Raw genomic sequence first — 55,353 nt, forward strand, 5'->3', positions numbered from 1 at the left:
CGATGGACGTGGCCATCGCGTTCGCCGTGTCGTGGAATCCATTGGTGAAGTCGAAGGCGAGGGCCGTCACAATGACGACCGCCACCAGGAACGTGATGTGGTCCATTCCCCAATGCAAACAAGCACGGACCAATGCAGGGCGAACTGACGGCAAAGCACGTCCCAGGAGGTGGCGCGCGGTTGGTAAGGGTCCTGCAAAGCAGGCGTGGTGACCGTTCGGCCCGCCGTACAGAGTCCTCGGCCCGCTGTCCGGCAGCCAGGGCCCACGACCGCGCGGACGACTCTACGATCACTCCATGAGCATCCGCTGGACCTACGCGTTCATCGACCGTCCCACCGCGGCCCTCGGCCGGGCCCAGGCGTTCTGGACCGCGGTGACGGACACCGAGCTGTCCGAACTCCGAGGGGATCAGGGCGAGTTCGCGACCCTGCTGCCCGGCGGCGGGGCGGACCCCTGTGTGAAGGCGCAGGGCGTCGACTCGGGCCCCGGCGGCGCGCATCTCGACTTCGCCGTGGACGACGTACCGGGGTTCGTGAAGTCGGCGCTCGCGCAGGGTGCCGGCCTCGTCGCCGACCACGAGGGCTGGGCGGTCCTGCGATCCCCCGCCGGGCAGTTGTTCTGCGCCGTGCCCTGGCACGGGGAGTCGGTGCGGCCGCCCGTGGTGCGCGGCAGCCGGCTCGACCAGGTCTGCGTGGACGTACCGCCGTCCGCGTACGACGCCGAAGTCGCCTTCTGGAGCGGGGTGCTGGCCGACTGGGATGCGGCGCCCGGCTCCCGCCCCGAGTTCCATGTGCTGCGGCCGCCGGCCGGACTGCCGGTGCGTGTCCTGCTCCAGCGGCTCGACGAGGAACGTGCGGCCTCCGCCCACCTGGATCTGGCCTGCGCGGACATCTCTGCGACCCGCGCCCTGCACGAGGAGCTGGGCGCGACCTGCGTCGCCGAGGGCGCCCACTGGACGGTGATGCGCGATCCGGCGGGCGGCACGTACTGCCTGACGGGCCGCGATCCGCAGACCGGCGGGCTGCCCCGTCCTAGCGTGTCCTGACGAAGCAGAGCGCCTGGCCGCTCTCGTCGGGGGCGGCGTCCGCGCACGCCGACTCCCACCCCTCCGGCAGCGTCGGCGTCGGACCGGCCTCCTCCCAGCGGTACGGCCCCGGCGGCTCGGCCGAGTCCCGCAGCCACAGCGTCGCCGCGCCCGCCACGACCACGACGATCACCCAGGCCGCCACGACCCACCGCCATAACCGGCTCCGCTCCGTCACCGCCACACCTCGACGTCCACCATCGCGGCCACCGGGATCGGCCCGTACACGTGCGGGAACTCCTCGCCCCCGGGCTTGGGCGCCTCGTACCTCAGCGGCGCGTCCAGCTTCGCGGGGTCCACGACCAGCACCACCAGCTCGCCGGGTCCGTCGTAGGAGCCGTACAGGAAGGCCGCCACGGACGGGAGTTGGGCGCGGGTCGAGCAGTGGATGAAGCCCTCGTCCTCAAGCGTGCGGCCACGGGTCGACATCTCGTACGCGCCGCGTTCGCGGGCCGCCTCCCACAGGGAGCGTTCGGTGATGTGGAGGATGTACGCGTGTTCGGGCATGGCGTGAGGTTACGGCCTCAGCCGTGCCGCCCGCGCGTGCAGATAGCGCTGTTCGGGCAGGCTCAGTGTCTTGGCGGCGGCGGCCTCGTAGGCGGCGCGGGCCTCTTCATGGGCGCCGGCCCGTTCCAGGAGATGACCGCGGACCGCGTCCAGGCGGTGTCCGGCGCCCAGTTCGTCCTCCAGCGAGGCCAGTTCGGCCAGCCCGACGCGCGGCCCTCGGGCCATGGCCAGGGCGACCGTGCGGTTGAGGCGCTCGACGGGCCCGGGGACGATGCGCACCAGGATGTCGTAGAGGCCGAGGATCTCCTCCCAGTCGGTCTCCTGCGCGGACGGCGCCTCGTCGTGCACGGCGGCGATGGCGGCGCGCAGCCGGTAGGGGCCGGCCGGACCCCTGGTGAGGGCTTGGGTGACCAGGGCCACGCCCTCGTCGATCGCGGCCTTGTCCCAGCGGTCGCGGTCCTGTTCGTCGAGCGGGACGAGCTCGCCGTGCGGGCCGGTGCGCGCCTCGCGGCGGGCGTCGGTGAGCAGCATCAGCGCGAGCAGGCCCGCCACCTCGCCGTGGTCGGGGAGGAGGCGGTGGACCGCGCGGGTCAGCCGGATCGCCTCGCCGGCGAGTTCACGCCGCGTCAGGCTCGTGCCCGAGGTGGCCGTATAGCCCTCGTTGAAGATCAGGTACAGGGTCTGGAGCACCGCGGGCAGACGGTCCTCCCAGTTGTCGGGGCGCCCGAAGCGCACCCCGCGGACCTTCTGCTTGGCCCGGCTGATGCGCTGGGCCATCGTCGCCTCGGGGACCAGATACGCACGGGCGATCTCCGCCGTGGTCAGTCCGCCCACCGCGCGCAGGGTGAGGGCGATCTGGGCGGGTGCGGTCAGGTCCGGATGGCAGCTCAGGAAGAGCAGGGTGAGGGTGTCGTCCTCGCGGGGAGCACGGTCCGCCCCGGGCGGCGGGGTCGTGAAGGCGTCCCGCGGGGAGAGCGCGGCGACCTTCTCCTCCCGGGCGCGGCGCGCCTCCTCCGCGCGCAGGGTGTCGGTCAGGCGGCGCGCGCCGACCCTGATCAGCCAGCCGCGCGGGTTGTCCGGGACGCCGGTGCGCGGCCACTGCTCGACCGCCGCGAGCAGGGCTTCCTGTACGGCGTCCTCGGCGAAGTCGAAGTGGCCGTACCGGCGCACCAGCGCGCCGAGGACCTGCGGCGCGTGGCGGCGCAGCAGGTCCTCGGTCTCGGATGTGGCGCTCATGTCGGGCGTGGCGCTCCCGCGGGGCTCGTACGGCTCACCCGAACGGTTCAGACGTCCCCGGAGCCCTCGCCGATGGCCCGGATCACCACCGGGTAAAGGGGGGCACCGGCGGGCTGGGGGCACTGCAGAACACGCTCGGCGATCTCCGTGACCCGCTCCAGGCTCGCGCAGTCCAGGACCCAGTAGCCGGCCAGCAGCTCCTTGGTCTCGCTGTACGGCCCGTCGGTGATCACCGCCTTGCCGTCGTCGCCCAGGGTGACGTGCCGGGTCTTCGCGGGCTCGGTCAGCCCCTGTGCGTCGATCATCTCGCCGCTCTCGGCGAGGTCGTTGTTGAGGGCCCCCATGAAGGCGAACATCGCCTGGACGTCCTCCTGGCTCCAGGCCACGGAGCCCGCGGACCCCTTGCCCTGCATCGCCTCGTAGTCCGCCTGCGTGCCCTGCACCATGACCAGGTACTTCATCAGTCCGCTCCTTCTGTTCGCGTCGGCTCGGGCCACCCTCGGTGGGCGGCTCTCACAGGGGACGTCGGAGCCGGGCCGGGATTCTCGACATGGGGTTCAGGAATTTTTCGCGGCGGGTGTGCCGGGCTGCTCGGGCTCTTTTTCCGGCCCGTGCCTCTCCTCGTGCTCGGCGGCGCCTTCCTCGACGTACGTGGCGCAATCGGGATTCCGGCAGGGGCCGGCCACCCAGGTGGGGACCCAGGCGCCCAGTGTCTTGTGGCGCTTGACGATCGTGTCGACGGGCTGTCCGCAGTCGGGACAGACGTGCTCTTGGCTGCCCATGTCCTCAGAGTAGGGCGGCAGACGGCTCAGCGCTTCCTGCTGTACGTACGAACCACGGCGCCATTGCCGAACGCGCGCAGCTCTTCGTGGACGAACTCCGTGACGGCGAAGTCCGAGCCGAACATCGGCATGCCGGTGCCGTAGACGACGGGGTAGGTCTTGATGACGAGTTCGTCGATCTCGTCGAACAGCACACCGGCGAGCTGCGAGCCGCCGCACAGATAGATGCCCAGTTCGCCCTCCTCGGCCTTCAGGTCGCGGACCTTGCCGACCACGTCGTCCGCGACGATCTCGACCTGCGGATCGGGCGACTCGGTCAGGGTGCGCGAGGCGACGTACTGACGCAGATGGGCGTAGGGGCTGGTGACGCCCTCCTTCAGGGCCAGGTCGTAGCTGCTGCGGCCCTGGATGACCGTGTCGAAGCGCCGGTTGGGCAGGTCGTCGAAGCCGAGGGCGCGTCGGGCGGGGGTCGACACGGTCTCCGGGTGCTCCGTTTTGAGGAAGTCCAGGAACTCCTCGTCGACGAAGGGGTACATCGAGGTGGCATCGCCGCTCGGGTCTCCGATGAAGCCGTCGATCGAGCAGGCGATGAAGTAGGTGAGCTTTCGCAAGCCGGTCTCTTTTCGTAGGGTGTCGCACAACCACTCCGGTTGTAGTGCTTCAGTTGTAGTACTTCGCTTGTAGTGGTTGCAAGGGCTTTTCCTGAGCGGCTTGAAGTGAGAGAGGGGATTCCGAATGGCGGGCAATCCGGAGCGCCGGGCCGCCCTCGTCGACGCGGGCGTCGAGGTGCTGGCTCGTCAGGGGGCGCGCGGGCTGACGTTCCGCGCGGTGGACGCCGAGGCAGGGGTGCCGGTCGGCACCGCCTCCAACTACTTCACGGGGCGCGACGACCTGCTCCGCCAGATCGACGCCCGGCTGCACGTGCGGCTCGCGCCCGACCCGGAGGTGATCGCCGGGCTGTTGACCCGGCCCAAGGACCGCTCGCTGGTCACCGCCTTCATGCACGACCTGATGGCCCGCGCGACCCGCGACCGCACGGGCTATCTGGCCCTGCTGGAGATGCGGCTCGAGGCCTCCCGGCACCCCGAGTTGCGCTCGTCCTTCACCAAGTCGGTGCGCGGCGACCTCGACGAGGCCATCGAGTTCCATCGCGGCGCCGGACTGCCCGGCGGCGACGAGGTCGTCACCGTCCTGTATCTCGCGATGCTCGGGCTGCTCCTGGAGCATCTGACCCTGCCGGACGTGCTGGAGGGCGTACTGCCCGGGGTGGGCGTGCCGGACGGGCTGGTGGAGCGGATCGCGGCGACGATCGTGCCGGAGACGTAGGGGTGGGCGCGGCGATGGCGGTGGCGGCTCAGCCGCGCGGCTCGCGCCACATCGGCCACATCTGCGGGCCGTGAGGAAGATCGAGCGGGCTGCCCTTGAGCGCGAAACCGAGCCGCTCGTACAGGTGCCGGCTGCGGGCGCTGCTCGCCTCCAGGTAGGCGGCCACGCCCTCCTGGTCGCAGCGGTCGAGGACCGACATGATGAGCGCGGTACCGAGACCCTCGCCCTGCCGCTCGGGCGCGGTACCGATCATCCACAGGTACTCGTGGGCCTCGCCCTGCGGATGGACGGCGGCCGTCAGGCGGCCTATCTGCTCGACGCGCTCGTTGGCCGGATCGACCTCCTCGCGCAGCCGGACCGGCCCTTCGTCGTCCTGCCCGTGCGCCTCGGCCGGCACGGACATCCACAGCGCGCACGCCGTGCCGTCCTCGGTGACGTCTATGCGGCCGTGGGCGAGCACGATGTCGGTGAAGGCCGCCATCAGCCTGGGGTGCGTGGTACGCCGGTGCTCGTCACCCGGGAACACCCAGCCGCTGACCGGGTCGTCCTGGAAGGCCGTGTCCAGCAGCCGCACCACCAGCCCCCGGTCCTCCTCGCCCGCCGACCGGATCGCGACGCCCATGATGTGTACCCGCCCCTTCGTCTCAACCGGCCTTGATCGTAGGGCGAATGCCGCGGGCACGGCGTCCACGGCCGCATTTTGACGAGATCCGGCCGTTGCAGCGAGATCCGGCCTCGCGCACCGAGATCCGGCCGACGCACGAAGACGGGCCCCGCACACCGTGGGGATGTGCGGGACCCGCCGGTCCGGAGCCGCCGGCCGGCCGTACGGGGTCAGGAACCGTACGGCCCCGGTGCTCCGGAGTCGTTACGGCCGCCTGCTCGCGCGCCCTTGACGAGCGCGGTCCTCGGCCGCCGCCGTGTTGCGGGGTACGGACGCCGCCGACCGTCCGGCACGGTACGCCGGGCGGCCGTCGAAGCCCTCAGTTGCTTCGCCGTGTCACGAACTCGGCCAGGGCCAGCAGCCCTCCCGCGTCCTCCGGGTCCGGCACCGCGCGAGCCAGTTCCTGCATGGCGCGGGCCATCCGGTCGGCGGCCTGGGCCTGCGCCCAGTCACGGCCGCCCGCCCGCTCCACGGCGAGCGCCGTGCGGTGCAGGTCCTCCTCGTCGTACGGCAGTTCGTACAGCTCGGCCAGCTCCGCCGCCGCCGGATCGCCGGAGGTCAGCGCTGCGACCACCGGCAGGGACTTCTTGCGGGCGGCGAGGTCCGCCCCGGCCGGCTTGCCGGTGTGGCTCGGGTCGCCCCATATGCCGATCACGTCGTCGATGAGCTGGAAGGCGAGCCCGGCCTCCCGGCCGAACGCGTCCAGCGCCGCCACGTCCTCCGGCGCCGCACCCGCGTAGAGCCCGCCGACGGCACAGGCGCACCCCAGCAGCGCACCGGTCTTGGCCTCGGCCATGGCGAGCACCTCTTCGAGGCCCACCTCGGCCGGGCCGCGCTTCTCCAGCGCCGTGTCCGCGTGCTGTCCGGCACACAACTCGACGACGCAGTCCGCGAGCCGGGCCGCCGCGGCGGCGGACGCCGGATGCGGATCCTCGGCGAGCAGCCGCAGCGCCAGCGCCTGGAGGGCGTCACCGGCGAGGATCGCGTCGGCCTGGCCGAACACGGCCCATGCGGTGGGCCGGTGCCGACGGGTGGTGTCCCGGTCCATCACGTCGTCGTGCAGCAGCGTGAAGTTGTGGACCAGCTCCACCGCGACCGCCACCGGTACGGCCGCCGCCCGCGCCCCCGCTCCGCCGAGCGCGGCGGCCGCCGTGAGGACGAGGGCGGGGCGGATCGCCTTGCCGGCGTTGCCCGCCGCCGGAGTGCCGTCCGGCTGCATCCAGCCGAAGTGGTAGAGCGCGATCCGGCGCATCGACGGCGGCAACGACTCGATGGCGGCGCGCAGTTCGGGGTCGACCGAGGCCCGCGCGCGCTCCAGGATCACCGCCGCCTCGGGACCGTCGAGCGGACCCGGCGTGCCGTCCCCGTCGCTCGCGATGGGCCCCCGCCTTTCGAGCGTCTCGGTGGACGGCCGCGCCCCGGCGGGGCGTTGCTGCGTCTCCGTCATGAACTCACCCATGGCATCGCCTCGGAGAGTCGGCGGACAGTGGCACTTCCGCTACGGCTGGGCGCCTACCCCGAGGGTCTACCCACGCGAGGGACGCGGGACACGGCGCCGTCCCGACGAGGGTTCGGGCGAGGCGGCGCCGGGCGGGGAAGGTCACCTCCAGCGCCCGATCTCGACGTTCTCCAGCACCCCGAGGGCGTCCGGCACCAGGACCGCGGCCGAGTAGTACGCCGTCACCAGGTACTTGATGATGGCCTGTTCGTTGATGCCCATGAAGCGGCAGGACAGGCTCGGCTCGATCTCGTCCGGGATACCGGACTGCTGGAGGCCGATGACGCCCTGCTCCCCTTCGCCCGTACGCATGGCGATGATCGAGGTCGTACGGGCGTCGCTGACCGGGATCTTGTTGCACGGGAAGATCGGCACGCCGCGCCAGGTGGGGATGCGGTTGCCGGCCATCTCGATGGTCTCCGGCACCAGCCCGCGCTTGTTGAGCTCACGGCCGAACGCCGAGATCGCGCGCGGGTGGGCGAGGAACAGCTTGGTGCCGCGGCGCCGGCACAGCAGTTCGTCCATGTCGTCGGGGCTGGGCACGCCGTCGTGCGGCTGGAGCCGCTGGTCGTACTCGCAGTTGTTGAGCAGGCCGAACTCGCGGTTGTTGATGAGCTCGTGCTCCTGGCGCTCCTTCAGCGCCTCCACGGTCAGCCGGAGCTGCTGCTCGGTCTGGTTCATCGGCTGGTTGTAGAGGTCGGCCACGCGCGAGTGGATGCGCAGCACGGTCTGGGCGACGCTCAGTTCGTACTCACGGGGCCTGGCCTCGTAGTCGACGAAGGTGTGCGGAATGTCGGGCTCGCCGCTGTGGCCGGCGGCGAGGTCGATCTCCCGCTCGCCGTACTTGTTGGTGCGCTGCTCCGGGATCGCCCGCAACTGCTCGATGTGCTCGCGCAGCGAGTCGGCGCGCTCCGCGACCTGCTCGACATCCTGGCGGGGCAGGACGAGCACCGTACAGGCGGTGGCCGCGCGGACCGTGTACTCCCAGATGGCGTCGGAGTCGAGCAGGGCCTGATCGCCGAGATAGGCGCCGTCGGCGAGGACACCGAGGGACTCGTCCTCCCCGTAGGGGCCGGTGCCGATCTTCTCCACCCTGCCGTGCGCGAGCAGGAACACCTCGTCGGTCCGGCTGCCGAAGGAGGCGATCAGGGAACCCGCCGCGAACTCCCGCTGCTGGCAACGCTGGGCGAGCTCGGAGAGCACGTCCTCGTCCTCGTACGACCGCAGCGCCGGCAGTTCGCACAGCTCGGCCGGGATGACCTCGACGCGATCACCGGTCTTGACGAAGGTGATGCGGCCGTCGCCGACGGCGTAGGTCAGACGCCGGTTCACCCGGTACGTGCCGCCCTGAACGTTCACCCATGGCAGCATCCGCAGCAGCCAGCGGGAACTGATCTCCTGCATCTGCGGCGCGGACTTGGTCGTGGTGGCCAGGTTCCGCGCGGCCGCCGTCCCGAGACTCTGCTGCGGCTTGCCCTGCTCCGTGCGGACCTCTTCGCCTACCGACATAAGGAATTGCCCTCCCGGTCATGCGTCGACGCCGATCTGACGCCACGCATCGCCATCTGCACCATCGAGCCTCCCATTACGGAGCGTGCCGGTGCTATTACCCGAAAGAGCGGGAATGGATCACTGCCCACTGGGCAAATAGAAGGACCTTGTCCACTGATGGTCCCGTCTGCGACTGTCCAAAACCACTCGCACTCGGTGCGCTGCGAGGAGTCCCCTCTGCCCGTTTTCGGTAAAGCACCGGTACGAGGCGGCCGCGCACGGCGGCCGGCGCAGGGCACGAAGGGAGCGGCCATGGCCACACCCATGTCCGCGAGCAGGTTCCTTGAGAGACTTCGGACAGAGGGCGCCACCATCGTCGAGGTCGGCGACTGGGAGCACCACAACCGCAATCACGTGGGCCCTTGGGGGCCCGTCCACGGCGTGATGATCCACCACACGGTGACCAAGGGCAGCGCACAGACGGTGGAGCTCTGCCGCAACGGCTACGCGGGACTGCCGGGCCCCCTCTGCCACGGCGTCATCACCAAGGACGGCAGGGTCCACCTCGTGGGCTACGGCCGCGCCAACCACGCCGGCCTCGGCGACGACGACGTCCTGCGCGCGGTCATCGCGGAGACGGCCCTGCCGCCCGACAACGAGGCCAACACCGACGGCAACCGCCACTTCTACGGCTTCGAGTGCGAGAACCTGGGCGACGGAGAGGACCCGTGGCCGGAGCCCCAGCTCGACGCGATCGAACGCGTCTCCGCGGCCATCTGCCGCCATCACGGCTGGACGGAACGGTCGGTGATCGGCCATCTGGAATGGCAGCCCGGGAAGGTGGATCCGCGCGGGTTCACGATGGCCTGGATGCGCGAGCGGATCGGCGACCGCCTGCGGTAGGGCCGCTCCGGCGTGCGCCTGATGCTGGGGCGCCCGCGGCGCGCGCGACAATGAGCAGGTGCCCGGCCCCGACACCACGCCCGACCTCACCACCCTCCGCCCCCGGCTCCCCTCTCCCTTGCAGGAGCCGGCGGACGGGCGTTTCACCCGCCGCGGCCTGCGTCTGCTGCTCAAGCGGGACGACCTGATCCACCCGGAGCTGATCGGCAACAAGTGGCGCAAGCTCGCGCCGAACCTCGAAGCCGCCGCCGGCCGCACCGTGCTCACCTTCGGCGGCGCCTACTCCAACCACCTGCGCGCCACCGCCGCCGCGGGCCGCCTCCTCGGTCTGCCCACGGTCGGCGTGGTGCGCGGCCAGGAGCTGGCCGACCGGCCTCTCAACCCGTCACTCGCCCGGTGCGTGGCCGACGGCATGCGTCTGCACTTCGTCGACAGATCGACGTACCGCCAAAAGTCCGAGCCGGCGACTCTGGGCGCCGTCCTGCACGCGGCCGGCGCCCAGGACGCGTACGTCGTCCCGGAGGGCGGCAGCAACGCCCTTGCCGTGCGGGGGTGCCGGGCGCTCGGCGAGGAGCTGCGCGGGCAGGCCGACGTGGTCGCGGTCGCCTGCGGCACGGGCGGGACGCTGGCGGGCCTGGCCGCCGGCCTCGGCCCCGGTCAGCGGGCCTTGGGCGTGCCCGTCCTCAAGGGCGGCTTCCTGGGTGACGACGTACGGCGCTTGCAGGCCGAGGCGTTCGGCGGGCCTCGGGGTGACTGGTGGCTGGACGACCGGTTCCACTTCGGGGGGTACGGCCGCACGCCCCCCGAACTGGACGCCTTCGCGCAGGACTTCGAGCAGCGGCACGCGCTGCCCGTCGAGCGTCTCTATGTCGCCAAGTTGCTGTATGGGCTTGTCGCGCTGGCCGAGGAGGGCGCCTTCCCGCGCGGGACGGTGATCGCGGCGGTCGTCACCGGGGCTCCGTTCCCCGGGTGAGGGGCCTTCACTCGGCCTCCCGGTAGGCCGCCGCCTCCTCCAGGTCCAGCCTGCGCAGCATCGTGCGCAGCATCTCGTCGTCGATGTAGCGGCCGTCGCGCAGTTTCACGAAGACCGCGCGTTCGGCACCGATCACGTCGCGGGACAGCCTTCGGTAGGTGTCGTCGACGGACTCGCCGGTGATGGGATTGGCCTGGCCCAGGCGTTCCCAGACGGAGTTGCGGCGGCGTTCCAGGACGGCTCGCAGCCGGTCGGCCAGGGGCTCGGGCAGGGCGTTGCGCTCGTCGGAGAGGAGTTCCTCCAGACGCTGTTCGGCGATTCGGGACGCCTGCGCCTGGGCGTTGGCCTCGGCGAGGGTCTCGGCCTGTGAGTCACGGCCGGGCAGCTTCAGGACGCGGATCAGCGGCGGCAGCGTCACGCCCTGGACGACCAGGGTGCCGATGACCGTCGTGAAGGTCAGGAAGAGGATGAGGTTGCGCTCGGGGAACTCCTCGCCGCCATGCATGGTGAGCGGGATCGAGAAGGCGATCGCCAGCGAGACGACCCCCCTCATTCCGGCCCAGGAGATGACGAACGCCCCCTTCCACGTCGGGTTCCTCTCGCGCTCCCTGATGCGCGCCGACATCATGCGCGGCAGGAACGTCGCCGGATACACCCACACGAACCGCGATGCGACGACCACGAGGAAGACGGCGGTCGCGTACCAGGTGGCACGGGTGCCCTCGTACTCGCCGAGGCCCTTGAGGACCACCGGGAGCTGCAACCCGATCAGCGCGAACACGGCCGACTCCAGCACGAAGGCGACCATCTTCCACACCGCGTCCTCCTGGAGCCGGGTGGCGAAGTCGACCTCCCACGCGCGGTGCCCCAGATAGAGCGCGACGACCACGACGGCCAGCACTCCGGAGGCATGCACCTGCTCGGCGGCGGCGTACGCGACGAACGGGATCAGCAGCGAGAGCGTGTTCTGGAGCAGCGCCTCCTTCACATGGGTGCGCAGCCAGTGGATCGGCACCATCAGCACCAGCCCGACGCCGATGCCGCCGAACGCCGCGAGCAGGAACTCCCCGATGCCGCCGGCCCAGGTGGCGCCCTCGCCGACGGCGGCCGCGAGGGCCACCCGGTAGGCGGTGATCGCGGTGGCGTCGTTCACCAGGGACTCGCCCTGGAGGATCGTCGTGATCCGGGAGGGCAGCCCCACCCGGCGGGCGACCGCGGTCGCGGCGACCGCGTCCGGCGGCGCCACCACCGCGCCCAGCACCAGGGCCGCGGTCAGCGGCAGCTCCGGAATGACGAGATAGGCGATCCAGCCGACGGCGAAGGTCGCGAAGAGCACGTATCCGACCGACAGCAGCATCACGGGCCGAAGCTGCGCCCGCAGATCGAGATACGAGCTGTCCGTCGCCGCGCTGTGCAGCAGCGGCGGCAGCACCAGCGGCAGCACGATGTGCGGGTCGAGGGTGTACTCGGGCACCCCGGGCACGTACGACACGGCGAGCCCGGCCGCGACCAGCAGCAGCGGCGCCGGCACGGGCGAACGCCGAGCGGCCGCGGCCACCGCGGCACTCCCCGCCACCAGCAACAGCAGCGGCATCACATCCATACGACTCGCCCACCCTCACCCGAACCGTCACCGGCGCCACCGCGCCGCTGCCCACCACTCAACACGGAACGACACCCGCGCCGCGCGCGGCCCTCCCGTCGCGCCCGTTTCATGGTCCTCGCTCGCCCTCGTACACGGTCACCGCGGCCCGCCCTCGTTTTTTCGCGCGGGTGTGCGCGTGGCCGTCGTAACCTGGCAATCATGAAACAGTGCACGCACGCCGACGCGCTGCCGCACCCGGAACCAGGTCCGCTCGGCGAGACCTGTCCCGAGTGTCTGGCGGAGGGCTGGCACCCGGTGCAGTTGCGGCTGTGCCTCACCTGCGGTCACGTCGGCTGCTGCGACTCCTCGCCGGGCCGGCACGCCACAGAGCACCACAAGGAGTCCGGGCACCCGATCATGCGGACCTTCGAGCCCGGCGAGCAATGGCGTTGGTGCTTCGTCGACCACGTACTGGTGTGACACCGACGTACGCTGGACGACTGGGGATCCGGACGGTTCGACCGTCCGGCGCCTGGGTACGTCAAACCGGCGCGCGCTCTTCCCAATTGGGCCCGCAGACCCCCTAGCCACGGAGCGTGTCCGTGTGTTTACTATGAGTGACAGCAAGGGGTTGGGGTCCTGGGGACAGGAAAGTTCAGAGCGCGATAGCGTCACCGCTGAACCACACATCGCGTTACCCCGGGGGGCGACCCTCGGCCCCGAGAAGCTTGTACCACCTTGGAGGTGAGGGTGTCCCAGATCGCAGGCGAGCCCGCGACCCAGGACTTCGTGGAAGTCCGGCTGCCGGCCGCGGGTGCCTACCTGTCGGTGCTGCGTACGGCGACCGCCGGCCTCGCCGCCCGTTTGGACTTCACCCTCGACGAGATCGAGGACCTTCGGATCGCGGTGGACGAGGCCTGCGCGATCCTGCTCCAGCAGGCCGTGCCCGGCTCCGTGCTGAGCTGTGTCTTCCGGCTCGTCGACGACTCGCTCGAGGTCACTGTCTCGGCCCCGACCACGGACGGCCACGCCCCCTCCAGGGACACCTTCGCCTGGACCGTGCTGTCTGCCCTCGCGGGCAAGGTCTCCTCCGCCGTGGACGAGGACAAGACCGTTTCGATCAGTCTCTACAAACAGCGCGGCGCGGGACCCGGGCCGGCGTGAGGAACGGGGACGGGCCGGTGCGGGACGAAGAGCGCGGCACACGGGAGCTGCCGGACACTCCTCCCGGCTCGGGCGGAGCCGGGAGTGCGGGAGCGGGCCCTGACGGCCCGAGCGGTTCCCGACGCATGGCGGACGGCATCGACGGCATCCCCGAGCAGGCCCGGCCGCACCCGGAGGACGACTCCGTGGTGACCGGCTTCCCGGGCGGCCGGGAGGACGACGGTGCCGTGCAGGGCGCGCCTCTGGGCGGGCGAATCGGGGTCTCCCCAGTCCCTGGGGGTCCTCCCACTCGACCGAAGTCGAGAGTGAGGACGGAGGCGAGGGGTCGGGAGAGGGCGACGGGCGGGACGATGAGCGAGCACGAGCGAAACGCCGACCACGAGGCGACGGCCGCGCACACCGCGCAGGCCACGCAGCACGACCCACAGGACCGCAGCGGGGCACGTGCCCTGTTCGTCGAGCTGCGCAAGCTGCAGGACGGCAGCCCGGAGTACGCGGAGCTGCGCAACCGGCTGGTCCGTATGCACCTGCCGCTCGTCGAGCATCTCGCACGCCGCTTCCGCAACCGCGGCGAGCCGCTCGACGACCTCACCCAGGTCGCCACCATCGGCCTGATCAAATCGGTCGACCGGTTCGACCCGGACCGCGGCGTCGAGTTCTCGACGTACGCGACCCCGACGGTCGTCGGTGAGATCAAGCGCCACTTCCGCGACAAGGGCTGGGCGGTGCGCGTCCCGCGGCGCCTTCAGGAGCTGCGCCTCGCGCTCACCACGGCCACCGCCGAGCTGTCCCAGCAGCACGGCCGCTCCCCGACCGTCCACGAGCTCGCCGAGAAGCTGGCGATCTCGGAGGAGGAGGTCCTGGAGGGCCTGGAGTCCGCCAACGCGTACTCCACGCTGTCCCTGGACGTCCCCGACACCGACGACGAGTCCCCGGCGGTCGCGGACACCCTGGGCGCGGAGGACGAGGCGCTGGAGGGCGTCGAGTACCGCGAGTCCCTCAAGCCTCTGCTGGAGGACCTCCCGCCGCGCGAGAAGCGGATCCTGTTGCTGCGCTTCTTCGGCAACATGACCCAGTCGCAGATCGCGCAGGAGGTCGGCATCTCCCAGATGCACGTATCCCGCCTGCTGGCCCGCACACTGGCCCAACTGCGGGAGAAGCTGCTGGTGGAGGAGTAACGGCCGCCGAGGAGCGGCGGCCGTCGGCTACTTCTGATCCGGCGCGCTGCCGGGCCCCCGGATCCCGAGGGCCTCGGTCGTCGCCGGATTGATCAGGAACACGAGCGTGGCGATCGCGGCCGCGGCGATCGCGATGCCCGCCGGGATGGCGATGCTGTCGGCCTGCAACAGGCTGTAGGCCACCGGCAGCGCCAGGATCTGCGTGATGATGGACGGCCCTCGGCTCCAGCTTCGCCGGGCGAACAGCCCTCGCGCGGCGAGCAGCGGCAGCAACGCGAGCGCTACCAGCGTCACGCCGAGGGTGACGGCCTGCTGCCGGTCGTCCGGATCACCGGCGACCCCCAGCACGAGCACCCACACGCCTCCGACGGCGAGGCCCACGCCCTCCAGCGCGGTCAGCACGGCCGCGTACGTCAGCCGCCGCGGACGCGGGCCGGTGGTTTCCGGGGTGGTGGGGTTCTGCTCCTTGGTCACCCCTGAAGGGTAGCCGTCCCTTTACGGCCACCTCGGCGGAGGCTCCCCCGCGACCCGGCAGTCACGGTCACCCGTGTCGAGGCTCACGCTCCCTCTCTTACTTGATCCCTACCTCGACCTGTGCCCGGTACCCCCCAGTAGGTACGCTGCAACCCATGCGTGCACTTCTCGTGGTCAATCCGGCAGCAACCACCACAAGCGCACGTACGCGCGATGTCCTGATCCATGCGCTCGCCAGCGAGATGAAGCTGGAGGCGGTCACCACCGAGTACCGCGGCCACGCCCGCGACCTCGGCCGGCAGGCGGCGGAGAGCGACGAGATCGACCTGGTGGTCGCCCTCGGCGGCGACGGCACCGTGAACGAGGTCGTCAACGGGCTGCTGCACAACGGCCCCGACCCCGAGGGCCTCCCCCGCCTCGCCGTGGTCCCGGGCGGCTCCACCAATGTCTTCGCCCGCGCCCTCGGCCTGCCCAACGACGCCGTGGAGGCGACCGGCGCGCTGCTCGACGCGCTGCGCGAGGGCAGCGAACGCACCGTCGGCATGGGCATCGCGGCGGGCACCCCGGGCACCGAGGACGAGGGCGTACCGGCCAGATGGTTCACCTTCTGCGCGGGGCTCGGCTTCGACGCCGGTGTCGTCGGCCGGGTCGAGCAGCAGCGCGAGCAGGGCAAGAAATCCACGCACGCCCTTTATCTGCGCCAGGTGGTACGCCAGTTCCTCCAGGACCCCAACCGCCGGCACGGCGCGATCACGCTGGAGCGGCCGGGCGAGGACCCGGTGACCGATTTGGTGCTGTCCATAGTCTGCAACACCGCTCCGTGGACGTATCTGGGTAATCGTCCGGTGTACGCGGCACCTAAGGCTTCGTTCGATACGGGCCTCGACGTACTCGGTCTCAGTCGAATGTCCACCGTCGCGGTTGCCCGGTATGCGACCCAGTTGCTCACTTCGTCCCCCGAGCGCGGGGCTCATGGAAAGCATGCGGTAACGCTCCACGACCTGGACCAGTTCACCTTGCATTCGAAGGTCCCGTTGCCCCTTCAGATGGACGGCGACCACCTCGGGCTGCGTACGAGCGTGACGTTCACAGGCGTACGCCGTGCACTGCGTGTGATTGTGTGAGCGGAACGGGCCAAAGTCCTTTCACTCGAACGTTTAGGCCAGGATCCACCCCATGGAAGTACGGCTGTGACCTAGTCGACACCGAGGAATCAAAAAAAACTTTCCGGAAGGGGTTGTATCCGTCGCTGAGGTTTGCGAGTCTCTACGTGGCGATCGGGACGGCCCGCAAGACCGGCCTCCACTGATCATCGGAACCCCTCTTCAAATCACAGGACCTCGCCAGGGAACCTGGCGGTCGGCCCTTCACTTGTTGAGGGATTCGTGAAAGCGTTCACATTCACAAGCAATCAGCACGTAATACCAAGGAGAGGTAGCAGCCATGGACTGGCGTCACAACGCCGTTTGCCGCGAGGAAGACCCCGAGCTCTTCTTCCCCATCGGCAACACCGGTCCTGCGCTGCTGCAGATCGAGGAAGCCAAGGCCGTCTGCCGCCGCTGCCCCGTTATGGATCAGTGTCTGCAGTGGGCGCTCGAGTCCGGCCAGGACTCCGGCGTCTGGGGTGGTCTCAGCGAGGACGAGCGCCGCGCCATGAAGCGCCGCGCCGCCCGCAACCGGGCCCGTCAGGCCTCCGCCTGACATACCCGCCCCGCTAAAACAGCCTGAGCTTGGCGGCGCGTACAGCGAGTACGCATCTCCCGCCCCCGAGCCGCAGCGCGCAGTACCCCCGATGCGCTTACGCTTTGCGAACGAGCAGCAACGAGCACTAGCCCTGGATCTTCTGGTCCAGGGCTCTTTGCTGTCCGCACCGCGCCGCGCAGGGCAGAGCGGGAACTGCGACCATGTGTGTCACTTGTGCGCCCGCACCGGGATGTCGAGGATCACCCTGGTCCCCCGCTCCGGCGCCGGGACCATGTCGAACGAGCCGCCCAACTCGCCCTCGACCAGCGTCCGTACGATCTGCAGACCGAGGTTGCCCGCGGTGTGCGGGTCGAAGCCCTCGGGCAGGCCCACGCCGTCGTCCTGGACCGTGACCAGGAGGCGGACCTGCTTCGTCGTACCGCCGCGGACCGCCGCGACCTCGACCGTGCCGGTCTCGCCCTCGCGGAAGCCGTGCTCCAGGGCGTTCTGGAGGATCTCGGTCAGGACCATCGACAGCGGGGTGGCGACCTCGGCGTCCAGGATGCCGAAGCGGCCGGTGCGCCTGCCGACCACCTTGCCGGGCGAGATCTCGGCGACCATGGCCAGCACCCGGTCGGCGATCTCGTCGAACTCCACGCGCTCGTCGAGGTTCTGGGAGAGCGTCTCGTGCACGATCGCGATCGACCCGACACGCCGGACCGCCTCCTCCAGTGCCTCACGGCCGCGTTCGGACTCGATGCGCCGGGCCTGGAGGCGGAGCAGGGCCGCCACCGTCTGGAGGTTGTTCTTCACCCGGTGGTGGATCTCCCGGATGGTCGCGTCCTTGGTGATCAACTCCTGCTCACGGCGGCGCAGTTCGGTGACGTCCCGGAGCAGGACCAGCGAACCGATGCGGGTGCCCTTGGGCTTGAGCGGGATCGCGCGGAACTGGATGACCCCGTCATTGGCCTCGATCTCGAACTCGCGGGGCGCCCATCCGCTGGCGACCTTGGCGAGCGCCTCGTCCACCGGCCCGTGGGTCGGGGCGAGTTCGGCGGTGGTCATGCCCAGGTGCTGGCCGACGAGGTCGGAGGCGAGGCCGAGGCGGTGGTAGGCGGACAGCGCGTTCGGCGAGGCGTACTGGACGAGGCCGTCGGCGTCGAGGCGGATCAGGCCGTCGCCGACGCGCGGCGAGGCGTCCATGTCGACCTGCTGATTGGCGAACGGGAACGATCCGGCCGCGATCATCTGCGCGAGATCCGAGGCGCTTTGGAGGTACGTCAGCTCCAGCCGGCTCGGGGTGCGCACGGTCAGCAGGTTGGTGTTCCGCGCGATCACACCCAGGACGCGCCCGTCGCGTCGTACCGGAATCGACTCGACGCGGACCGGCACCTCCTCGCGCCACTCGGGGTCGCCCTCCCGCACGATCCGGCCCTCGTCGTGCGCGGCGTCCAGCATCGGGCGCCGGCCGCGCGGGACGAGATGGCCGACCATGTCGTCCTGGTACGAGGTCGGGCCGGTGTTGGGCCGCATCTGCGCCACGGAGACATAGCGGGTGCCGTCGCTGGTGGGTACCCACAGCACGAGGTCGGCGAAGGAGAGGTCGGAGAGCAACTGCCACTCCGAGACCAGCAGGTGGAGCCACTCGAGGTCGGAGTCGTCGAGGGCTGTGTGCTGGCGTACGAGTTCGTTCATGGAGGGCACGAGGCCGAGCGTACCTGGCGGTACGGACATGGCTGGAAACCAGCCACCGGGACGTGGATCCTGCCCTGAAAACACCCGCGGGCCGCGGCGCCTGGGAGGGACCCTCAACCCTCCCGGCACCGCAGCCCGGAGCAACATCGGCCGTGGGGTGTGCGGTCCCGGTCGGCCGAAGGATGAGGACCCGGGGCAGTCAGGGCAGAGAGCTCCGGTTCCTCGGTCCGCCTTCCTGTGCGGGGAAGACGGAAGTCGGTGCGTTCTCGTAGCCACGCACTCCTTCGCATTGTGGACTAGACCACTCTGGTGTGTCCATGCGTTGGAGCGTGTTTGCTGTTGACGTTTCTTCGCGGGCTCCGAACCAGTTGGGGAACTAGTAGGACGCCCTGGCATACATCACGCAGCCTAACCCGTGTGGGTTCATGTGCGGGGCCAGATGGCCATGGCAATTTCCACGAGCGCCTCCAGTTCCTCCCGGCTCGCCCCGTCGCACGCCTGTTGTGACATGCCCTGGATCATCGCGCCGGCGTGACGGGCGAGAGCGCCCGCGTCGGTTCCGGCGGGGAGGGCCCCCGATGCGATGTCCTCCTCGATACGACCCTCGAACGCGGCGATGGTGGCGTTGCGGCGGTCGCGCAGGGAGGTGGCGACCTCCGGGGTGGTGCAGTTGATGGCCGCATGGGCGATGAGGCAGCCGTGCGGACGACCTGGGTCGGTGTAGGCACCGGCGGCCTCCCGCAGCGTCCGCTCGACGGCGTCCCGCGCGGTGGCTGCCTCGACCAGCGCTCGGTCGGCGAACGCGGCGTAGCGGGAGGAGTAGACGCGGACGACCTCTTCGAAGAGGGAACGCTTGTCGCCGAACGCGGCGTACAGGCTCGGTGCGCCGATGTCCATGGCCCGCGTGAGGTCGGAGACGGAGGTCGCCTCGTATCCCCGCTCCCAGAAGGCCAGGATCGCCTTCTCCAGGGCGGTCTCGCGGTCGAAGGACCGAGGACGGCCACGGGTCTTCACCGCGGCGCGGGGCTTCCCTTCGCCGCCCATCGCCTCCGCCTCCCCCTGCTCCGCCGGCTTCACTTCCTCGCCACTCACCATGGAGTGCATTTTATAGCGGGCACTAGAGAAACGTCGGTGGGCTGTTGTACGTTATTTCTGTAGCGACCGCTAGAGAATGATGAGGGGGAGTTGGCATGGGCGTGCTTGCGGGCAGGACAGCGCTGGTCACGGGGGCGAGCCGGGGGATCGGGCGGGCCATCGCCGAGCGGCTGGCGCGCGACGGGGCGCGGGTGGCCGTGCACTACGGCAGCAATGAGGCGGCGGCGAAGGAGACGGTCGCCGCGATCGAGGCCGCGGGCGGCAGCGCGTTCGCGATCCGCGCCGAACTGGGCGTACCCGGTGACGCGGAGACCTTGTGGCAGGCCTTCGATCGGCAAGCGCAGGGCGTGGACGTCCTGGTCAACAACGCGGGGATGGCCCTCTTCGCGACCATCGGCGAGACGGACGAGGAGGCCTACGACCGCACGCAGGCGGTCAACGCCAAGGCGCCGTTCTTCATCGTCAAGCAGGGCCTGCGCAGGCTGCGCGACGAGGGCCGGATCATCAATGTCACGGCCGCCACGGATGCCGCCATCGCGCCCATCGCCGCCACCCACATGGCCAAGGGCGCGGTCACGACCCTGACCCGGTCACTCGCGGCCGAGCTTGCGCCGCGCGGCATCACCGCCAACTCCGTCGGGCCCGGCTTCATCGACACGGACCTGACGAGCGGGGCGCTCGCCGACCCCGGCATACGCGCGCACGCCGAGGGCGTCTCCGTCTTCGGGCGGGTCGGCACGACATCCGACGTCGCGGACGTGGTGGCGTTCCTCGCGTCACCCGACTCCCGCTGGGTCACGGGGCAGCACATCGACGCGACGGGAGGCTCGCTGCTGAGCCTGCATTAGGGGCGGCGACACCCCCTCCTCCGCTCCGCCCTGCCCTCCCCCGCCCTGCCGTGCCCTGCCCGCCCGTCGCCACGGCCAGGTCCCGTGCCCCCGGCCCTCAGCGAGTCTCCGTCACCTTCGCCAGAGCCCGCGGCGCGTCCGGGTCCTGGCCCCGGGCGATGGTGACCTCGTAGGCCAGGAGCTGGAGCGGGAGGATCTCCAGGATCGGTTGGAGCTCCTCGGGGACCTCCTCGGTGGGCAGGACGAAACCGGCCGAGGCCTGTTCGACCTGGTGGCGGGGGCCGATGACGACCAGGTCGGCGCCGCGGCCCCGGAGTCGGTCGAGGACCGGCCTCAGGGCCTCGCCGCCCTTGCCGTCGGTGACGACCGCGATGACCGGGGAGACGTTGTCGACCATGGCGAGCGGGCCGTGCAGCAGGTCGGCGCCGGAGTAGGCGAGCGCCGGGATGTAGCTGGTCTCCATCAGCTTGAGGGCGGCTTCCTTGGCCGTGGGGTAGCCGTAGCCGCGGGAGGTGATCACCATGCGTTCGGCGAAGCGGTAGCGGGCGGCGAGGGCGCGGACCTCGTCCTGTCGGGCGAGCAGCCGCTCGGCGATGTCCGGGAGGACCTCGGCGGCGGTGCCCTCGCCGTCACGCAGACCTTCGACGAAGAGATACAGGGCGAGGAGGGAGGCCGTATACGTCTTGGTCGCGGGGAGGGCCCGTTCCGGTCCGGCCATGATGTCGAGGTGGTACTCGGAGACGCCGGCCAGCGGGGAGTCGGGGTTGTTGGTCACGGCGAGTGTGATCGCGCCGGCCTCGCGTGCGGCCTGCGTCGAGGCGACCAGGTCCGGGGAGCCGCCGGACTGGCTGACGGTGATGACGAGGACGTCGGTGAGGTCGGGGCGGGCGCCGTAGGCCGTGGTCGTCGACATCGAGGCCAGACCGCACGGCAGGCCGAGGCGGATCTCCAGGAGGTACTTGGCGTAGAGCGCGGCGTTGTCGGAGGTGCCGCGGGCGGTGAGCAGGACGAAGCGCGGGGAGCGGGCGGCGATCTCGCGGGCGACCTGGCGGATGGCGGGGGCGCCCTGGGACAGGATCCGGCGCAGTACGGCGGGCTGTTCGGCCATCTCGCGGGCCATGATCCGGCCGGGGAGCTCGTTGTGCGGGGCCTGGGGGTCGGGCGGGTACGGGGTCGTGGTGGTCATGGGCCCTTCCTGCTCTCGCGCTCGTCGCGCCAGGCATGGCGCCTGTTGCCGGTGGGGGGCGGTGGGCGGTGGTCGGGACGGACACTCTCCATTCCACTCCCCCATGGGGAATGACGCCTGCCCGACGGCCTGACGAAATGTCCGCATCGAAAGGTCCGCGGGGCTTGCGTTCACCTGGGCCTGGTGGGTCCGCTCTGTTAGATTGGTCTAAACCACATGCCCCTTCAGGGTGCCCTTCGAAACCCTCTTCAGATCGGCAGGCCCAGCGTGGAAGTTGTCATCGTTCCGGACGCCAAGGCGGGCGGCGAGCTGATAGCCGAGGCCATGGCGCAGCTCCTCGGGCGCAAGCCCGACGCCGTGCTGGGCGTGGCCACCGGGTCGACGCCGCTGCCCATCTACGCGGCACTGGCGGCCAAGGTGCACTCCGGCGCCGTGGACGCCTCGCGGGCGCGGATCGCGCAACTCGACGAATACGTGGGGCTGCCCGCCGAACACCCCGAGTCCTACCGTTCGGTGCTGCGGCGCGAGGTGCTGGAGCCGCTCGGGATCGGGATGGACGCGTTCATGGGGCCGGACGGCACGGCCGGGGACGTGCAGGGCGCGTGCGAGGCGTACGACGCGGCACTGGCCGCCGCCGGGGGCGTGGACCTGCAACTGCTCGGGATCGGGACCGACGGGCACATCGGGTTCAACGAGCCCTGTTCGTCGCTGGCTTCGCGGACGCGGATCAAGACGCTGACCGAGCAGACCCGGATCGACAACGCGCGGTTCTTCGACGGGGACATCGAGCAGGTGCCGCATCACGTCATCACGCAGGGCATCGGCACGATCCTGGAGGCGCGGCACCTGGTGCTGCTGGCCACCGGCGAGGGCAAGGCGGACGCCGTCGCGGCGACGGTCGAGGGGCCGGTCGCGGCCGTGTGCCCGGCCTCGGCGCTGCAACTGCACCCGCACGCCACCGTCGTGGTCGACGAGGCCGCCGCGTCGAAGCTGAAGCTGGCCGACTACTTCCGGCACACCTACGTCAACAAGCCGGATTGGCAAGGGATCTGAGGGGGCCGCGGCCAGGCTGAGGCACGCGAGCCGAAGTTCCGGTGCACCGAAGGGCGCCAGTCCCGGTGCACCGAGGGGCGCCCGCGGTGGTGGGTCCGCCGCGGGCGCCCGTTCTGCATCGACCTGCCCTAGAGGGTGGCCGTGTCGTCCTCGCCCGGCTCGTCCTGGGCGGTCAGGCCGGCCACCCACAGGGGCATCAGCCAGTGGGCCACCAGTACGGCGGCGAGGGCGGGCGCCGCGTAGGCACGCAGGGCGTCGCCGTCGACCGAGCCCGCCGCAAGGAGGCCGACCACGGCGCCGGCCAGCAGGCATGTCATGAGGCGGTGCGCGCGGGCCAGTACTCGGCTGCGCTCGGCGAGCTGGCGTTCGTCCAAGGCGCGTTCACGCAGTTCCAGCAGGCCCCGGGTGGCACTGTTGATCACGCCGGTGGCCACCATCCAGGGCAGCATGAGCACCGCCCCGGCGACGGCGGCCCATATCGGTTGCGCGCGCGAGAGGCAGAAGTGCGCGATCAGTGCCACGACGGCCGCGGTGAGCGCGACATGCGCGGCGACGGTCCACCGCCGACGCACGGCCGTGGCGTGCAGTGACCGCCCTCGGGGGTCGTTCATCACCCGCAGCATGCTCCGGTCGTAGCGCGTGATCCGCGTCGTCGTCATGGCTGTTTCCTCCCGTAGACCTCGTCCGTGAGCGGCCGGAACGGTTCGAGGGAGAACAGCGCCTCGACCGGCAGATCGAAGAACTTCGCGATCTTCAACGCCAGGTCGAGGCTCGGGTTGTACTGCCCCCGCTCGATGTAGCCGATGGTCTGGTAGTGGGCACCCACTGCCTCGGCCAGGCTCTGGCGCGACACCTTGCGCTCGGCACGCACCATCGCCAACCTGTTGTGCACCTGCTCACTCATGTATAAGAAGTACTACATTCGAGAGCAGGGCTGCAACCATCGGGTTTCGAGCGGTCTCACTCCCCCGCGATGACCTCCGCCGCCGCTCGCCCGCACACCCTGGCCGCCCCGTAGGTGGCGATGTGCAGGGCGCCCCGGGGGGACGCCTGGGGGACGCCCATCTCGACGATGATCGTGTCGGGGCGGGACGACAGGAGGGCGTCCAGGGCCGCCCCCATCCAGGGGTGGCGGTGTTCGTCGCGGACCACGGCCACGACTCGGCGGTCGCCGGCCGCTTCGAGGGCCGCTCGGGCAGCGTCGTCCCCGGTGTAACTGCCCGTCTCCGTGCCGGGCAGGAGGCGGGCCAGTTCGGCGGCCACGCCCCACGGGGTCTCGTCGCCCACCGCGATGTTCGCGACCGGGGTGAGGGCCGCGACGAAAGGCGCTTCGGTGAGCGCGGTGAAGGGCGACGCCTCGGTCAGCCTCAGGGCGCGGCGGGCGGCGACGAGGCCGATGTCCGTCCGCCCCTCGCCCTCGGTCGCGGAAGCAGCCGGGCCCGCCGCCGTCGCAGTCCAGCGGGCCAGCTCGCGGACGCGTTCCGCCGCCTCCGCCAGCCTCGCCTCGGGGAGTTCGCCCGAGCGGACCGCCGCGACCAACGCGTCCCGCAGGCGCCGTACGGTCTCGTCGTCCGCCAGGCCGCCGCCCACGCAGATGGCGTCGGCGCCGGCCGCGATGGCGAGGACGCTGCCGCGTTCGATGCCGTAGGTGGCGGCGATGGCCTGCATCTCCATGCCGTCGGTGACGATCAGGCCGCTGTAGCCGAGTTCGCCGCGCAGGAGGTCGGTGAGGACCGGGCGGGAGAGGGTCGCCGGGTGTTCGGGGTCGAGGGCGGGGACGAGGATGTGCGCGCTCATCACCGCCCGTGTGCCGGCGGCGATCGCCGCGCGGAACGGGGAGAGTTCGCGCTCCGCGAGCACCGAGGCGTCCGCGTCGATGCGGGGCATGGCGTGGTGGGAGTCGACCGCCGTGTCGCCGTGGCCGGGGAAGTGCTTGGTGCAGGCCGCGACGCCGGCCGACTGCAGGCCCGTGACGTAGGCGGCGGTGTGGCGGGCGACCAGGGCGGTGTCGGCGCCGAAGGAGCGCACGCCGATCACCGGGTTCGCGGGGTTGGAGTTCACGTCCGCCGACGGGGCCCAGTTGAGGTTCACCCCGCAGGCGGCGAGGCGGCGCCCGAGCTCGGCGGCCACCTCACGGGTCAGCTCCACATCGTCCACCGCTCCGAGGGCGTGGTTGCCGGGGAAGCTGGAGCCGGTGCGCACCTCCAGCCGCGTCACATCACCCCCTTCCTCGTCGATCGCGACCAGCACGTCGTCGCGCTCGACCCGCAACTGGGCCGTCAGCGCGGCCAGTTGCTCGGGCGAGGCGATGTTGCGGCCGAACAGGCCGACGGAGGCGAGGCCCTCACCGAGCCGGCGCAGCAGCCAGTCGGGGGCGGTGGTGCCGGTGAAGCCGGGCTGAAGGACCGTCAGCGCGTCGCGCGTGAGGGTGTCTGTTCCGCTGGCGAATGTCGTCATCGGGTGGCGTTATCCCTTCACGGCGCCGGCCGTCAGGCCGCTGACAGCCCTGCGCTGCAGGAAGACGAAGAGGATCAGGATGGGGATGGCGAAGAGGGAGGACGCCGCCATCGTGGCGCCCCAGTCGTTGCCGAAGGCGCTCTGGAAGCTGGACAGCCACAGTGGCAGGGTCTGCGCCTCCGCCTCCTTGTTCAGGACGAGGATCAGCGGGAATTCATTCCATGCGGTGATGAAGCCGAACAGGGACGTGGACATCAGGCCCGGCGCCAGCAGCGGCAGGATGACCTTGCGGAAGGCCTGGGCGCGGGTGCAGCCGTCGACCATCGCGGCCTCCTCCAGCTCCCGGGGCACCGCGGCGACGAAGCCGCGCAGCGTCAGGATGGTGAAGGGCAGGATCATCATCATGTAGAAGACCGTCAGCGGCACGAGGCTGTTCAGCATCGACCCGTCCCGCACGATCATGTAGATCGCGATGATCATGACCTCCCAGGGCGCCATCTGGGCCATCATGAAGCCGATGACGAACCCGCGCCGTCCCCTGAACCGCATGCGCGCGAGGGCGAAGGACCCCGCCAGCGCGATGATCAGGGCGAAGCCGACCGCGCAGCACGTGACGATCAGCGAGTTGGCGACGTACGTCCAGAAGTGGTCGACGCCGGTCGCCCGCTCGAAGTGCTCGAAGGTGATGTCGGTCGGGAACCACACCGGGTCCTCGGAGATGATGTCGCCGGTCGGTTTGAAGGCCGTCGCGAACATCCAGTACACGGGGAAGACGAAGCCGATGAACAGGACGACGGCCGTGACGTTGGGCCACAGGCGGCCGAAGAGTGAGCGCTTCACCGCTAGACCTCCTCTTCCTCTTGCTTGAGCACGATCCTGAGGTAGTAGGCGGTCAGGCCGAGCATGATCAGGATGGTCAGTACGGCGATCGCGGCACCCATGCCGTAGTGCTGGTTGCCGACGCCCTCGATGTAGGCGTAGACGGGCAGGATCTCGGTGAGCCGGTCGGGGCCGCCGCCGTTGATGGTGAAGACCTGCACGAACGCCTTGAAGACCCAGATGATCTCCAGGAAGGTCGTGGCGTAGAGGAAGGGCCGCAGGAACGGCAGCGTCACCGTGGTGAAGCTCTTCCACACGCCCGCCCCGTCCAGTGAGGCGGCCTCGTAGAGCTCGCCCGGGATGGTGGTCGTGGCCGCGTAGAGGTTGATCGCGACGAACGGGATCGACTGCCAGACGATCAGGACCGTCACCACGAAGAACGTCGACATCTGGCTGCTGGTCCAACTGTAGTCGGCCATGGAGTGCCAACCGAGCTTGTCCAGGACCCAGTTGACGACGCCGAAGCGCTGCGCGAACAGCCACTGGTAGACGGTGGTCGCGGCGACCACGGGCATCGCCCAGGCCAGCACGAGGCCGACCAGCAGCACGACCCGCATCCGCTTGCCGAGGCGGGCGAGCAGCAGGCCGGTCAGGGCGCCGAAGATCATGATCAGGACGACGTTGACCGCCGTGAACAGGATCGAACGCAGGGTGACTCGCCAGAAGTCCTCGCCGGTGAGGACCTCCTTGTAGTTGTCGATGCCGTTCCACTCGGTGACGTGCTGGATGAGCTGCCCCATGTTGAGGTTCTGGAACGACAGCAGCACGTCCTTCAGCAGCGGCCAGCCGAGCAGCAGCACGGTGGCCGCGCAGGCCGGCAGCAGCAGGAGGTACGGGGTGAGCGCGCCGATGCGGGACGCGGCTTTAGGCCGCGGTCCGGCGGATCCGCTCTCGGCTTTCTTCACTACGTCCACCGGACCGGAGGGCGGCCGTTCGGTCTGCACGGTCATGCTCGCGATCTCTCTTCTCGACCTACGTACGTGGAGCCGTGTACGGCCGCTGGGGCGGGGGGCGTCACGCGCATCCCCCGCCCGCGGACCCGGGCGCCGTTACTGCTGCTGGGCGAGACGCTTGTTGAACTCGTCCTCGACCTGCTTGGCCGCCTCGGCCGGCGACTTACCGTTCAGCACGGCGGTCATGTACGTCTTGACCGGGTTGGGCGCGTTCTCCACGGCGGCCCACTCCGGGATCAGCGGCGTGGTGCCACCGCCCGCGGCGGCCGGCGCGGCGGCCTCGGCGACGGCGTTGCCCTTGAGGTTGGTCTGGAGCGACTCCTTGTTCGGGATGACGCCGTTCTGCTTGGCGAGCTCGCCCTCGTACTGGTCGGACAGGGCGATCTTCAGGAACTCCTTGGCCAGCTCCTGCTTCTTGCTGCCCGCGGCGACCGCGAGGTTGGAGCCGCCGAGGAAGACACCCTCGGGCTTGTCGGCCGTGGCACCCGGGATGGTGAAGTAGCCGATCTCCTTCTCGATCTTCTTGTTGGCCGCGATCGCCGTTCCGGCCTCCCAGCCCATGCCGATGAAGGCGCCGACGTTGCCCTTGGCGAAGACCTCGGCCTGCTGCGGGGTCGCCTCGTCCTTGTCCTTGGGGGCCTTGGACAGGGCCTGGAACTTCTTGTACGTCTCCATGGCGGCGGCGACCTTCGGGTCGTCCAGGTTGGAGACGTACTTGTCGCCGTCCTTCTTGACCAGCTCGGCGCCCTCACCGATGGTCAGGCCGACGAAGTGGTACCAGTTCTGGCCGGGCAGGTAGATGGGCTCGGCGTCGGTCTTCTCGCCGATCTGCTTGAGGTCGGCGTAGAACTCGTCGCGGGTCTTGGGGGTGTCCTTGATGCCCGCGTCGGCCCAGACCTTCTTGTTGTAGAGGACGACCCGGTTGGCGAAGTACCACGGGGCGGCGTACTGCTTGCCGTCGTAGATGGACGACTCGTTCAGGGACTCGGCCCAGTCGGCGCCGATCTCGGTCTTGAGGTCGGCGAGGTCGGCGAGGCCGCCGGTCTTGGCGTAGGCCGGGGTCTGGGTGTTGCCGATCTCGAAGACGTCCGGCGGGTTCTCCTCCGACAGGGCGGTGGTCAGCTTCTGCTGGATGCCGTTCCACTGCTGGATCTCGAACTTGACCTTGGCCTTGGTCTTCTTCTCGAAGGCGGCCTGGACGTCCTTCTGCCACTGGTCGGGGGAGGAACCGTCCATCACCCACACCGTGAGCGTCTCGCCCGCGTAGCCGTCGGCGCCGGCCTTGTCGCCGCCGTCGCCGTTGTCGCCCCCGCATGCCGCCAGGGAGATCATCATGCCCGCGACACCGATCGCGGATATCAGCTTGCGCTTCACGCCACCCTCCTCAGGGATGCCACAAACCCCCCTGCCTCCCCGCACGAGCGTTGGGCCGGGACCTGGACCAATGGTGTAGACCAGTAGGGGGAGCTTGGACCAGACCAGAAAGCGTGTCAAGGGGCGAGGAATGGGGCCTGACCAGCCGTTATGCGACCTACATATGAAGGAACCTTTAAGTAAGAAGCCAGCGAAAACACCGGCGCCGGAGTACGCTCGTCCGCTAGACCACTTGGCACTGTGGACTAGACCAAAAGAGGCGGCGACGGTATACAGAAGGGATCACGATGTGACCCGCATCCGGAGCCGGGAAGGCGAAGCATGAGCACCGACGTCAGCAGTGCGGAGAACGAGAACGGCGCCACCGTCCGTACCGCCCGCGTGCCCAAGTACTACCGCCTGAAGAAGCACCTCCTCGACATGACGGAGACCCAGGCGCCGGGAACCCCCGTCCCGCCCGAGCGCACCCTGGCCGCCGAGTTCGACACCTCGCGCACGACCGTCCGGCAGGCGCTCCAGGAACTGGTCGTCGAGGGGCGTCTGGAGCGGATCCAGGGCAAGGGCACGTTCGTCGCCAAGCCGAAGGTCTCCCAGGCGCTGCAGCTCACCTCCTACACCGAGGACATGCGCGCCCAGGGCCTGGAGCCGACCTCCCAGCTCCTGGACATCGGCTACATCACAGCCGACGACCGGCTCGCCGACCTGCTCGACATCACGGCCGGCGGCCGGGTGCTGCGCATCGAGCGGCTGCGCATGGCGAACGGCGAGCCGATGGCGATCGAGACGACCCACCTCAGCGCCAAGCGCTTCCCGGCGCTGAGGCGCAGCCTCGTGAAGTACACCTCCCTCTACACCGCGCTCGCCGAGGTCTACGACGTCCATCTCGCCGAGGCCGAGGAGACCATCGAGACCTCGTTGGCCACCCCGCGCGAGGCCGGCCTGCTCGGCACCGACGTCGGCCTGCCGATGCTGATGCTGTCCCGGCACTCCCTGGACCGGGACGGACAGCCGGTGGAGTGGGTGCGCTCGGTGTACCGCGGCGACCGGTACAAGTTCGTCGCGAGGCTGAAGCGTCCCCAGGACTGAAACGCCGCGCGGCAGCCGGGCGGCTGGGGGTCCGGGTGTCATCCCCGGGGGATGCAGCGTGGCGCGGCTGAAGCGGCCGCAGGACTGGGCGAGTTGGCCTGATGCACGCGGTGTAGCGCATCCCCCTTTCCTGTTCTACGTTCCTCCCGTCGCCGCATGGACGGGAGGACCACCCGGTGCGTACCGCGAATCCCCGAACCGTCGTCATCTGGACCCTGGTCGCGCTGGTCGGTGCCGCCGGCTGGACCGTGCTCGCGCTGTCCCGCGGTGAGGAGGTCTCGGCCGCCTGGATGGTCGCCGCCGCGCTCGGCTCGTACGCCATCGCCTATCGCTTCTACGCCAAGTTCATCGCGTACAAGGTCCTGAAGGTCGACCGGACCAGGGCCACGCCGGCCGAACGCCTGAACAACGGCATCGACTTCCACCCCACCGACCGCCGCGTCCTGCTCGGCCACCACTTCGCGGCGATCGCCGGCGCCGGCCCGCTGGTGGGACCCGTGCTGGCCGCGCAGATGGGCTATCTGCCGGGCACGATCTGGATCATCGCCGGTGTCATTTTCGCGGGCGCGGTCCAGGACATGGTGGTGCTGTTCTTCTCCACCCGCCGCGACGGACGCTCGCTGGGCCAGATGGCGCGCGAGGAGATCGGCCCGTTCGGCGGCGCGGCCGCGCTGGTGGCCACGTTCGTCATCATGATCATCCTGCTCGGCGTGCTGGCCCTCGTCATCGTCAACGCCCTCGCGCAGTCCCCCTGGGGCACCTTCTCCATCGCGATGACGATCCCGATCGCCCTGCTGATGGGCTTCTACCTGCGGGTGCTGCGCCCCGGCCGGGTCACCGAGGTCTCCGTCATCGGCGTCGCCCTGCTGCTGCTCGCCCTGGTCGCGGGCCGCTGGGTCGCCGAGTCGTCCTGGGCCGGCACCTTCACCCTCGCGCCCTCGACGCTGGTCGTCTGGATGGTGGCGTACGGCTTCATCGCCTCGATCCTGCCGGTGTGGATGCTGCTGGCGCCGCGCGACTACCTCTCCACCTTCATGAAGATCGGCACGATCTTCCTGCTCGCCCTCGGCGTGGTCGTCGCCCTGCCGACGCTGAAGATGGACGCGGTGACGGACTTCGCCTCGCGCGGCGACGGCCCCGTCTTCGCGGGCTCCCTCTTCCCCTTCGTCTTCATCACCATCGCCTGCGGCGCCCTGTCCGGCTTCCACGCGCTCATCTCCTCCGGCACGACGCCGAAGATGATCCAGAAGGAGACGCAGGTCCGGATGATCGGCTACGGCTCCATGCTGATGGAGTCGTCGGTCGCCGTGATGGCACTGGTGGCGGCGAGCATCATCGACCCGGGCCTGTACTTCGCGATGAACGCGCCCGCCGGAGTCATCGGCGACACCGTGCAGAACGCCTCGCAGGTGGTGGGCGGTTGGGGCTACCAGATCTCCCCGCAGGACCTGGCCCAGGCGGCGAAGAACGTCGAGGAGGCGTCCCTGCTCTCCCGGACCGGCGGCGCGCCCACCCTCGCCATCGGCGTCTCGGAGATCTTCTCGCAGGTCACCGGCGGCGGCCTGCGCGCCTTCTGGTACCACTTCGCGATCATGTTCGAGGCGCTGTTCATCCTGACCGCACTGGACGCCGGCACCCGGGTGGGCCGGTTCATGCTCCAGGACATGCTCGGCAACGTCTACCGGCCCTTCAAGAACGTGAGCTGGAAGCCCGGCCTGGCCATCACCAGCGCCATCGTGTGCGGACTGTGGGGCTACTTCCTGTGGGTCGGCGTGCACGAACCCCTCGGCGGCATCAACCAGCTCTTCCCGATCTTCGGCATCTCGAACCAGCTCCTCGCGGCCGTCGCGCTCGCCGTCTGCACGACGCTGCTGGTGAAGTCCGGACGCCTCAAGTGGGCCTGGATCACCGGGGTTCCGCTCGCCTGGGACGCGACGGTCACCCTGACCGCGAGCTTCCAGAAGGTCTTCTCCAGCGACCCCAGGGTCGGCTTCTTCAAGCAGCGTCAGGTCTTCCAGGACGCCATCGACCGCGGCGAGGTGCTGCCGCCCGCCAAGACCATGGACGACATGCACACCGTGGTCACCAACTCCACGGTGGACGGCGTCCTCACGGCCGTCCTCGCGATCCTGATCGTCGTCGTGATCGCCGACGCCGCCCGCGTCTGCGTCCGGCACATCCGCCGCCCGGCCCTGTCCACGCTCAGCGAGGCGCCGTACGTCGAGTCGGGGATCACCGCCCCGGCGGGGCTGTTCCCGACCAAGGAGGAGAAGGAGGAGGAGCGCGATGCCGTCGCTTCGGCGGGTACTCGGTAGCGTCCGCTGGTATCTGCGGGAGCTGACCGACGAGTCGGCGTACGACCGCTATGTCGCGCATGTGCGGCACGAGCACCCCGACGCCCGGGTGCCCACTCGGCGCGACTTCGAGCGGATGCGGACGGACCGTCAGGAAGCAGATCCACGCCAGGGGTTCCGCTGCTGCTGAGCGCCCGGTCGGCGTGCACACCAACCCTCCACATCCGATATGCGGACAGGGTCTTCCGCTGTCGTTGCACCGTCACCTACATTGCCCGGGCGTTTCTCAGGTGATCAGTGAGGGGACGGAGCCGTCAGATGTCAGATGCCCCAGAAGTGAACAGAGGGCCGGTGGTGACGCCCGTACGGGTCGTCATCGCGCTCTGTCTCGTCGCGCCCTTCGTGGCGATGCTGTGGGTCGGTTCGTATGCCAAGACCGACCCGGCGTTCGCCGGCATCCCGTTCTTCTACTGGTACCAGATGCTGTGGGTACTGCTCTCCACGCTGCTGACGATGACGGCGTACAAGCTGTGGCAGCGTGACCAGCGCGCCCGCGCCTCGCAGAAGGGCGGTGCGTCGGAATGAACGACGGCGTGAACGGCGTCGCACTCGGCGTCTTCATCTTCTTCTTCCTGGCCGTCACGGTCATGGGCTTCCTGGCCGCGCGCTGGCGCAAGGCCGAGAACGAGCACAGCCTCGACGAATGGGGCCTGGGCGGCCGGTCGTTCGGCACCTGGGTCACCTGGTTCCTGCTCGGCGGCGACCTGTACACGGCGTACACCTTCGTCGCCGTACCCGCGGCGATCTACGCGGCGGGCGCGGCCGGCTTCTTCGCGGTGCCGTACACGATCCTCGTCTACCCGCTGATCTTCACGTTCCTGCCCCGCCTGTGGTCGGTGTCCCACAAGCACGGCTATGTGACGACCTCGGACTTCGTGCGCGGACGCTTCGGCTCCAAGGGCCTGTCGCTGGCGGTCGCGGTGACCGGCATCCTGGCGACGATGCCGTACATCGCGCTCCAGCTCGTCGGCATCCAGGCCGTCCTCGACGTGATGGGCGTCGGCGGCGGCGAGAACACGAACTGGTTCATCAAGGACCTGCCGCTGCTCATCGCCTTCGGTGTGCTGGCCGCGTACACCTACTCCTCGGGCCTGCGCGCCCCCGCGCTGATCGCGTTCGTGAAGGACACGCTGATCTACATCGTCATCGCGGTGGCGATCATCTACATCCCGATCAAGCTGGGCGGCTTCGACGAGATCTTCGCCAAGGCGGGCGAGGCGTACAGCCAGACCAACCCGGCCACGGGCGCGCCGCGCGGTGCGCTGGTCCCGGCCGAGGCGGGGCAGTGGACGTACGCCACGCTGGCGCTGGGCTCCGCGCTCGCGCTGTTCATGTACCCGCACTCGATCACGGCGACGCTGTCCTCGCGCAGCCGTGAGGTGATCCGCCGCAACACCACGATCCTGCCGCTGTACTCCCTGATGCTGGGCCTGCTCGCCCTGCTGGGCTTCATGGCGATCGCGGCCGGCATCAAGGTGCAGAACGGCCAGCTCGCGATCCCGCAGCTCTTCGAGAACATGTTCCCGGCTTGGTTCGCGGGCGTGGCCTTCGCGGCGATCGGCATCGGCGCGCTGGTGCCGGCGGCCATCATGTCGATCGCAGCCGCGAATCTCTTCACCCGCAACATCTACAAGGACTTCATCAAGCCGGACGCCACGCCCGCGCAGGAGACCAAGGTCTCCAAGATCGTGTCCCTGCTGGTGAAGGTGGGCGCGCTGGTCTTCGTCCTGACGATGGACAAGACGGTCGCCATCAACTTCCAGCTCCTGGGCGGCATCTGGATCCTGCAGACCTTCCCGGCCCTGGTCGGCGGCCTGTTCACCCGCTGGTTCCACCGCTGGGCCCTGCTGGCCGGCTGGGCGGTCGGCATGATCTACGGCACGCTCGCCGCGTACGGCGTCGCCTCCCCGACGCAAGCGCACTTCGGCGGCTCGGCGAAGGAGATCCCGGGCATCGGCGAGATCGGCTACATCGGTCTCACGGCGTTCGTGCTCAACGTGGTGGTCACGGTCGTCCTCACCTTCGTCCTGAAGGCGGCGAAGGCCCCGGAGGGCATCGACGAGACGAAGCCGGAGGACTACACGGCCGACGCGGGCGACCCCGGCGTCAAGACGGAACTGCCGGTGGCGGCCCACTAGTTCAGCCGCTCCGAGGCCGGGCGTACCGCACTAGCTGCGCGTACGTCCGGCCATTTGCTGCCAGAAGCCGTCGAGTTCCTTCACCCGCATGCTGACCCAGCGCGGCGTCTTCCTGCGCAGCCCCCGGGGCAGATGCCGGCGCACCCGTCCCGGCAGCAGGGCCTGCTGCTGACGGCAGAACGGTTCCCGGATCTCCCCGCGCGGCACACAGCCCCGGGGCGGGTAGGGGCAGAGCTGGAACTTGCAGTCGGGCAGGCAGGTCGCCCCCGGTGTGGGCGGATCCGCCATGCCGGCCCGCAGGTCGGGCCGCAACGGGCCGCGGTCGCTGCGGATGCACGGCGGAAGTGACGTCCCCGGCTGCTCCGCGCGGGTCATCCGCTCCTCGACCTCGTCGGGATGCCCGTCCCGTTCGATGAGGTTCAGCATCACCAGCACGTCGGCGACCAGGCGCTGGGCGCGCGCGTCGAGGGTGCTCCAGCCGACCGAGGGCGGGATCCACAGGTTGTGCTTGCGGTACCCCTCGGGGTTGCCGGTGCGCGCGCCGATGTTGTCGGCGACGCCCTTCTCGTCGATCCAGAGATACCGCTCGGGCTGCCCGGTCTCCAGCGCGAGGGCCACCAGATCCCCTGCCTCGGCGACGAACGGATGCAGGGACTGAGGCGGCGCGCTGCCGTTCGCCTCGGGATGCCCGGATGATGCCCGGTTCACCGTGCCGGCCATGGAAAGCCAACGCTCCACGGTCTGCACGGCACTCGTCCCGCCCAGCGCCTGGGGCGGCTCGGGCCCGCCGGCGCGCTCGTCCTTGACCGGCGTCGCGTGTGCCTCCCGCTCATGGACGCCCACGCTGTCGGGGAGCTCCCACAGGCACAGCGCCTGGAGCAGCATGACCTGCGCGTACCAGCAGCGGGACTGCTGGAGCACGGTCTGCGCCTGCCGGATCAGGTCGTCGCGACCGCCCTGGTGGGCCTGCGGATGCCGGATCCGCCGGTTGGCCGCGTACTTGAAGCCCTGGGCCAGCGCGGCCTCCAGGGCGAGCGGCAGATCGGGCGCGCCCCCGGTGGCCTTCGGGTCCAGATGGCGCAGCCACTTCGTGAGACGTTCGCGGGCCTCGTCATGGTGTGCCTCGTCGACGGAGCCCAGCAGCATGGGGATCATCCAGGCACGCATCACGAACTCCCGGAACAGATCGACCCGTTTCCTGCGGTACTCCTGGTTGAGCGTGCGCCTGTCCTGCTGGAGCCGGGCGATGCGCTCGGTCCTGGCCCGCGAGGGCGCGCCCGCGGACCGCGCCCACGCCATGCGCTCGGCCCAGTGCTCGTACTCACCGCGTTTCCAGGCCTTCAGCTCGCCGAGCCGGTCGTCGTACTCCTGCACGGGGTCGCTGCTCAGCCCGACCCACCCGCGGATCACGGCGAACGCCGCGTTGCCGCCGGTGCCGAACTCCTGGGCGGCGGCCAGGCGTATCGAGTAGGAGGGTTCCTTCACGCCGATCTGGACGAGCTGCTCGTAGAGGGGAGTGGTGTCGATCCGGTCGGAGACGCTTCGCAGGGCGGCTCCGACCTGCCTGAGCAGCCGCAGTTTGGCGTCGTCGAGGCTGCGCCGGTCGCCCTTGAAACCGGCCCAGGTCACGCGCACTTGGTCCAGGATGTCCCCGAGCAGCCGCGGAGCGTCCTCCACGCTCTCGATCTCCACGGCGGCGGCGTACAGATCGAGCGCCTTCGGATCGTCCGTGCGGCGTTGCGCGGCCTTGCAGAGCCGCTGGGCCAGGGTGTGCCCGCCCACCCGCGACCGGCGAAGCCGTTCCTCGGCCTCCTTCCTCACCTCGGCCCCGACGCCCTCCCCGCGGGCCCTGGTCCTCGCCGCCCGGCGGCGCGACAACAGCACCAGGGCCATGAGCAGTTCGCGGCTGGGTCCGGGCGGCTGGAGCACGTGCTCCACGAGCTCGCCGGCGCCCCGCTCGCCGAGCTGGCGCAGCACGCGGTAGCCGAAGTAGGCCTGGATGATGCTGTGCGGGAAACGGACCTTGCGCTCGAAGCCCTCCACCAGGCCCAGCTTGTCCGCGTTGCGCACGATCCGGGCGAGGGCCGAGCGGCACTGGTCCATGTTGCCCCCGAGCAGCCGCCTCCTCTCGTCCGGGCCGATCCGCCGGCACAGCACATCCCAGATCTGCTGCCGGTGCCACTCGGAGAAGACGTTCCCGCGCCTGCCGTACCGGTCGAAGGCGCGTCCGCCGGCCCACAGGTGCTCGGCGTGGGCCTGTGCGCGCCGCATCGGACCGGGGTGGACGTCCGAGTCGAGCAGTTCCCCGAGGCCGACCTCCAGCTTGTCCTGGAGCAGTCCCACGCAGGCCAGGGCGGAGACCACTTCGACGGCGTCGCGGCGTTCGCGCCGGCTCAGCGCGACGTCCGGGCGCAGCCGGCCCTCGCACAGCGCCTCGTCCCAGGTCTCCAGCAGCCACAGCCGCAGCGTGCCCCGGTCGCGGCTGCGGGTGTTCATGTGCTGCGGGTCGTTGTCCGGCCGGTCGTGCTCCAGGGCGCCATGGCGGTGCAGTTCGCGGGCGATCTGGAGGTAGACGGGCGACTCGGTCACCTCCGCCGTCTCCACGATCCAGTCCACGCGGCGTTCGTCCGTCTCCGGGACGCGTGCCTGGACGAACCGCAGTGCCTCCTCCTCGCTGAGCGGCTCCAGCTCCACGATCGCGGCCGGGGTGCTCTCCAGCGGGCTGTGCGGACGGGAGGCGATGACGAGGGGCAGCTTCTCCTCGTAGGCACGCTCGATGGCCCGCCGGATGATGTTGTCCCGGTTCTGCTGGAGGCCGTCGCCGAGGAGGGCCTCCTCCAGTCCGTCGGCGATGACGACCGGCTTGTCGTCGGCGAGCAGTTGCTGCCAGACCCGCTCGGTCTTGCTGCGCGCGAGGATGCCCCGGGGGGCCTCCTCGGTGAAGCGCGCCTTGGCCATGCGTTCGAAGTTCAGGTCGGTCGTGCCGTTCGCGTCCCGCAGCCGGATAGGCACGGGTACGGCGTTCTGCTCCGCCAGCAGTTCGGTGAGCCGCACCAGGACGGCGGTCTTGCCCACACCGACGCCGCCGACCAGCAGATAGGGCCGGCGCGTGTCCCGGTCGCGCAGCCGTTCGGCGATGACCTGGGCGATCTCCTCCCGGCCCACGATCTCGGCGGCGTCCGGCCCGGCGGTGAGCACCAGCCGGTGGGGGTCGCCCCGTGCCTTGGCGAGATAACGCCGCTTGGTCCACCGGTACCACCAGAACAGGAAGAGCGCGGCGGCGAGCGACGCGGCGAGCACCGGGCCGACGAAGCGCATGACCGTGTCGAATCCGTCGTTGCCCTGCCGCCACTTCTCGAAGCCGGTCGTGTGGCCCGAGAGCAGGATGTACAGGCCCTCCACCACCCACGCGAGCACGGCCAGCGCGGCCACCGTCCAGATGGCCCGGGTGACATTGGTGTAGGTGAACCAGCGCCGCCACTTCCTGGGGCGGGCGGTGCCGCCGCGGGCCTCCAGGCGGATCGTCAGCCGGTGCCAGTGGCCCACGGCCCCCTGTCTGACCCAGTTGCCCGCCCGTCTCGGAGCCAGCGTCGCCATCGGCGCGTCACGCGGCCGCTTCTTGCCGGGCGGGCGACGGACGACCCTCGTCATCGTTCGTCTCCTTCCGAGAACGGCTCTCGAAACGGAGCGACCGCGAGGCGCCGACACCTATCTCCATGGAAGCACTCCCTGAACTCCCCGCAACCCGGCGGCCCTCGGCGGAAATCCACGGGCCCGCCGCCGTGGCCGTCCGGCAGACTCGGCGTATGGACATCGCGATCCGGCCGGCGGCGCCCGGCGAGTTCGACGCGCTCGGTGAGATCACCGCCCGGGCCTACCTCCACGACGGACTCCTCGACTTCGGCGAGAGCGACGAGTACCTCGGCGAGCTCAGGGATGTGGCCAAGCGCGCGGCCGCCGCCGAGGTGCTGGTGGCCGTCGTGGACGGCCGGCTGCTGGGCGGGGTGACCTTCGTGCCGGGCGGCGGCCCGATGGCCGACATAGCGCGCCCCGGCGAGGCCGAGATCCGGATGCTCGCCGTCGACCGCGCGGCCCGGGGACGCGGCGCCGGCGAGGCCCTCGTGCGCGCCTGCGTCGACCGCGCCCGGGCCACGGAGGGCTGCGTACGGATCGTCCTGTCGACCCAGCGCACCATGCACGGCGCCCACCGCATCTACGAACGGCTCGGCTTCGTTCGCACACCCGAGCGGGACTGGAATCCGATCCCGCAGCTCGTCGACATCACTCTCCTCACCTATGAGTTGACGCTCTGAAACCACCGCGACACAACATCTGGGGGTGGCGTGGCGGGCGAGCACAAGATGTATGCTCATGCTCGCTGTCGCCGCAGGGGAATCCGGTGCGAATCCGGAACTGTCCCGCAACGGTGTACTTGTGCATGTCTGTTCCCAGAACCGTGCACAGGAGTCAGTCCGAGGACCTGCCGACAGCGCGCCCGGCCGACCGGCCGGTGCGCCCGACGTCCGGGTCTCGTGGAATGGGCCGGTGGACGCGACGCCGCGTGCGCTCGTGTGCTGCCCCCTGCCCTCCGCAAGGCCCCCGTGCCGAGCGAGGGAGAGCCCCCACGTGACCATCGCGCCAGCAGAACCGGCCTCAGCCGTCTCTCAGGTCCAAACCGACGAGGACGCCCCGGGAACCGCTTTGCTGCGGCTCCTGACCGAGCTGACCGCCGACCTCCCCGACGCCGACCCCGGCCGGGTCGCCGCCGCCGCACTGCGCGGCCGGTCCGCCCGGGCCGACGAGGCGGAGCTGCGCGAGCTGGCCACCGAGGCGGCGGCCGGCCTCATCTCCGAGGACCCCGCCTTCAGCAGGCTCGCCGCCCGGCTGCTGACCATCTCCATCGCCGCCGAGGCAGCCTCGCAGGGTGTGACGTCCTTCACCGAGTCGGTCGCGGTCGGCCACCGCGAGGGCCTCATCGCCGACCGCACGGCCGAGTTCGCGCGCATCCACGCGGCCCGTCTCGACGCGCTGGTCGACACGGCCGCCGACGACCGCTTCGGCTACTTCGGCCTGCGCACCCTGCACAGCCGTTACCTCCTGCGGCACCCCATCACCCGCAAGGTGATCGAGACGCCCCAGCACTTCATGCTGCGCGTCGCCGCCGGTCTCGCCGAGGACGACACCGTCCGCTCCGTCGACGAGGTCTCCGCGCTCTACGGCCTGATGAGCCGCCTCGACTACCTGCCGTCCTCCCCCACCCTCTTCAACTCCGGTACCCGGCACCCCCAGATGTCGTCCTGCTACCTCCTGGACTCCCCCAAGGACGAGCTCGACTCCATCTACGACCGCTACCACCAGGTCGCCCGCCTCTCGAAGCACGCCGGCGGCATCGGCCTGTCGTACTCCCGCATCCGCTCCCGGGGTTCGCTGATCCGGGGCACCAACGGGCACTCCAACGGCATCGTCCCGTTCCTGAAGACCCTGGACGCCTCGGTCGCCGCCGTGAACCAGGGCGGCCGGCGCAAGGGCGCGGCCGCGGTCTACCTGGAGACCTGGCACTCCGACATCGAGGAGTTCCTGGAGCTGCGGGACAACACCGGTGAGGACGCCCGCCGTACGCACAACCTGAACCTCGCGCACTGGATCCCGGACGAGTTCATGCGCCGGGTCAACGCCGACGGCCAGTGGTCCCTGTTCTCGCCCGCCGACGTCCCCGAGCTCGTCGACCTGTGGGGCGAGGAGTTCGACGCGGCCTACCGCAAGGCCGAGGAGCGGGGTCTGGCGCGCAAGACCATCCCGGCCCGCGATCTGTACGGCCGCATGATGCGCACCCTCGCGCAGACCGGCAACGGCTGGATGACCTTCAAGGACGCCGCCAACCGCACCGCCAACCAGACGGCCCTGCCGGGCCATGTCGTCCACTCCTCCAACCTCTGCACGGAGATCCTGGAGGTCACCGACGACGGGGAGACGGCGGTCTGCAACCTGGGTTCGGTCAACCTCGGCGCGTTCGTGAGCGACGGGGAGATCGACTGGGAGCGCCTGGACGAGACGGTCCGCACGGCCGTCACCTTCCTCGACCGCGTCGTCGACATCAACTTCTACCCGACCGAGCAGGCGGGCCGGTCCAACGCCAAGTGGCGGCCGGTGGGCCTGGGCGCGATGGGCCTCCAGGACGTCTTCTTCAAACTGCGGCTGCCCTTCGACTCGGCCGAGGCGAAACAGCTCTCCACGCGCATCGCCGAGCGCATCATGCTCGCCGCGTACGAGGCGTCCGCCGACCTCGCCGAGCGCAACGGCCCGCTGCCGGCCTGGGAGAAGACCCGTACCGCCCAGGGTGTGCTGCACCCCGACCACTACGGTGTCGAGCCGGCCTGGCCGCAGCGCTGGGCCGCGCTGCGCGAGCGGATCGCCGCGACCGGCATGCGCAACTCGCTGCTGCTGGCCATCGCGCCCACCGCCACCATCGCGTCCATCGCCGGTGTCTACGAGTGCATCGAGCCGCAGGTGTCCAACCTGTTCAAGCGCGAGACGCTCTCCGGCGAGTTCCTCCAGGTCAACTCGTACCTGGTCGACGAGCTGAAGGCGCTGGGTGTCTGGGACGCCCGCACCCGCGAGGCGCTGCGTGATGCCAACGGCTCGGTGCAGGACTTCGCCTGGATCCCGGCGGACGTACGGGCGCTGTACCGCACGGCGTGGGAGATCCCGCAGCGCGGCCTGATCGACATGGCGGCGGCCCGGACCCCGTACCTCGACCAGGCACAGTCCCTGAACCTCTTCCTGGAGACGCCGACCATCGGCAAGCTCTCCTCGATGTACGCGTACGCCTGGAAGTCGGGCCTGAAGACGACGTACTACCTGCGCTCGCGCCCGGCGACCCGTATCGCCCGCGCCGCCCAGGGTCAGGCCGCCCAGCCCGAGAAGACCATCCCCGTCCAGCAGGTCGCCGAGCCCGACGCCGTCGCCTGCTCCCTGGAAAACCCCGAGTCCTGCGAGGCCTGCCAGTAATGCCCAGTAACCAGAACCTTCTCGACCCCGGCTTCGAGCTGACTCTGCGCCCCATGCGCTACCCGGACTTCTACGAGCGCTACCGGGACGCCATCAAGAACACCTGGACCGTGGAGGAGGTCGACCTCCACTCGGACGTCGCCGACCTCGCGAAGCTGTCCGAGGGCGAGCAGCACATGATCGGCCGGCTGGTCGCGTTCTTCGCGACGGGCGACTCGATCGTGGCGAACAACCTGGTGCTGACGCTGTACAAGCACATCAACTCCCCGGAGGCGCGCCTGTACCTGTCGCGCCAGCTCTTCGAGGAGGCCGTGCACGTCCAGTTCTACCTGACGCTGCTCGACACCTATCTGCCCGACCCGGAGGACAGGGCGGCGGCCTTCGACGCCGTCGAGAACATCCCCTCGATCCGCGAGAAGGCCGAGTTCTGCTTCAAGTGGATCAACGAGGTCGAGAAGCTGGACCGCCTGGAGACCAAGGCCGACCGGCGTCGCTTCCTGCTCAACCTGATCTGCTTCGCCGCGTGCATCGAGGGCCTGTTCTTCTACGGCGCCTTCGCGTACGTCTACTGGTTCCGCAGCCGGGGTCTGCTGCACGGTCTGGCCACCGGCACCAACTGGGTGTTCCGCGACGAGACCATGCACATGTCCTTCGCGTTCGACGTCGTCGACACCGTCCGCAAGGAGGAGCCGGAGCTCTTCGACGACGAGCTCCAGCAGCAGGTCACCGACATGCTGCGGGAGGCCGTCGAGGCCGAGCTGCAGTTCGCGCGCGACCTGTGTGGTGACGGCCTCCCGGGCATGAACACCGACTCGATGCGGCAGTACCTGGAGTGTGTCGCCGATCAGCGCCTGTCGCGCCTCGGCTTCGCTCCGGTGTACGGCTCCGAGAACCCCTTCTCCTTCATGGAGCTCCAGGGTGTTCAGGAGCTCACCAACTTCTTCGAGCGGCGTCCGTCGGCGTACCAGGTGGCGGTGGAGGGCACTGTCGACCTGGACGAGGACTTCTGAGCCTTTGCCGCGTCGCGCTCCTGGGCCTCCCTGATCTGACGGTCGATGCGCCGGTCGTGCACGATCCCGATCAGTGACGGGAGGACCAGGACGAGGAACATTCCCAGCACGACGACCATGGCGAGCAGTGTCTGTGTCTGTTCTGTAGTCATGACACCACTGTCGCGCCGGACACTCCTTACGAACAGTGGCAGGACTGCCGCACACCCTCGATTTACTGCCACCGGCGAGGCACACTGGCAGCATGCTGAAAAACGTCGCCGCCGTCCTCCTCGACGGCGTTCACCCCTTTGAACTGGGCGTCGTCTGCGAGGTGTTCGGCATCGACCGCAGCGACGAAGGGCTGCCCACGTACGACTTCGCCGTCGTCTCGGCGGAGGGGCCGACGCTGGGCACCCATGTCGGCGGACTCACCGTCTCCACGCCCTACGGTCTGGAGAAGCTGGAGGAGGCCGACCTGATCGCGCTGCCCGCAGGCCGCGACTATGTCGTGCGCGACTATCCGCCCGAGCTGCTGGACTGCCTGGTCAGGGCGGTCGAGCGGGGCGCGCGGGTGCTCAGTGTGTGCTCCGGCGTCTTCGTGCTGGGCGCCGCCGGGCTGCTCGACGGCCGGCGGTGCAGTGCCCACTGGAAGCACGCCGGGGAACTGTCCCGACAGCACCCGCGGGCGATCGTCGAGCCCGATGTGCTGTACGTCGACGAGGGGCCGGTGGTCACCAGCGCCGGCACCGCCGCCGGTATCGACGCCTGTCTGCACATCGTGCGCCAGGAGCAGGGGCCCGAGGTCGCCAACAAGATCGCCCGGCGCATGGTGGTGCCGCCGCACCGGGACGGCGGGCAGGCCCAGTACATCGAGCGCCCGCTGCCGCGCGCCCAGTGCGACACGGTCGGCGAGGTGCTGGCCTGGATGGAGCGCCACCTCGACGAGGACGTCACGGTCGAGCAGCTCGCCGAACGCGCGCACATGGCCCCGCGCACCTTCGCCCGCCGCTTCCAGCAAGAGACGGGGACGACTCCCTACCGCTGGATCCTGCGCCAACGCGTGCTGCTGGCCCAGGAGTTGCTGGAGGCGACGAACGAGACGGTGGACGCGATCGCGGGCCGAACGGGGTTCGGCACCGCGGCCGCTCTGCGCCATCAGTTCGTCACCGCGCTGGGGACGACACCTCAGGCCTACCGGCGGACGTTCCAGGGGCCGAGCGCCGCGTAGGCCTCAGCAGCAGCGTGTGCGGGTGCAGCGTGATCCCCACCCGGGTCGCGTCGTTCGAACCGGGCACCTGCTCGAAGCGGTACTCGGTGGACAGCGCCGCCGTGATCAGCGTCAGCATGGCCATCGAGAAGTGGTCGCTCGGGCACTTGCGGTTGCCGACGCCGAACGGGCTCATGGCGTATTTCGGCACCTCCTTGGCGCGTTCCGGAAGCCAGCGATCGGGGTCGAAGTCGAGGTTGCGCGTGTATGACTTCGGGTCGCGCTGGACGGCGTAGGGGCTGTAGACGATGTCGGCCCCGGCCGGAATGCGATAGCCACCGAGTGACGTATCGGTCACCGCCCGTCGCGTGAGAATCCAGATCGCGGGACGCAAACGCATCGCCTCCACCACGACATTGTTGGTGTGCCGCAGGCTGCGGACGTCCTCGAATGCCACGGGATGCCCGCCGGTGACGGAATCGACCTCCGCGCGCACCTTGTCGGCATGTTCCGGATGTTCCGCGAGCACATGGAGCAGCCACAAGATCGTGGAGGCCACGGTTTCGGCGCCCGCGGTGAATATCGCGACGACCTGATCGTGGATCTCCTGCTCCCCGATGGGGTCGCCATTCTCGTCCTTCGCCTCCAGCAATGCCGTCAGCAAATCGTCCGGCTTTTGACCGGATGCCCGGCGCTCGGCGACGACCTCGTCGACCAGGAGATGGAAATCGGCCAGGGCACGGTTGAATGTGCGGTTGGCTGGGAGAGGCAGCTTGTAAAGCGGCCCGAGCGGGATCACCATCCGCTGGTACATACCGCGGAAGAGGGAGTCCAGCGCGGCACACAGCCGGTCGGCCCGCTCGTCCATGTACGCGCCGCGCAGCAGGCACCGCGCGACGATCCGCACCGCGATCCGGAAGGACTCGGAGGTGCAGTCGACGGTCTCGCCGTGCTTCCAGCGCTCGGTCAGCGCATGCGCCTCCTCCTCCATGACCGGCCCGTACCCGGGGATCGCGTCGAGCCGGAAGGCGGGCTGGATGGTGCGCCGCTGACGCCGGTGGCGCGGCCCGTTGGCGGTGGCCACGCCCTCCTTGCCGAGCAGGCTCTCCAGGGACTCCCACAGCGGCCCGGCGATCTCGAAGTCGGTGCTCAGCGCCAGCGCGCCGGTGAGGTCCGGTGTGGTGACGGCGTACACCGTCTTCGGTCCGAGCTTGATCCGCACGACGTCTCCGTGCTCGCGCAGCGTCGTCACGAAGGCCAGCGGGTCACGGACCATCCGCCAGCCGTGGCCGAGAAGCGGAACCGAACCGCCCGCGAGGGGCGGTTCACGCAGTTCCGGGGCCGCACCGGGCTGGGCCTCGGGGCGTACTGACTCGACGGTCATTTCTCACCTGCCGCTTCGTTGTTGACGTACGGGGGCGTGGACCGGTCGTCCCAGCTCTCGACCCGGTAACGGCCGGACTCGTGGTGGAACCAGTAGACGGAGCTGAACCAGTTGCGCATATTGCCGACACAGGCGCGCACGGCGGCGCCGAGTTCCCATCCCCACAAGGTGCCGTCGGCGAGCAGGTCCGCGAATTCCAGGGCCTCTCGCTCGGCCACGAGGAAATCGGATATGCAGTCCTCGACCCGTCGCCTGACTTCCGTCACCGTCTCTTCGAGAGTCAGCCCCTTGTGGGTGATGAGACTGATTCCGAGATTGTGCACCTCGTCGCCCGCGATTTCCTTCGGGAATGAACACAGGTCGTTGTACCAGGCGGCGAATTCCTGACTCAGTAGAGCCGCCCGTCGATATGCGGGATGTTGTCGTACGGAGTCCGGCAGTTCCATTCCCGCGCTCGGCTCCAGCAGATCGGTCCATATCGCGTGGGCGAAGGTGAGCCGGCGCAGTTCGAGGTATTCCTCGACGGTTGGGATCACCCCTTCGACGCGGTTGCGGAATTCCTGGTCGTACGCCTCGATCACGGCGCGGAAGTGCCGGGCGAACCGGATGTTCCAGGTGTGCGGCAGGAACGAGTACAACCGCGCCACACTGTCCGCGAACCCCGCGACCAGCGGATCCGCGTGGTGCAGATGGTCCTCGGGGGAGTCGAGCGCCACGTGCAGCACGTCCCTGAGTCGCCGCCAGGCGGCCGGGCGCTGGTGGACGATGTCGCGGTCGTGCCGGTCGTCCCAGACGAAGAACCACGCGCTGTAGTCCGCAATCGCCTGGAGTACGTCGTCGGGGGCGCCAATGTAGTACCCCGCCATCAGGTCCGTGTAGCAAAGGCCGTCGGCATATTCTTCGACCTTGTCGGCCGGCATCAGACGTTTTTTCAGCAGCCAGGCGCGGGTGTTCTCCTGGAGTCGGGGCCAATACGGATGCAGTTGCCTGGGAAAGGCCGCTTCGATCATCGGGAGAGAGAGCGACGGTGGAACCGGGACCGCCGTCGGTGTCGCTGTGGTGCTGTCCGAGAAAGCATGCACGAACAAACTCCTCTCAGCCGCCAGTTGTGCAGTCGTGCACGCCCCTCTCGCTGTGCCGGGCGTGCGCCGTCGCGTATCCCCGCACTTCCATTCAGCACCATAACTGACCGTTCTGGGAATGGATTTGCTTCTTTCACTACCCCTGAGTGCCGAGATTCTCCCTCTTTGTGACTAGATTTGGATCACTACCTGCGTGTATGGGATCGAACGTGCTACGGACATGCGAACGGCGCCTGGTCGGGAGGGGGAACCTGACCAGGCGCCGTGCGTAAGTGACTTGTGGGGCCGAAGGGCCGTGCTCAGTCGTTGGCGACCACGGGGTAGCGGGGCTCGTTCTCGGCCATCTGCCGCAGCGCGTCCTTGCGTTCGCGCTTGGAGAGCCGGTCGATGTAGAGGTAGCCGTACAGGTGGTCCGTCTCGTGCTGCAAACACCGAGCGAAGTAGCCGGTCCCGCGCACCTTGATCGGGTTGCCCTTCTCGTCCTGCCCGGTCACCTCGGCGTAGTCGGGCCGGGCGAGCGGCGCGTACGCGGTCGGCACGGACAGGCAGCCCTCGTTGCTGTCGTCCAGCCGGCGCTGCTCGGCGGGCAGCTCGACGAGCTTGGGGTTGCAGACGACACCGACGTGCCGCTTGCCCTCGTCGTCCATGCAGTCGTAGACGAAGACCTTCTGATCGACGCCGATCTGGTTGGCGGCCAGGCCCACGCCCTCGGCGGTGTGCTGCGAGGCGAACATGTCCGCCACGAGCTGGTCCAGCTCGGCGCCGAACTCGGTGACGTCCTTGCACTCCTTGTGCAGGACCGGGTTCCCCACGACGGTGATCGGCCGCGAGGTGCCGCGCTCACGCCAGGCGTTCTCGCGCTCCTCCGTGTCCTCGGTGTCGACGACGAACCCCTCGTCGTCCACGGGGAGCACGCCCGCGTGCTGCTGCTCGGTGTCCTGCTGGGCCATGACCGACGTATGCCTTCCTCAGAAAAACAGGGGTGTGGTGCTGATACAGGGTACGGGGAGTCGCGCCCCCGAAGGGGGGCGCGGGGAACTGCGCGACCAGCCACGACGGCGCCGCTGCCGGCCACGGACCTAACAGACCTCTTCCAAGTCCCGCCAATCCCGAGAATCCGGACTGTCCGCGACCCACCCGTCCAGCAACCCCCTGACCAGCGCGGCCGGCGCAGCCACCCCGCACTCGCGCTCCGGCACCCAGAGCTGCCCGTCGGTCCGGTGCCCCAGCGGCCCGGGGTGCCCCGGCTCGCTGTGGTCGTGCGGATCCAGGTGCTCCCCGTCGCCCTCGTCCGACGGCATCCGCGACTCGGAGCACATCCGGCACAGCAGCCGCACGGACGACGACCAGTCCTCCGCCGCGAACCCGGCGTCCGCGGCGAGCTGCTCCAGCGCGTCCCGGTCGGCCTCGGTGGCGGCCTCCAAGAGGACCACCCAGGTGGGCACGGGCGAGGGCGCCCACAGCTCGATCTCGTCGAAGACGGGGAAGGCGTGCCCGGACGCCGTGGTCCGCTCGCCGTGCGGCACCCCGTCGTGCAGCACGACCTCGCCCCAGCGCCGCCCCGAGGACGGCAGCGGAATTGACAGCACCTCGATCCGGGCGGGGTCAAGGCGTCGCCCCCACACGACCTCGGCCTCCCCCTCCGGGGACAGCCGTACGGCCGCGCTGCCGAGGTCCATGCCGGCCGGCTCACCGGACTCGGTCGCCCCACCGGGCACTCTCAGTCCGTACGCCTGCCAGGCCCGCCGGGCCAGCGGCCAGTCCTGGAGTGCGGTGGCCGCGATGCCGACGTTCCACCAGTCGGGCGCCCCGGTCTCCCGGTCGAGCAGCGCCACGGCACGCAGTCCGGCCGCCCGGGCCTGTTCCCAGTCGTGCCGGAACTTGTGCAGCAGCGCGAGGTTGAACCAGGACTCCGAAAGCCAGGGCTCCAGATCGGCGGCACGTGTAAGCAGCGCGCCCGCGTCCTCGTACCGGCCGTCGCCGATGAGTGTGAACGCCCGGTCGGTGGCCTGCCGCCAGGAGGCGGAGGGCCGGTGCCGTCCCTTGCCGAAGATCCTCACGATTCCCGCCTGCCAGTTCCGTGGAGTGGGCTGGCTAGTGCTCGCCCCCGGACACCCTCTCATTCGCATCCAACCACGTACGGCTGGAAGGGCGCTCATTACCCATGGGTTACCCAGCCACAGGCACTGTCAGACCGCCCGCCCGTCACCCACCACCACCCTGCCCGGGGCTCTCCCGGAGCCGAACGCCCGGGGGCACCCCCAGCGCGCCGCCCCTACGACCCGACAGGACCCGCGCCAGTGATCCCACCACCTCCGGCGAGTAGTCCCCGGCGGTGCCCAGCCGTAGCTCCTCCAGGGCCTTCAGCGGCCCGTCCGGCCCGGCGTCCCGCGCCTTCTCCTCGTAGGCGTTGACCGCCCGCACGATCCGCGCGGCGACCGGCTGCTCCGGACAGGGGTCGGCGAGCCGCTCCACGACCATCGCGACCTGCGGACTCACCCCGGTCTGCCGTACGACCGCCCCGCCGAGCAGCGCGATCCTGCGCTGTTCCTCGACGGGCAGTACGGCGGTGGCGCCGGCCGGCACCGGGTCGAGAAGGCTGAGCTGCCCGATGTCGTGCATGAGGGCCGCGTACTCCAGCACGGTGAGCTCGGCCTCCGACAGGCCCAGCTCCCGCCCGACCTCCCGGCTGAGCGCGGCCACCCGCCGGGCGTGTCCCGCCGGGGTGTACCCGGCGATCTCGGTGGCCCGGGCGAGGGAGGCGATGGTCTGCCGGTAGGTGGTGCGCACGGCGGTGTACCGCCGCACGGACATCTGGGTCAGCAGCAGGGGCAGCGAGAACACAGGCAGCGCCCACAGCCCGACCACGGCGACCGCCGGCGCCATCACCGCGCCCGTGGCACAGACGGCCGAGCCGACCCCGAGGGTCGCCCGCAGCTCGTCCCGCAGCAGCGGCCCGAACGGCCACCGGGTGCGCGCGTGCGCCAGCGCGGCCGCGAGCACGGCGTCGCACAGGGTGGTGAGCGTGAGGATCGCCAGCAGGAGCAGCGCGTAGGAGGTGCCCCAGCCGCGGAACGTGCCCTGGTTGAACAGGGGTTGGAAGCAGGCCGCGGCGAAGCCGACGGTGAGCACGCGCCGGGCGAGATGGTCCAGCACGGGGCGGCCGCGCGCGATGTGCGGGACGCTGCCGAGCAGCGAGGCGGCCAGGACGACGCCGACGACCTGGGCGACGCCGTGCCGGGTGGGCTCACCGCCGCTCTCCCCCAGCAGGGCGTACGACAGCGCGGCGGCGGCGCCGAGGGGCGCGGCCTCCCTGCCTTCGGCCCCGGTCCAGCGGGTGAGCTCACCGAGGGTGACGAAAGCCCCGAAGGCGAGGGCGGTGCCGCGGTCGACGAGGCCGCCGCCCAGCATGCCGAGCAGACAGCCCGCGGCGAGGAGGGCGGCGCAGCCGTGGACGACGGTGAGCAGGGCCGGTGGCCGCGGGCCGCTCACCGGTGCGCTCCGGGGGCGCCCGGGACCTGCGGACGCAGGGCCGGTGGCCGCCTGCCGCTCACCGGTGCGCTCCGGGCGCGCCCGCGACCTGCGGGCGCGGCGCGGGCGCGGCGCTCTCGTCGGCGGTCACCGCGGGGTGCCAGCCGTGCTGGTCGACGGCCCGGGCGAGGGCGGCGACCATCCGGGGGTCGAAGTGCGAGCCCGCGCATTTCTCCAGTTCCCGCACGGCGACGGGCACCGGCCGGGCGCGTGAGTAGGACCGGGTCGACGTCATCGCGTCGAAGGCGTCCGCGACCGCCACCACCCGCGCCGATTCCGGGATCTGACCGCCGCTCAGCCCATAGGGGTACCCGGTGCCGTCCAGCCGCTCGTGGTGGTGCAGTACGGCGGCCCGCGCCTCGCCGAGGAAGGAGATTCCGCGGACCATCTCGTGCCCGTACTCGGGGTGCAGCTCGATGACCCGCCGTTCCTCGGGCGTCAGCGGCCCGTTCTTGCGGAGCAGCCGCGTGGGCACGCCGAGCTTGCCGACGTCGTGCAGGATCCCGGCGAAGCGGAGCACCTCGACGCGCTCGTCGGCGAACCCCAGCTCACGCGCGATCATCATGGTGGCCTGACCGACCCGCTCGCTGTGGCCGCGGGTGTAGCCGTCCTTGATGTCGACGGCCTGCACCAGCGCCCGGATGGTGGCCTGATGGGCCGCGCGTTCCCGGTGGCACTGGGCGAACGCCCACCACGACACGCACATCGGCAGCAGCACGAGCAGCGCGGAGACGGGTCCGTAGGGGCTGCGCCACAGCACGGCCATCATCAGCCCGGCGAGACCGTGTACGGCGATCGGCGCGAGCGAGGGCAGGAACAGCTCGGGCCAGGCCCGGCGTAGCGGCCGGCGCTCGGCGAGCGCGAGGATCGAGCCGTCCAGCGCGGCGAGAACCACGCAGAACGCCAGGACCGCGGCGCCGGCGTGCGCGAGCGCGTGCGGGAAGTCGGCCGCCACCACTGCGTCCCGCTCGCCCAGCGTCCGGTACACCCACGCGGCCGTCCACACCCCGACCACCAGTTGCGCCGCCCGCCACACACGCCGCAGCAACTGTGGCCGGCCGCCGGCCGGGGCGATCAGCGCCCCCGGCACCGCGACCAGCGCGGCTGCGGACGGTGACAGCAGAAAGGCGCCGGCGAGGAGCACCGGATAGAACGAACCGGAAAGCCGCTCGCCCCCGGCGTAGAGCGCGGCCAGCAGGGCCACGGCCCACCAGGGGACCCGAGTCGACGGCAGCGGGTGCAGACACCACAGTGCGCCGAGGGCGACGAGGCCGATGCAGACACGGGCCCGTACGGGTGTCGCCTCCATACGCCCCTCCCGGCCGCGCGCTTCAGGCATGGGAGCCTAGGGCGGCGAGGGGAGGTTCGCGGTCTTATGACCGGTGGATTAGCACGTTCGAGTGACGGCTATGCGTCAGGATTCCTGCGGCGCGGCCGTGATGTCGTGCTCGGGCACGGTCTGCCCTGAGCGGATCAGATCGAGCCGCCCCAGGACCTTGGCGCGCAGGTCGGTGGGCACGTCGTCATGTCCGCAGCACCGCTTGACCAGCTTCTTCACGGCCTCTTCGAGGCCGTACTTCTCCAGGCACGGCGAGCACTCCCGGAAGTGCTGCTTGAACTTGTCACGATCGACGTCCGGCATCTCGCTGTCGAGGAACTCGTAGAGATGATCGAGTACCTCAGAGCAGTCCGTCTCGTGCGGCTCTCCGCAGCTCATGAGCCCGAGCCTTTCGCTTCGTTCGACTCTCCGGCGCCGGCCGGGACCAGTCCGCGCTCGCGGGCGTAGTCCTCGAGCATGCCGCGCAGTTGACGGCGGCCCCGGTGCAGCCGGGACATCACCGTACCGATGGGTGTCCCCATGATGTCCGCGATCTCCTTGTACGCAAAGCCCTCTACGTCGGCCAGGTACACGGCGATCCGGAATTCCTCGGGGATGGCCTGGAGCGCTTCCTTCACGTCCGAGTCCGGCAGATGGTCGAGCGCCTGCGACTCCGCGGAGCGAAGGCCCGTCGACATGTGCGACTCGGCTCGGGCGAGCTGCCAGTCCTCGATCTCCTCGGCCGCGGAGCGCTGGGGTTCACGCTGCTTCTTGCGGTACGAGTTGATGAAGGTGTTGGTGAGGATCCGGTACAGCCACGCCTTGAGGTTGGTGCCCTCGCGGAACTGGTGGAAGGACGCGTACGCCTTGGCGTACGTCTCCTGCACCAGGTCCTCCGCGTCGGCCGGGTTGCGCGTCATGCGCAGCGCGGCCGAGTACATCTGGTCGAGGAATTCGAGCGCGTCCCGCTCGAAGCGCGCGCTGCGCTCGGCGGTCGACTCCGCGGACGTGTCCACGCTCGTGCCCAGGCCCTCGGGCTGCTCCGCCTGGCCGTTGTCGGTCCCTGCGTCGGTACCGGGAACCGGACCCACCTCCTCAAGATTGCGGGCAGGGCCGAAACCGGTCCCACCTGAATCGGAGGATAGACGACCTGCCGTACCTGCCGCCCCTCGAATAGGAGTGGTCCTGGCCGCATGCAGGACCGTCCACTCCAGGTCGGCGCGGCTGCCTGCGGTCGGGCAGAAGGTCGAACCCATGCGGCGGACTTCCTCTCCTACGACGTGTGCGCTGCCGGTTCAGCACCGCTGTCCGCCACAACAGGGACCGGGTCCACAACATTCCCGAAGCTTTACCCCAGTGACCCGACCCACTTCACAGCGGCGGCCGTGACGATCGCCACTGCCTCGTCCTGGTCGAGGGGCGCCCGCTTGGGCACCGCGAACCCGTGATCGCCGTACGGCACCTCGACCAGCTCGTAGTCGCCGTCAGGGAACTCCTCGGGCCTGCCGAACGGGTCGTTCCCGCCCTGCACGACGAGGACCGGCACCCCGGCCCCGAGCAGTTCCTCGGCGCGGGACTTCTCGGGCTTGCCCGGCGGGTGGAGGGGGAAGCTGAGCGCGAGCACGGCGCGCGCCCCGAGTTCGACGGCCGTACGGCAGGCGACGCGGGCGCCGGCGCTGCGGCCGCCGGAGATCACGGGCAGCCCCGGTGCGGCGAGCGCGGGCCACAGGCCCCGCCAGCCGACGTCCAGGGTCTTCGGCGCGGGCGCCACCTTCTTGCCGGCCACCCGCCAGGGCTGCTCCACCAGGGCGACGGTCACCCCGTGGGCCGGCAGGACCGCCGCGAGCGCCACGAGGTCACGCGCCCCGATGCCGCCTCCGGCGCCGTGGCTCGCGGCCAGGACCAGCCGTGCCTTCTTCGCGTGGTGCCAGGTGACGCGGGCGTCGCCCGCATCCGTGCCCACGGTCTCGGTCGTCACCTCAGACTCGGTCGTCACGTCAGAAAAGTGTGCCCTCTTCGGGCCCGTCCAGCTCCTTCAGCAGCTCCGGGCCGTTGTTGCGGACGTTGCTGACCAGCGTGGAGACGGGGTAGGCGCGCATCAGCCCGGCGGGCGGCGGGGCGAGCAGGGTGCGCAGTTCCTCGGGGTCCTTGCGGGAGGGGTCCAGCCAGGCGTCCCAGCGGTCCGGCGTCAGCATCAGCGGCATCCGGGGGTGGATCTCGGCGAGCGTGTGCGGGCCCTCCTCCGGCGCGACGGCCAGCGGGGTCGTCTCGGCCTCCGTGGTGATGACCGAGCAGGTGACCCACCAGGCCTGCGGGTGCTCGTCGGGCAGGGTCGAGTCCCGCCAGAACTCGTACAGCCCCGCCATCGCGAACACCGAGCCGTCGGCGGGCAGCACGAAGTACGGCTGCTTGCGGGGCCGCTTCCGCTTGCCCTCGACCTCCAGGTCCCGCTCCTGACTGCCGGTGACCCACTCGTAGTAGCCGTCGGCGGGGATGATGCAGCGCCGGGAGGTGAACGCGCGCCGGTACGACGGCTTCTCGTGCACCGTCTCCGCGCGCGCGTTGATCATCTTGAAGGCGCTCTCGGGGGTCTTGGACCAGCTCGGCACCAGTCCCCACTTCAGCTTGCGCAGTTGCCGGACCGGCCGCGGGTCGTCCACGTCTTTCAAGGGACGGTCGAGGACGACGTGGACCTCCTTGGTCGGAGCCACGTTGTAGTCCGCCTCGAGGGTCTCCTCGGGCTCCCACTTCTCGATCTCGAAGATTCCTGCGAGATCCTCGGGCCCACGACTGGCCGCATACCGTCCGCACATCTACAACCACCCATCCGACCTGCGAAAACGCCAGATCACTCTGCCTTGGCCGGCACCCGTCGGCATGGTGCCGGGTCAGCGCGCGATCCATCAAGGGTGGCAGACCGCTCCGACACGGACCGCAGAATCGATCAGGGCTTCCGGCTTCCCGCTTCGAGGTGCGTGGCGAAGAAGTCCTCGATGCGCCGCCAGGCGTCGGCAGCGGACTCCGGGTGCGGCTTGATCCCGGCGACGCGCATCAGCGGACGCAGCGCGCGTGGCCCGACCTCGGAGTCGTTGAGGAAGGAGTGCCCGGCGTCCGGGTACTCCTTGACGTCGTGGACGATGCCGAGCCGGTCGAGCGCCGCCTCCAGTGCGGGGGCCGCGCCGCGCAGCGTACGGTCGCGGGCACCGTAGCTCGCGACGACGGGGCAGGAGCCGCCCAGCGCCGCGTCGAGATCCTTCGGCGGGCGGCCGTAGTTGACGGAAGCGGCGTCGAACTCGCCGTCGCTCACGGCGAGGAGCGCGAAGGAACCGCCCATGCAGAAGCCGATGATGCCGATCCGCCCGGTGCAGTCGGGATCCCGGGCGAGGCGGGTGCGGGCCGCCTCGATGTCACGGAAGGCACGGCCGTGTCCGGACAGGGCCGCCCGGAAGGTCGGCACCAGGCAGCGGACGGCCCCTCCGTCGCTGAACAGGTCCGGCATCACCACGAGGTACCCGGCGCTCGCCAGCTTTTCGGCCTGCCGGTGCATCACATCATTGACGCCCAGCGCCTCGTGAACCACGACGACACCGGGCCAGGGGCCCGGTCCGGTGGGCCGGGTGAGATGCCCGGTGAGCCGGCGGGAGCCACCGCGGGCGGCGCTGAGCTCGGTGAGATCGACGGTGGTGGTCGTGGCGGGCATGCGGTCCTCCGGAGGAGGGGCGAGGGCGGGACGGCCGTGGTGCAGCCTACGGCGCGATGAACGGCTGGACGTTCTTGCGGAAGTCCTTGGGCCGCACTTCGTTGTAGTACTTGCCCTTGTCCTCGCCATCCGAGGTGAATATGTACATCGGGCACTCGTCGGACTTGGCCTCCCCCGTGTGCTTGTACAGCTCCTTACCGGTGCGCGCCTCGACGACCTTCAGGCGGTACGAGGTGTTGTACGTACGCACCTTGAAGGGTTTGCCGTCGTCGCCCTCCATGTCGCACACCTTGCCGGTCGCGGTCGCCTTGGTGCGCTCGACACAGACGACCAGCTCGGCCTCGGCCGGCTTGTCCGCGTAGCCGAGGAACCAGCCCTTGGGGAAGTCACCGGCGGACGGCTCGGACTGCGACCAGTCGTCACCGGGTTTGTTCATGAGCATCGCCGGGTGCACGGTCTTCTTCGTGCGGTCGTAGGCGGGCAGCCCCGGGTAGCCGAGCCCTTCCGTGCACACCCGCTCCAGGTCCTGGGCGAACGCCGGCACGTCCGGTCCGTCCGCTGCCGAGCCCGTCGACCGCGATCCGCCGGTATCCCCTCCGGTACCGGCGGTGAGCGACGAGCACCCGCACAGCGCCACGCCCAGAACTCCGGCGGTGATCCATCTGACGGCATGCGGCGTTGAAGACATGTGGGCGACCCCCGATCGATGAAAGAACAGCAGGCAGGGCATGTCCCCCGAGCCATGCCCTGTCCCCCGGCCCTGCTGAAGGAAAGCGTGCCGTCCACCGGCCGCCGCGGACATCGGGGAAGAGCCCCCATGTAGTTGTGCGGCCCTTGTGACTCGTGGGTACTACGCTGTGCGGGCTCGAAGGAGTATTCGACGGGTGCCGGCGGGGGACATCCCGGAAGAGGGCGCAGGGGGCCTGAGTGTCGTCGTTGTCGTCATCGGCACTGGTCGGCAGAGAACCGGAGCGGGATCTTCTGACCGCGGCGGTCGCAGCGGCGGGCGAGGGGCGGGGCTCGTCGGTGTTCGTGCTGGGCGAGCCGGGCATCGGCAAGTCGCGCCTCGTCGAGGAGACAGCGGCCGCAGCCGTGCGCTCCGGACTGCGGGTGCTGCGCGGGCGGGCCGCGTCCGCCGGGCGCGCGGTGCCGCTGCGTCCGCTGGCGGAGGCCGTGTTCTCCGGACTGCGCGGCGAAGGGGCGCCCGCAGACGGGGACCTGGGCCCCTACGAGCCGCTGCTGTCGCGGCTGTGCGGGCTGGCGCCGCAGGACGGTGCGCCGCTGGTGGGCTACGCCGAAGCGGTGCTGCGACTGCTGGGGACCCTCGGACGCTCCGGCGGCTGTGTCCTGGTGCTGGAGGACCTGCACGACGCGGACGCCGACACGCTCACCATCGTCGACTACCTCACGGACAACCTTCCCGGCCAGCGCGCCGTCCTGCTGGCCACCCTGCGCGGTGGGCCC

The 55,353-nt window shown here is 70.2% G+C and carries 56 protein-coding genes and 1 riboswitch (2 of these 57 cut by a window edge); of the genes, 21 read left to right on the forward strand and 35 right to left on the reverse strand.

The window, feature by feature from the left end; translation table 11 throughout:
- On the reverse strand, window positions 1-106 hold the beginning of the coding sequence (locus ACZ69Q_RS21705; RefSeq protein WP_471044220.1) for an inorganic phosphate transporter. 1,049 nt of this gene lie to the left of the window's left edge; the window shows 106 of its 1,155 coding nt (coding positions 1-106); the start codon lies at window positions 104-106; the stop codon falls past the left edge of the window.
- Between the two features lie 190 nt (window positions 107-296).
- Between ACZ69Q_RS21705 and ACZ69Q_RS21710 the strand changes: the two genes are divergently transcribed.
- Window positions 297-1,046, forward strand: coding sequence for a VOC family protein (locus ACZ69Q_RS21710; RefSeq protein WP_471044222.1), 750 nt, complete (start codon window positions 297-299; stop codon window positions 1,044-1,046).
- Here the strand turns inward: ACZ69Q_RS21710 and ACZ69Q_RS21715 are convergent.
- The 6 genes from ACZ69Q_RS21715 to ACZ69Q_RS21740 all read right to left on the reverse strand — a co-directional run bounded on the left by ACZ69Q_RS21715 (window position 1,033) and on the right by ACZ69Q_RS21740 (window position 4,221).
- Window positions 1,033-1,263, reverse strand: coding sequence for a hypothetical protein (locus tag ACZ69Q_RS21715; protein ID WP_471044225.1), 231 nt, complete (start codon window positions 1,261-1,263; stop codon window positions 1,033-1,035). The two genes, ACZ69Q_RS21710 and ACZ69Q_RS21715, sit on opposite strands and share 14 nt — an antisense overlap.
- Window positions 1,260-1,592, reverse strand: coding sequence for a DUF952 domain-containing protein (locus ACZ69Q_RS21720; protein ID WP_471044227.1), 333 nt, complete (start codon window positions 1,590-1,592; stop codon window positions 1,260-1,262). Before ACZ69Q_RS21720 ends, ACZ69Q_RS21715 begins: the two co-directional genes overlap by 4 nt.
- 9 nt (window positions 1,593-1,601) lie before the next feature.
- A complete protein-coding gene (locus ACZ69Q_RS21725) occupies window positions 1,602-2,828 on the reverse strand; it encodes an RNA polymerase sigma factor (protein ID WP_471044229.1) in 1,227 nt (408 codons plus the stop codon).
- 47 nt (window positions 2,829-2,875) lie between these two features.
- Window positions 2,876-3,289, reverse strand: a complete 414-nt coding sequence (locus ACZ69Q_RS21730; RefSeq protein WP_471044232.1) for a YciI family protein — start codon at window positions 3,287-3,289, stop codon at window positions 2,876-2,878.
- Window positions 3,290-3,385: 96 nt separating this feature from the next.
- The gene (locus tag ACZ69Q_RS21735; RefSeq protein WP_471044235.1) at window positions 3,386-3,610 is read right to left on the reverse strand and encodes a hypothetical protein; all 225 of its coding nucleotides are present in this window, start codon (window positions 3,608-3,610) and stop codon (window positions 3,386-3,388) included.
- 26 nt (window positions 3,611-3,636) lie between these two features.
- Entirely contained in the window at window positions 3,637-4,221 is a 585-nt protein-coding gene (locus ACZ69Q_RS21740; RefSeq protein ID WP_471044238.1) for a dihydrofolate reductase family protein, read from the reverse strand.
- Between the two features lie 124 nt (window positions 4,222-4,345).
- Between ACZ69Q_RS21740 and ACZ69Q_RS21745 the strand changes: the two genes are divergently transcribed.
- A complete protein-coding gene (locus ACZ69Q_RS21745) occupies window positions 4,346-4,936 on the forward strand; it encodes a TetR/AcrR family transcriptional regulator (protein ID WP_471044241.1) in 591 nt (196 codons plus the stop codon).
- Between the two features lie 28 nt (window positions 4,937-4,964).
- Here the strand turns inward: ACZ69Q_RS21745 and ACZ69Q_RS21750 are convergent, their stop codons facing one another.
- The 3 genes from ACZ69Q_RS21750 to ACZ69Q_RS21760 all read right to left on the reverse strand — a co-directional run bounded on the left by ACZ69Q_RS21750 (window position 4,965) and on the right by ACZ69Q_RS21760 (window position 8,607).
- On the reverse strand, window positions 4,965-5,558 hold the full coding sequence (locus tag ACZ69Q_RS21750) for a GNAT family N-acetyltransferase (protein WP_471044244.1): 594 nt from the start codon (window positions 5,556-5,558) through the stop codon (window positions 4,965-4,967).
- Between the two features lie 361 nt (window positions 5,559-5,919).
- Window positions 5,920-7,059, reverse strand: a complete 1,140-nt coding sequence (locus ACZ69Q_RS21755) for a family 2 encapsulin nanocompartment cargo protein polyprenyl transferase (protein WP_471044247.1) — start codon at window positions 7,057-7,059, stop codon at window positions 5,920-5,922.
- Between the two features lie 141 nt (window positions 7,060-7,200).
- On the reverse strand, window positions 7,201-8,607 hold the full coding sequence (locus ACZ69Q_RS21760; RefSeq protein ID WP_471044249.1) for a family 2B encapsulin nanocompartment shell protein: 1,407 nt from the start codon (window positions 8,605-8,607) through the stop codon (window positions 7,201-7,203).
- A gap of 294 nt (window positions 8,608-8,901) precedes the next feature.
- Between ACZ69Q_RS21760 and ACZ69Q_RS21765 the strand changes: the two genes are divergently transcribed.
- Entirely contained in the window at window positions 8,902-9,492 is a 591-nt protein-coding gene (locus ACZ69Q_RS21765; protein WP_471044251.1) for an N-acetylmuramoyl-L-alanine amidase, read from the forward strand.
- Window positions 9,493-9,550: 58 nt separating this feature from the next.
- Window positions 9,551-10,465: a 1-aminocyclopropane-1-carboxylate deaminase/D-cysteine desulfhydrase gene (locus tag ACZ69Q_RS21770; RefSeq protein WP_471044253.1), complete on the forward strand. Its 915-nt coding sequence runs from the start codon at window positions 9,551-9,553 to the stop codon at window positions 10,463-10,465.
- Window positions 10,466-10,472: 7 nt separating this feature from the next.
- On the opposite strand, the gene ACZ69Q_RS21775 is transcribed toward ACZ69Q_RS21770, so the two are convergent.
- The gene (locus ACZ69Q_RS21775; protein ID WP_471044255.1) at window positions 10,473-12,068 is read right to left on the reverse strand and encodes a Na+/H+ antiporter; all 1,596 of its coding nucleotides are present in this window, start codon (window positions 12,066-12,068) and stop codon (window positions 10,473-10,475) included.
- A gap of 201 nt (window positions 12,069-12,269) precedes the next feature.
- On the opposite strand from ACZ69Q_RS21775, the gene ACZ69Q_RS21780 reads away from it, so the two are divergent.
- The 3 genes from ACZ69Q_RS21780 (at window position 12,270) to ACZ69Q_RS21790 (ending at window position 14,392) form a co-directional block, all read left to right on the forward strand.
- Complete coding sequence (locus ACZ69Q_RS21780) at window positions 12,270-12,530, forward strand: UBP-type zinc finger domain-containing protein (protein ID WP_471044258.1); 261 nt, start codon at window positions 12,270-12,272, stop codon at window positions 12,528-12,530.
- Window positions 12,531-12,800: 270 nt separating this feature from the next.
- Complete coding sequence (locus ACZ69Q_RS21785; RefSeq protein ID WP_004925829.1) at window positions 12,801-13,214, forward strand: ATP-binding protein; 414 nt, start codon at window positions 12,801-12,803, stop codon at window positions 13,212-13,214.
- A 17-nt stretch (window positions 13,215-13,231) separates the two neighbouring features.
- A complete protein-coding gene (locus ACZ69Q_RS21790; RefSeq protein ID WP_471044260.1) occupies window positions 13,232-14,392 on the forward strand; it encodes an RNA polymerase sigma factor SigF in 1,161 nt (386 codons plus the stop codon).
- Window positions 14,393-14,419: 27 nt separating this feature from the next.
- Here the strand turns inward: ACZ69Q_RS21790 and ACZ69Q_RS21795 are convergent, their stop codons facing one another.
- Window positions 14,420-14,866, reverse strand: coding sequence for a hypothetical protein (locus tag ACZ69Q_RS21795; protein WP_471044263.1), 447 nt, complete (start codon window positions 14,864-14,866; stop codon window positions 14,420-14,422).
- A 155-nt stretch (window positions 14,867-15,021) separates the two neighbouring features.
- On the opposite strand from ACZ69Q_RS21795, the gene ACZ69Q_RS21800 reads away from it, so the two are divergent.
- Both ACZ69Q_RS21800 and ACZ69Q_RS21805 read left to right on the forward strand, forming a co-directional pair.
- Entirely contained in the window at window positions 15,022-15,990 is a 969-nt protein-coding gene (locus tag ACZ69Q_RS21800; RefSeq protein ID WP_471044265.1) for a diacylglycerol/lipid kinase family protein, read from the forward strand.
- Between the two features lie 319 nt (window positions 15,991-16,309).
- Window positions 16,310-16,567 (forward strand): WhiB family transcriptional regulator, encoded by a 258-nt coding sequence (locus tag ACZ69Q_RS21805; protein ID WP_006142322.1) that lies wholly within the window; start codon window positions 16,310-16,312, stop codon window positions 16,565-16,567.
- A 210-nt stretch (window positions 16,568-16,777) separates the two neighbouring features.
- Here ACZ69Q_RS21805 and ACZ69Q_RS21810 read toward each other — a convergent pair whose 3' ends face one another.
- Window positions 16,778-18,244 (reverse strand): sensor histidine kinase, encoded by a 1,467-nt coding sequence (locus ACZ69Q_RS21810; RefSeq protein WP_471044683.1) that lies wholly within the window; start codon window positions 18,242-18,244, stop codon window positions 16,778-16,780.
- A 423-nt stretch (window positions 18,245-18,667) separates the two neighbouring features.
- Window positions 18,668-19,339 (reverse strand): TetR/AcrR family transcriptional regulator, encoded by a 672-nt coding sequence (locus ACZ69Q_RS21815; protein WP_471044268.1) that lies wholly within the window; start codon window positions 19,337-19,339, stop codon window positions 18,668-18,670.
- A gap of 95 nt (window positions 19,340-19,434) precedes the next feature.
- On the opposite strand from ACZ69Q_RS21815, the gene ACZ69Q_RS21820 reads away from it, so the two are divergent.
- A complete protein-coding gene (locus tag ACZ69Q_RS21820; RefSeq protein WP_471044271.1) occupies window positions 19,435-20,187 on the forward strand; it encodes an SDR family oxidoreductase in 753 nt (250 codons plus the stop codon).
- 97 nt (window positions 20,188-20,284) lie between these two features.
- Here the strand turns inward: ACZ69Q_RS21820 and ACZ69Q_RS21825 are convergent, their stop codons facing one another.
- Window positions 20,285-21,373, reverse strand: a complete 1,089-nt coding sequence (locus tag ACZ69Q_RS21825; RefSeq protein ID WP_471044273.1) for an SIS domain-containing protein — start codon at window positions 21,371-21,373, stop codon at window positions 20,285-20,287.
- Window positions 21,374-21,640: 267 nt separating this feature from the next.
- Between ACZ69Q_RS21825 and nagB the strand changes: the two genes are divergently transcribed.
- Complete coding sequence (nagB, locus tag ACZ69Q_RS21830) at window positions 21,641-22,426, forward strand: glucosamine-6-phosphate deaminase (RefSeq protein WP_471044276.1); 786 nt, start codon at window positions 21,641-21,643, stop codon at window positions 22,424-22,426.
- Between the two features lie 128 nt (window positions 22,427-22,554).
- Here the strand turns inward: nagB and ACZ69Q_RS21835 are convergent, their stop codons facing one another.
- From ACZ69Q_RS21835 to ACZ69Q_RS21860, 6 genes are all read right to left on the reverse strand, one after another.
- Window positions 22,555-23,085 (reverse strand): hypothetical protein, encoded by a 531-nt coding sequence (locus ACZ69Q_RS21835; protein WP_471044279.1) that lies wholly within the window; start codon window positions 23,083-23,085, stop codon window positions 22,555-22,557.
- Window positions 23,082-23,330, reverse strand: coding sequence for a helix-turn-helix transcriptional regulator (locus tag ACZ69Q_RS21840; protein WP_030949243.1), 249 nt, complete (start codon window positions 23,328-23,330; stop codon window positions 23,082-23,084). The genes ACZ69Q_RS21835 and ACZ69Q_RS21840 overlap by 4 nt, the downstream gene beginning before the upstream one ends.
- Before the next feature lie 56 nt (window positions 23,331-23,386).
- Window positions 23,387-24,883: a glycoside hydrolase family 3 protein gene (locus ACZ69Q_RS21845; protein WP_471044282.1), complete on the reverse strand. Its 1,497-nt coding sequence runs from the start codon at window positions 24,881-24,883 to the stop codon at window positions 23,387-23,389.
- 9 nt (window positions 24,884-24,892) lie between these two features.
- Window positions 24,893-25,723 (reverse strand): carbohydrate ABC transporter permease, encoded by an 831-nt coding sequence (locus ACZ69Q_RS21850; RefSeq protein ID WP_471044285.1) that lies wholly within the window; start codon window positions 25,721-25,723, stop codon window positions 24,893-24,895.
- A 2-nt stretch (window positions 25,724-25,725) separates the two neighbouring features.
- Complete coding sequence (locus ACZ69Q_RS21855; protein ID WP_471044288.1) at window positions 25,726-26,712, reverse strand: carbohydrate ABC transporter permease; 987 nt, start codon at window positions 26,710-26,712, stop codon at window positions 25,726-25,728.
- Between the two features lie 99 nt (window positions 26,713-26,811).
- Window positions 26,812-28,089, reverse strand: coding sequence for an extracellular solute-binding protein (locus tag ACZ69Q_RS21860; protein ID WP_471044290.1), 1,278 nt, complete (start codon window positions 28,087-28,089; stop codon window positions 26,812-26,814).
- A 321-nt stretch (window positions 28,090-28,410) separates the two neighbouring features.
- Here ACZ69Q_RS21860 and ACZ69Q_RS21865 point away from each other — a divergent pair, with 321 nt between their 5' ends.
- The 5 genes from ACZ69Q_RS21865 to mctP all read left to right on the forward strand — a co-directional run bounded on the left by ACZ69Q_RS21865 (window position 28,411) and on the right by mctP (window position 33,667).
- Window positions 28,411-29,175, forward strand: coding sequence for a GntR family transcriptional regulator (locus ACZ69Q_RS21865; RefSeq protein WP_030947772.1), 765 nt, complete (start codon window positions 28,411-28,413; stop codon window positions 29,173-29,175).
- A gap of 176 nt (window positions 29,176-29,351) precedes the next feature.
- On the forward strand, window positions 29,352-31,490 hold the full coding sequence (locus ACZ69Q_RS21870) for a carbon starvation CstA family protein (RefSeq protein ID WP_471044293.1): 2,139 nt from the start codon (window positions 29,352-29,354) through the stop codon (window positions 31,488-31,490).
- A complete protein-coding gene (locus ACZ69Q_RS21875; RefSeq protein WP_471044295.1) occupies window positions 31,462-31,659 on the forward strand; it encodes a YbdD/YjiX family protein in 198 nt (65 codons plus the stop codon). Before ACZ69Q_RS21870 ends, ACZ69Q_RS21875 begins: the two co-directional genes overlap by 29 nt.
- Before the next feature lie 128 nt (window positions 31,660-31,787).
- On the forward strand, window positions 31,788-32,054 hold the full coding sequence (locus ACZ69Q_RS21880; RefSeq protein WP_471044298.1) for a DUF3311 domain-containing protein: 267 nt from the start codon (window positions 31,788-31,790) through the stop codon (window positions 32,052-32,054).
- Window positions 32,051-33,667, forward strand: a complete 1,617-nt coding sequence (gene mctP, locus ACZ69Q_RS21885) for a monocarboxylate uptake permease MctP (protein WP_471044301.1) — start codon at window positions 32,051-32,053, stop codon at window positions 33,665-33,667. The genes ACZ69Q_RS21880 and mctP overlap by 4 nt, the downstream gene beginning before the upstream one ends.
- A 30-nt stretch (window positions 33,668-33,697) precedes the next feature.
- On the opposite strand, the gene ACZ69Q_RS21890 is transcribed toward mctP, so the two are convergent.
- Complete coding sequence (locus ACZ69Q_RS21890) at window positions 33,698-37,318, reverse strand: NACHT domain-containing protein (RefSeq protein WP_471044304.1); 3,621 nt, start codon at window positions 37,316-37,318, stop codon at window positions 33,698-33,700.
- Window positions 37,319-37,473: 155 nt separating this feature from the next.
- Here ACZ69Q_RS21890 and ACZ69Q_RS21895 point away from each other — a divergent pair, with 155 nt between their 5' ends.
- The 3 genes from ACZ69Q_RS21895 (at window position 37,474) to ACZ69Q_RS21905 (ending at window position 41,685) form a co-directional block, all read left to right on the forward strand.
- On the forward strand, window positions 37,474-37,980 hold the full coding sequence (locus tag ACZ69Q_RS21895) for a GNAT family N-acetyltransferase (protein ID WP_471044306.1): 507 nt from the start codon (window positions 37,474-37,476) through the stop codon (window positions 37,978-37,980).
- A 52-nt stretch (window positions 37,981-38,032) separates the two neighbouring features.
- A riboswitch (cobalamin riboswitch) is annotated at window positions 38,033-38,169 on the forward strand.
- A 124-nt stretch (window positions 38,170-38,293) separates the two neighbouring features.
- Window positions 38,294-40,675, forward strand: coding sequence for a ribonucleoside-diphosphate reductase subunit alpha (locus tag ACZ69Q_RS21900; protein ID WP_471044309.1), 2,382 nt, complete (start codon window positions 38,294-38,296; stop codon window positions 40,673-40,675).
- Window positions 40,675-41,685, forward strand: a complete 1,011-nt coding sequence (locus ACZ69Q_RS21905; protein WP_471044311.1) for a ribonucleotide-diphosphate reductase subunit beta — start codon at window positions 40,675-40,677, stop codon at window positions 41,683-41,685. Before ACZ69Q_RS21900 ends, ACZ69Q_RS21905 begins: the two co-directional genes overlap by 1 nt.
- Here ACZ69Q_RS21905 and ACZ69Q_RS21910 read toward each other — a convergent pair.
- A complete protein-coding gene (locus tag ACZ69Q_RS21910; protein ID WP_471044314.1) occupies window positions 41,598-41,837 on the reverse strand; it encodes a hypothetical protein in 240 nt (79 codons plus the stop codon). The two genes, ACZ69Q_RS21905 and ACZ69Q_RS21910, sit on opposite strands and share 88 nt — an antisense overlap.
- 92 nt (window positions 41,838-41,929) lie before the next feature.
- Here ACZ69Q_RS21910 and ACZ69Q_RS21915 point away from each other — a divergent pair, with 92 nt between their 5' ends.
- On the forward strand, window positions 41,930-42,895 hold the full coding sequence (locus ACZ69Q_RS21915) for a helix-turn-helix domain-containing protein (protein WP_471044316.1): 966 nt from the start codon (window positions 41,930-41,932) through the stop codon (window positions 42,893-42,895).
- Here ACZ69Q_RS21915 and ACZ69Q_RS21920 read toward each other — a convergent pair.
- From ACZ69Q_RS21920 to ACZ69Q_RS21975, 12 genes are all read right to left on the reverse strand, one after another.
- Complete coding sequence (locus ACZ69Q_RS21920) at window positions 42,831-44,258, reverse strand: bifunctional albaflavenone monooxygenase/terpene synthase (protein ID WP_471044318.1); 1,428 nt, start codon at window positions 44,256-44,258, stop codon at window positions 42,831-42,833. The genes ACZ69Q_RS21915 and ACZ69Q_RS21920 overlap by 65 nt on opposite strands.
- On the reverse strand, window positions 44,255-45,340 hold the full coding sequence (gene cyc1, locus ACZ69Q_RS21925; RefSeq protein ID WP_471044320.1) for an epi-isozizaene synthase: 1,086 nt from the start codon (window positions 45,338-45,340) through the stop codon (window positions 44,255-44,257). Before cyc1 ends, ACZ69Q_RS21920 begins: the two co-directional genes overlap by 4 nt.
- Window positions 45,341-45,639: 299 nt before the next feature.
- On the reverse strand, window positions 45,640-46,290 hold the full coding sequence (def, locus tag ACZ69Q_RS21930) for a peptide deformylase (RefSeq protein ID WP_471044321.1): 651 nt from the start codon (window positions 46,288-46,290) through the stop codon (window positions 45,640-45,642).
- A 129-nt stretch (window positions 46,291-46,419) separates the two neighbouring features.
- Window positions 46,420-47,400, reverse strand: a complete 981-nt coding sequence (locus tag ACZ69Q_RS21935; protein WP_471044324.1) for a tetratricopeptide repeat protein — start codon at window positions 47,398-47,400, stop codon at window positions 46,420-46,422.
- 145 nt (window positions 47,401-47,545) lie between these two features.
- Entirely contained in the window at window positions 47,546-48,832 is a 1,287-nt protein-coding gene (locus ACZ69Q_RS21940; protein WP_471044326.1) for an HD-GYP domain-containing protein, read from the reverse strand.
- 58 nt (window positions 48,833-48,890) lie between these two features.
- A complete protein-coding gene (locus tag ACZ69Q_RS21945; protein WP_471044328.1) occupies window positions 48,891-50,180 on the reverse strand; it encodes an HD-GYP domain-containing protein in 1,290 nt (429 codons plus the stop codon).
- Window positions 50,181-50,285: 105 nt separating this feature from the next.
- Window positions 50,286-50,588, reverse strand: a complete 303-nt coding sequence (rsrA, locus tag ACZ69Q_RS21950) for a mycothiol system anti-sigma-R factor (protein WP_471044330.1) — start codon at window positions 50,586-50,588, stop codon at window positions 50,286-50,288.
- Window positions 50,585-51,280, reverse strand: a complete 696-nt coding sequence (sigR, locus tag ACZ69Q_RS21955; RefSeq protein WP_471044332.1) for an RNA polymerase sigma factor SigR — start codon at window positions 51,278-51,280, stop codon at window positions 50,585-50,587. The genes rsrA and sigR overlap by 4 nt, the downstream gene beginning before the upstream one ends.
- 257 nt (window positions 51,281-51,537) lie before the next feature.
- Window positions 51,538-52,185 carry an alpha/beta hydrolase family protein gene (locus ACZ69Q_RS21960; RefSeq protein ID WP_471044335.1) on the reverse strand — a complete coding sequence of 216 codons (648 nt, stop codon included), beginning with the start codon at window positions 52,183-52,185 and terminating at the stop codon, window positions 51,538-51,540.
- A 1-nt stretch (window position 52,186) separates the two neighbouring features.
- Window positions 52,187-53,002, reverse strand: a complete 816-nt coding sequence (locus ACZ69Q_RS21965) for an SOS response-associated peptidase (RefSeq protein WP_471044338.1) — start codon at window positions 53,000-53,002, stop codon at window positions 52,187-52,189.
- 131 nt (window positions 53,003-53,133) lie between these two features.
- Window positions 53,134-53,889 (reverse strand): dienelactone hydrolase family protein, encoded by a 756-nt coding sequence (locus tag ACZ69Q_RS21970; RefSeq protein WP_471044340.1) that lies wholly within the window; start codon window positions 53,887-53,889, stop codon window positions 53,134-53,136.
- 46 nt (window positions 53,890-53,935) lie between these two features.
- A complete protein-coding gene (locus ACZ69Q_RS21975) occupies window positions 53,936-54,433 on the reverse strand; it encodes a hypothetical protein (RefSeq protein WP_471044341.1) in 498 nt (165 codons plus the stop codon).
- Window positions 54,434-54,816: 383 nt separating this feature from the next.
- Here ACZ69Q_RS21975 and ACZ69Q_RS21980 point away from each other — a divergent pair, with 383 nt between their 5' ends.
- Window positions 54,817-55,353, forward strand: the 5' end (the start) of a protein-coding gene (locus tag ACZ69Q_RS21980) for a helix-turn-helix transcriptional regulator (protein ID WP_471044343.1). The gene runs 2,484 nt beyond the window's last position; the window shows 537 of its 3,021 coding nt (coding positions 1-537); the start codon lies at window positions 54,817-54,819; its stop codon lies beyond the right edge, outside the window.

The sequence above is a fragment of the Streptomyces sp. NPDC036764 genome (assembly GCF_055609385.1).

Excerpts from the sequence above, each read along its gene's own strand:
- ACZ69Q_RS21710 (WP_471044222.1), top strand. The coding sequence starts at position 297 with ATGAGCATCCGCTGGACCTACGCGTTCATCGACCGTCCCACCGCGGCC.
- ACZ69Q_RS21720 (WP_471044227.1), bottom strand. The coding sequence starts at position 1,592 with ATGCCCGAACACGCGTACATCCTCCACATCACCGAACGCTCCCTGTGG.
- ACZ69Q_RS21725 (WP_471044229.1), bottom strand. The coding sequence starts at position 2,828 with ATGAGCGCCACATCCGAGACCGAGGACCTGCTGCGCCGCCACGCGCCG.
- ACZ69Q_RS21730 (WP_471044232.1), bottom strand. The coding sequence starts at position 3,289 with ATGAAGTACCTGGTCATGGTGCAGGGCACGCAGGCGGACTACGAGGCG.
- ACZ69Q_RS21735 (WP_471044235.1), bottom strand. The coding sequence starts at position 3,610 with ATGGGCAGCCAAGAGCACGTCTGTCCCGACTGCGGACAGCCCGTCGAC.
- ACZ69Q_RS21745 (WP_471044241.1), top strand. The coding sequence starts at position 4,346 with ATGGCGGGCAATCCGGAGCGCCGGGCCGCCCTCGTCGACGCGGGCGTC.
- ACZ69Q_RS21750 (WP_471044244.1), bottom strand. The coding sequence starts at position 5,558 with ATGGGCGTCGCGATCCGGTCGGCGGGCGAGGAGGACCGGGGGCTGGTG.
- ACZ69Q_RS21755 (WP_471044247.1), bottom strand. The coding sequence starts at position 7,059 with ATGGGTGAGTTCATGACGGAGACGCAGCAACGCCCCGCCGGGGCGCGG.
- ACZ69Q_RS21760 (WP_471044249.1), bottom strand. The coding sequence starts at position 8,607 with ATGTCGGTAGGCGAAGAGGTCCGCACGGAGCAGGGCAAGCCGCAGCAG.
- ACZ69Q_RS21765 (WP_471044251.1), top strand. The coding sequence starts at position 8,902 with ATGGCCACACCCATGTCCGCGAGCAGGTTCCTTGAGAGACTTCGGACA.
- ACZ69Q_RS21775 (WP_471044255.1), bottom strand. The coding sequence starts at position 12,068 with ATGGATGTGATGCCGCTGCTGTTGCTGGTGGCGGGGAGTGCCGCGGTG.
- ACZ69Q_RS21780 (WP_471044258.1), top strand. The coding sequence starts at position 12,270 with ATGAAACAGTGCACGCACGCCGACGCGCTGCCGCACCCGGAACCAGGT.
- ACZ69Q_RS21800 (WP_471044265.1), top strand. The coding sequence starts at position 15,022 with ATGCGTGCACTTCTCGTGGTCAATCCGGCAGCAACCACCACAAGCGCA.
- ACZ69Q_RS21805 (WP_006142322.1), top strand. The coding sequence starts at position 16,310 with ATGGACTGGCGTCACAACGCCGTTTGCCGCGAGGAAGACCCCGAGCTC.
- ACZ69Q_RS21810 (WP_471044683.1), bottom strand. The coding sequence starts at position 18,244 with ATGAACGAACTCGTACGCCAGCACACAGCCCTCGACGACTCCGACCTC.
- ACZ69Q_RS21815 (WP_471044268.1), bottom strand. The coding sequence starts at position 19,339 with ATGGTGAGTGGCGAGGAAGTGAAGCCGGCGGAGCAGGGGGAGGCGGAG.
- ACZ69Q_RS21820 (WP_471044271.1), top strand. The coding sequence starts at position 19,435 with ATGGGCGTGCTTGCGGGCAGGACAGCGCTGGTCACGGGGGCGAGCCGG.
- ACZ69Q_RS21825 (WP_471044273.1), bottom strand. The coding sequence starts at position 21,373 with ATGACCACCACGACCCCGTACCCGCCCGACCCCCAGGCCCCGCACAAC.
- ACZ69Q_RS21835 (WP_471044279.1), bottom strand. The coding sequence starts at position 23,085 with ATGACGACGACGCGGATCACGCGCTACGACCGGAGCATGCTGCGGGTG.
- ACZ69Q_RS21840 (WP_030949243.1), bottom strand. The coding sequence starts at position 23,330 with ATGAGTGAGCAGGTGCACAACAGGTTGGCGATGGTGCGTGCCGAGCGC.
- ACZ69Q_RS21845 (WP_471044282.1), bottom strand. The coding sequence starts at position 24,883 with ATGACGACATTCGCCAGCGGAACAGACACCCTCACGCGCGACGCGCTG.
- ACZ69Q_RS21855 (WP_471044288.1), bottom strand. The coding sequence starts at position 26,712 with ATGACCGTGCAGACCGAACGGCCGCCCTCCGGTCCGGTGGACGTAGTG.
- ACZ69Q_RS21865 (WP_030947772.1), top strand. The coding sequence starts at position 28,411 with ATGAGCACCGACGTCAGCAGTGCGGAGAACGAGAACGGCGCCACCGTC.
- ACZ69Q_RS21875 (WP_471044295.1), top strand. The coding sequence starts at position 31,462 with ATGCCGTCGCTTCGGCGGGTACTCGGTAGCGTCCGCTGGTATCTGCGG.
- ACZ69Q_RS21880 (WP_471044298.1), top strand. The coding sequence starts at position 31,788 with ATGTCAGATGCCCCAGAAGTGAACAGAGGGCCGGTGGTGACGCCCGTA.
- mctP (WP_471044301.1), top strand. The coding sequence starts at position 32,051 with ATGAACGACGGCGTGAACGGCGTCGCACTCGGCGTCTTCATCTTCTTC.
- ACZ69Q_RS21890 (WP_471044304.1), bottom strand. The coding sequence starts at position 37,318 with ATGACGAGGGTCGTCCGTCGCCCGCCCGGCAAGAAGCGGCCGCGTGAC.
- ACZ69Q_RS21895 (WP_471044306.1), top strand. The coding sequence starts at position 37,474 with ATGGACATCGCGATCCGGCCGGCGGCGCCCGGCGAGTTCGACGCGCTC.
- ACZ69Q_RS21905 (WP_471044311.1), top strand. The coding sequence starts at position 40,675 with ATGCCCAGTAACCAGAACCTTCTCGACCCCGGCTTCGAGCTGACTCTG.
- ACZ69Q_RS21910 (WP_471044314.1), bottom strand. The coding sequence starts at position 41,837 with ATGACTACAGAACAGACACAGACACTGCTCGCCATGGTCGTCGTGCTG.
- ACZ69Q_RS21915 (WP_471044316.1), top strand. The coding sequence starts at position 41,930 with ATGCTGAAAAACGTCGCCGCCGTCCTCCTCGACGGCGTTCACCCCTTT.
- ACZ69Q_RS21920 (WP_471044318.1), bottom strand. The coding sequence starts at position 44,258 with ATGACCGTCGAGTCAGTACGCCCCGAGGCCCAGCCCGGTGCGGCCCCG.
- def (WP_471044321.1), bottom strand. The coding sequence starts at position 46,290 with ATGGCCCAGCAGGACACCGAGCAGCAGCACGCGGGCGTGCTCCCCGTG.
- ACZ69Q_RS21945 (WP_471044328.1), bottom strand. The coding sequence starts at position 50,180 with ATGGAGGCGACACCCGTACGGGCCCGTGTCTGCATCGGCCTCGTCGCC.
- rsrA (WP_471044330.1), bottom strand. The coding sequence starts at position 50,588 with ATGAGCTGCGGAGAGCCGCACGAGACGGACTGCTCTGAGGTACTCGAT.
- ACZ69Q_RS21965 (WP_471044338.1), bottom strand. The coding sequence starts at position 53,002 with ATGTGCGGACGGTATGCGGCCAGTCGTGGGCCCGAGGATCTCGCAGGA.
- ACZ69Q_RS21970 (WP_471044340.1), bottom strand. The coding sequence starts at position 53,889 with ATGCCCGCCACGACCACCACCGTCGATCTCACCGAGCTCAGCGCCGCC.